The organism is Streptomyces sp. NPDC002181 (assembly GCF_042890485.1).
In the GTDB taxonomy this organism is placed as follows: Bacteria; Actinomycetota; Actinomycetes; order Streptomycetales; family Streptomycetaceae; genus Streptomyces.
The window spans coordinates 114,204-170,740 of the sequence record NZ_JBIASC010000001.1 but is presented as its reverse complement, the minus strand read 5'-3'; the positions used below and the strand labels follow the sequence as shown (position 1 = coordinate 170,740).

General features: G+C 71.5%; 51 protein-coding genes, 5 tRNA genes and 1 pseudogene (2 of these 57 cut by a window edge). 39 read left to right on the top strand and 18 right to left on the bottom strand.

Features of this window, described 5'->3' with window-relative positions; translation table 11 throughout:
• Both ACFYXV_RS00785 and ACFYXV_RS00780 read left to right on the top strand, forming a co-directional pair.
• Positions 1-585, top strand: partial view of an acyl-CoA carboxylase subunit beta gene (locus tag ACFYXV_RS00785; protein ID WP_099889307.1) — the 3' portion only. It extends 999 nt beyond the left edge of the window; the window shows 585 of its 1,584 coding nt (coding positions 1,000-1,584); its start codon lies off the left edge, out of view; its stop codon occupies positions 583-585.
• 21 nt (positions 586-606) lie between these two features.
• On the top strand, positions 607-810 hold the full coding sequence (locus ACFYXV_RS00780) for an acyl-CoA carboxylase subunit epsilon (protein WP_383343176.1): 204 nt from the start codon (positions 607-609) through the stop codon (positions 808-810).
• A 94-nt stretch (positions 811-904) separates the two neighbouring features.
• Here the strand turns inward: ACFYXV_RS00780 and ACFYXV_RS00775 are convergent, their stop codons facing one another.
• The 8 genes from ACFYXV_RS00775 to ACFYXV_RS00740 form a co-directional block, all read right to left on the bottom strand.
• The gene (locus ACFYXV_RS00775) at positions 905-1,486 is read right to left on the bottom strand and encodes an ATP/GTP-binding protein (protein WP_037792108.1); all 582 of its coding nucleotides are present in this window, start codon (positions 1,484-1,486) and stop codon (positions 905-907) included.
• On the bottom strand, positions 1,467-2,027 hold the full coding sequence (locus ACFYXV_RS00770) for a DUF742 domain-containing protein (RefSeq protein ID WP_048475968.1): 561 nt from the start codon (positions 2,025-2,027) through the stop codon (positions 1,467-1,469). The genes ACFYXV_RS00775 and ACFYXV_RS00770 overlap by 20 nt, the downstream gene beginning before the upstream one ends.
• 93 nt (positions 2,028-2,120) lie before the next feature.
• Positions 2,121-2,534 carry a roadblock/LC7 domain-containing protein gene (locus tag ACFYXV_RS00765; RefSeq protein ID WP_008739857.1) on the bottom strand — a complete coding sequence of 138 codons (414 nt, stop codon included), beginning with the start codon at positions 2,532-2,534 and terminating at the stop codon, positions 2,121-2,123.
• A gap of 10 nt (positions 2,535-2,544) precedes the next feature.
• Positions 2,545-5,751, bottom strand: coding sequence for a nitrate- and nitrite sensing domain-containing protein (locus ACFYXV_RS00760; RefSeq protein ID WP_389381711.1), 3,207 nt, complete (start codon positions 5,749-5,751; stop codon positions 2,545-2,547).
• A gap of 334 nt (positions 5,752-6,085) precedes the next feature.
• Positions 6,086-6,667, bottom strand: coding sequence for an ATP/GTP-binding protein (locus ACFYXV_RS00755; protein ID WP_048475966.1), 582 nt, complete (start codon positions 6,665-6,667; stop codon positions 6,086-6,088).
• Entirely contained in the window at positions 6,648-7,040 is a 393-nt protein-coding gene (locus tag ACFYXV_RS00750) for a DUF742 domain-containing protein (protein WP_030859942.1), read from the bottom strand. Before ACFYXV_RS00750 ends, ACFYXV_RS00755 begins: the two co-directional genes overlap by 20 nt.
• A gap of 150 nt (positions 7,041-7,190) precedes the next feature.
• Positions 7,191-7,604 (bottom strand): roadblock/LC7 domain-containing protein, encoded by a 414-nt coding sequence (locus tag ACFYXV_RS00745; protein WP_008739864.1) that lies wholly within the window; start codon positions 7,602-7,604, stop codon positions 7,191-7,193.
• Between the two features lie 9 nt (positions 7,605-7,613).
• Positions 7,614-11,375, bottom strand: coding sequence for a nitrate- and nitrite sensing domain-containing protein (locus ACFYXV_RS00740; protein WP_385472879.1), 3,762 nt, complete (start codon positions 11,373-11,375; stop codon positions 7,614-7,616).
• A gap of 566 nt (positions 11,376-11,941) precedes the next feature.
• Here ACFYXV_RS00740 and ACFYXV_RS00735 point away from each other — a divergent pair.
• The 9 genes from ACFYXV_RS00735 (at position 11,942) to ACFYXV_RS00695 (ending at position 15,967) form a co-directional block, all read left to right on the top strand.
• Positions 11,942-12,124, top strand: a complete 183-nt coding sequence (locus ACFYXV_RS00735) for a hypothetical protein (protein WP_383343187.1) — start codon at positions 11,942-11,944, stop codon at positions 12,122-12,124.
• Positions 12,125-12,222: 98 nt separating this feature from the next.
• Positions 12,223-13,029, top strand: coding sequence for a fumarylacetoacetate hydrolase family protein (locus ACFYXV_RS00730; protein ID WP_389381710.1), 807 nt, complete (start codon positions 12,223-12,225; stop codon positions 13,027-13,029).
• Complete coding sequence (gene gltX / locus ACFYXV_RS00725) at positions 13,022-14,497, top strand: glutamate--tRNA ligase (RefSeq protein WP_385472873.1); 1,476 nt, start codon at positions 13,022-13,024, stop codon at positions 14,495-14,497. The genes ACFYXV_RS00730 and gltX overlap by 8 nt, the downstream gene beginning before the upstream one ends.
• A gap of 166 nt (positions 14,498-14,663) precedes the next feature.
• Entirely contained in the window at positions 14,664-15,392 is a 729-nt protein-coding gene (locus ACFYXV_RS00720; RefSeq protein WP_385472870.1) for an HAD family hydrolase, read from the top strand.
• 86 nt (positions 15,393-15,478) lie between these two features.
• Positions 15,479-15,550: transfer RNA gene (locus ACFYXV_RS00715), tRNA-Gln, on the top strand.
• Between the two features lie 27 nt (positions 15,551-15,577).
• Positions 15,578-15,650 (top strand) — tRNA-Glu (locus tag ACFYXV_RS00710).
• Positions 15,651-15,713: 63 nt separating this feature from the next.
• Positions 15,714-15,786: transfer RNA gene (locus tag ACFYXV_RS00705), tRNA-Glu, on the top strand.
• Positions 15,787-15,807: 21 nt separating this feature from the next.
• Positions 15,808-15,879: transfer RNA gene (locus ACFYXV_RS00700), tRNA-Gln, on the top strand.
• A gap of 15 nt (positions 15,880-15,894) precedes the next feature.
• A tRNA-Glu gene (locus tag ACFYXV_RS00695) sits at positions 15,895-15,967 on the top strand.
• 163 nt (positions 15,968-16,130) lie between these two features.
• Here the strand turns inward: ACFYXV_RS00695 and ndgR are convergent.
• Entirely contained in the window at positions 16,131-16,847 is a 717-nt protein-coding gene (gene ndgR / locus ACFYXV_RS00690; protein ID WP_073911130.1) for an IclR family transcriptional regulator NdgR, read from the bottom strand.
• A gap of 119 nt (positions 16,848-16,966) precedes the next feature.
• On the opposite strand from ndgR, the gene leuC reads away from it, so the two are divergent.
• From leuC to ACFYXV_RS00670, 4 genes are all read left to right on the top strand, one after another.
• On the top strand, positions 16,967-18,391 hold the full coding sequence (leuC, locus tag ACFYXV_RS00685; protein WP_389381709.1) for a 3-isopropylmalate dehydratase large subunit: 1,425 nt from the start codon (positions 16,967-16,969) through the stop codon (positions 18,389-18,391).
• A gap of 3 nt (positions 18,392-18,394) precedes the next feature.
• The gene (gene leuD / locus ACFYXV_RS00680) at positions 18,395-18,988 is read left to right on the top strand and encodes a 3-isopropylmalate dehydratase small subunit (RefSeq protein WP_389381708.1); all 594 of its coding nucleotides are present in this window, start codon (positions 18,395-18,397) and stop codon (positions 18,986-18,988) included.
• 137 nt (positions 18,989-19,125) lie between these two features.
• On the top strand, positions 19,126-19,353 hold the full coding sequence (locus ACFYXV_RS00675) for a hypothetical protein (protein WP_045945905.1): 228 nt from the start codon (positions 19,126-19,128) through the stop codon (positions 19,351-19,353).
• A 144-nt stretch (positions 19,354-19,497) separates the two neighbouring features.
• Complete coding sequence (locus tag ACFYXV_RS00670; protein ID WP_389381707.1) at positions 19,498-20,178, top strand: HU family DNA-binding protein; 681 nt, start codon at positions 19,498-19,500, stop codon at positions 20,176-20,178.
• A 354-nt stretch (positions 20,179-20,532) separates the two neighbouring features.
• Here ACFYXV_RS00670 and cofC read toward each other — a convergent pair.
• A pseudogene (gene cofC, locus ACFYXV_RS00665) lies at positions 20,533-21,174 on the bottom strand (2-phospho-L-lactate guanylyltransferase); the annotation flags it as partial.
• A gap of 188 nt (positions 21,175-21,362) precedes the next feature.
• On the opposite strand from cofC, the gene ACFYXV_RS00660 reads away from it, so the two are divergent.
• Genes ACFYXV_RS00660 through ACFYXV_RS00650 form a run of 3 tightly spaced genes read left to right on the top strand, consistent with a single transcriptional unit; the run spans position 21,363 to position 24,319 of the window.
• On the top strand, positions 21,363-22,115 hold the full coding sequence (locus ACFYXV_RS00660; protein WP_385472858.1) for a lysophospholipid acyltransferase family protein: 753 nt from the start codon (positions 21,363-21,365) through the stop codon (positions 22,113-22,115).
• Positions 22,112-23,122 (top strand): NAD(P)H-dependent glycerol-3-phosphate dehydrogenase, encoded by a 1,011-nt coding sequence (locus tag ACFYXV_RS00655; protein ID WP_383496852.1) that lies wholly within the window; start codon positions 22,112-22,114, stop codon positions 23,120-23,122. The genes ACFYXV_RS00660 and ACFYXV_RS00655 overlap by 4 nt, the downstream gene beginning before the upstream one ends.
• 39 nt (positions 23,123-23,161) lie before the next feature.
• Positions 23,162-24,319, top strand: a complete 1,158-nt coding sequence (locus ACFYXV_RS00650) for a D-alanine--D-alanine ligase family protein (RefSeq protein ID WP_385472856.1) — start codon at positions 23,162-23,164, stop codon at positions 24,317-24,319.
• A gap of 103 nt (positions 24,320-24,422) precedes the next feature.
• Here ACFYXV_RS00650 and ACFYXV_RS00645 read toward each other — a convergent pair whose 3' ends face one another.
• Both ACFYXV_RS00645 and ACFYXV_RS00640 read right to left on the bottom strand, forming a co-directional pair.
• Positions 24,423-24,923: a DUF3515 domain-containing protein gene (locus tag ACFYXV_RS00645; protein ID WP_389381706.1), complete on the bottom strand. Its 501-nt coding sequence runs from the start codon at positions 24,921-24,923 to the stop codon at positions 24,423-24,425.
• 23 nt (positions 24,924-24,946) lie between these two features.
• Positions 24,947-25,180, bottom strand: coding sequence for an Lrp/AsnC family transcriptional regulator (locus tag ACFYXV_RS00640; RefSeq protein WP_030162831.1), 234 nt, complete (start codon positions 25,178-25,180; stop codon positions 24,947-24,949).
• Positions 25,181-25,422: 242 nt separating this feature from the next.
• Between ACFYXV_RS00640 and ACFYXV_RS00635 the strand changes: the two genes are divergently transcribed.
• A complete protein-coding gene (locus tag ACFYXV_RS00635) occupies positions 25,423-26,406 on the top strand; it encodes a thiamine-phosphate kinase (RefSeq protein WP_366100922.1) in 984 nt (327 codons plus the stop codon).
• Positions 26,403-27,206, top strand: coding sequence for a bifunctional hydroxymethylpyrimidine kinase/phosphomethylpyrimidine kinase (gene thiD, locus ACFYXV_RS00630; protein ID WP_389381705.1), 804 nt, complete (start codon positions 26,403-26,405; stop codon positions 27,204-27,206). The genes ACFYXV_RS00635 and thiD overlap by 4 nt, the downstream gene beginning before the upstream one ends.
• Positions 27,207-27,352: 146 nt before the next feature.
• Here thiD and rpmB read toward each other — a convergent pair whose 3' ends face one another.
• Positions 27,353-27,538 carry a 50S ribosomal protein L28 gene (rpmB, locus tag ACFYXV_RS00625; RefSeq protein ID WP_030298506.1) on the bottom strand — a complete coding sequence of 62 codons (186 nt, stop codon included), beginning with the start codon at positions 27,536-27,538 and terminating at the stop codon, positions 27,353-27,355.
• Positions 27,539-27,788: 250 nt separating this feature from the next.
• On the opposite strand from rpmB, the gene ACFYXV_RS00620 reads away from it, so the two are divergent.
• From ACFYXV_RS00620 to mutM, 9 genes are all read left to right on the top strand, one after another.
• The gene (locus ACFYXV_RS00620) at positions 27,789-29,456 is read left to right on the top strand and encodes a DAK2 domain-containing protein (protein WP_385472845.1); all 1,668 of its coding nucleotides are present in this window, start codon (positions 27,789-27,791) and stop codon (positions 29,454-29,456) included.
• 16 nt (positions 29,457-29,472) lie between these two features.
• Positions 29,473-31,677 (top strand): ATP-dependent DNA helicase RecG, encoded by a 2,205-nt coding sequence (recG, locus tag ACFYXV_RS00615; RefSeq protein WP_389381704.1) that lies wholly within the window; start codon positions 29,473-29,475, stop codon positions 31,675-31,677.
• Between the two features lie 96 nt (positions 31,678-31,773).
• A complete protein-coding gene (rsmD, locus tag ACFYXV_RS00610; protein ID WP_389381703.1) occupies positions 31,774-32,352 on the top strand; it encodes a 16S rRNA (guanine(966)-N(2))-methyltransferase RsmD in 579 nt (192 codons plus the stop codon).
• Between the two features lie 29 nt (positions 32,353-32,381).
• Positions 32,382-32,861 (top strand): pantetheine-phosphate adenylyltransferase, encoded by a 480-nt coding sequence (gene coaD, locus ACFYXV_RS00605; protein ID WP_384707367.1) that lies wholly within the window; start codon positions 32,382-32,384, stop codon positions 32,859-32,861.
• A 104-nt stretch (positions 32,862-32,965) separates the two neighbouring features.
• Positions 32,966-34,102: a DivIVA domain-containing protein gene (locus ACFYXV_RS00600; RefSeq protein WP_385472836.1), complete on the top strand. Its 1,137-nt coding sequence runs from the start codon at positions 32,966-32,968 to the stop codon at positions 34,100-34,102.
• Between the two features lie 69 nt (positions 34,103-34,171).
• Positions 34,172-34,882 carry a DUF177 domain-containing protein gene (locus tag ACFYXV_RS00595; protein ID WP_048475945.1) on the top strand — a complete coding sequence of 237 codons (711 nt, stop codon included), beginning with the start codon at positions 34,172-34,174 and terminating at the stop codon, positions 34,880-34,882.
• Between the two features lie 2 nt (positions 34,883-34,884).
• On the top strand, positions 34,885-35,058 hold the full coding sequence (gene rpmF, locus ACFYXV_RS00590) for a 50S ribosomal protein L32 (protein ID WP_003965982.1): 174 nt from the start codon (positions 34,885-34,887) through the stop codon (positions 35,056-35,058).
• A 19-nt stretch (positions 35,059-35,077) separates the two neighbouring features.
• Entirely contained in the window at positions 35,078-35,956 is an 879-nt protein-coding gene (gene rnc, locus ACFYXV_RS00585; protein ID WP_385472833.1) for a ribonuclease III, read from the top strand.
• 152 nt (positions 35,957-36,108) lie between these two features.
• Positions 36,109-36,969, top strand: a complete 861-nt coding sequence (mutM, locus tag ACFYXV_RS00580) for a bifunctional DNA-formamidopyrimidine glycosylase/DNA-(apurinic or apyrimidinic site) lyase (RefSeq protein WP_385472830.1) — start codon at positions 36,109-36,111, stop codon at positions 36,967-36,969.
• On the opposite strand, the gene ACFYXV_RS00575 is transcribed toward mutM, so the two are convergent.
• Complete coding sequence (locus ACFYXV_RS00575) at positions 36,942-37,319, bottom strand: winged helix-turn-helix transcriptional regulator (protein ID WP_383343248.1); 378 nt, start codon at positions 37,317-37,319, stop codon at positions 36,942-36,944. The genes mutM and ACFYXV_RS00575 overlap by 28 nt on opposite strands.
• 85 nt (positions 37,320-37,404) lie before the next feature.
• Complete coding sequence (locus ACFYXV_RS00570) at positions 37,405-38,352, bottom strand: CAP domain-containing protein (protein WP_389381702.1); 948 nt, start codon at positions 38,350-38,352, stop codon at positions 37,405-37,407.
• Positions 38,353-38,487: 135 nt separating this feature from the next.
• Between ACFYXV_RS00570 and ACFYXV_RS00565 the strand changes: the two genes are divergently transcribed.
• The 4 genes from ACFYXV_RS00565 (at position 38,488) to ACFYXV_RS00550 (ending at position 45,038) form a co-directional block, all read left to right on the top strand.
• On the top strand, positions 38,488-38,769 hold the full coding sequence (locus ACFYXV_RS00565; protein WP_048475940.1) for an acylphosphatase: 282 nt from the start codon (positions 38,488-38,490) through the stop codon (positions 38,767-38,769).
• A 350-nt stretch (positions 38,770-39,119) separates the two neighbouring features.
• The gene (locus tag ACFYXV_RS00560) at positions 39,120-39,335 is read left to right on the top strand and encodes a hypothetical protein (RefSeq protein ID WP_030162422.1); all 216 of its coding nucleotides are present in this window, start codon (positions 39,120-39,122) and stop codon (positions 39,333-39,335) included.
• Positions 39,336-39,500: 165 nt separating this feature from the next.
• Positions 39,501-43,376: an AAA family ATPase gene (locus ACFYXV_RS00555; RefSeq protein WP_389381701.1), complete on the top strand. Its 3,876-nt coding sequence runs from the start codon at positions 39,501-39,503 to the stop codon at positions 43,374-43,376.
• Positions 43,377-43,607: 231 nt separating this feature from the next.
• Positions 43,608-45,038 (top strand): sugar porter family MFS transporter, encoded by a 1,431-nt coding sequence (locus ACFYXV_RS00550; RefSeq protein WP_385477182.1) that lies wholly within the window; start codon positions 43,608-43,610, stop codon positions 45,036-45,038.
• Positions 45,039-45,079: 41 nt separating this feature from the next.
• Here the strand turns inward: ACFYXV_RS00550 and ACFYXV_RS00545 are convergent, their stop codons facing one another.
• On the bottom strand, positions 45,080-46,066 hold the full coding sequence (locus ACFYXV_RS00545; protein ID WP_385477179.1) for an LLM class flavin-dependent oxidoreductase: 987 nt from the start codon (positions 46,064-46,066) through the stop codon (positions 45,080-45,082).
• Between the two features lie 63 nt (positions 46,067-46,129).
• Complete coding sequence (locus ACFYXV_RS00540) at positions 46,130-47,632, bottom strand: cytosine permease (RefSeq protein WP_389381700.1); 1,503 nt, start codon at positions 47,630-47,632, stop codon at positions 46,130-46,132.
• Positions 47,633-47,775: 143 nt separating this feature from the next.
• Here ACFYXV_RS00540 and ftsY point away from each other — a divergent pair, with 143 nt between their 5' ends.
• Positions 47,776-48,996, top strand: coding sequence for a signal recognition particle-docking protein FtsY (gene ftsY, locus ACFYXV_RS00535; protein ID WP_385477174.1), 1,221 nt, complete (start codon positions 47,776-47,778; stop codon positions 48,994-48,996).
• Between the two features lie 68 nt (positions 48,997-49,064).
• Here the strand turns inward: ftsY and ACFYXV_RS00530 are convergent, their stop codons facing one another.
• On the bottom strand, positions 49,065-49,736 hold the full coding sequence (locus tag ACFYXV_RS00530) for a bifunctional DNA primase/polymerase (RefSeq protein ID WP_385477097.1): 672 nt from the start codon (positions 49,734-49,736) through the stop codon (positions 49,065-49,067).
• A 408-nt stretch (positions 49,737-50,144) separates the two neighbouring features.
• Between ACFYXV_RS00530 and ACFYXV_RS00525 the strand changes: the two genes are divergently transcribed.
• The 5 genes from ACFYXV_RS00525 to ffh all read left to right on the top strand — a co-directional run.
• Positions 50,145-51,650, top strand: coding sequence for a hypothetical protein (locus ACFYXV_RS00525; protein WP_385477100.1), 1,506 nt, complete (start codon positions 50,145-50,147; stop codon positions 51,648-51,650).
• Positions 51,651-52,034: 384 nt separating this feature from the next.
• Positions 52,035-53,381 carry an ammonium transporter gene (locus ACFYXV_RS00520; protein WP_383343272.1) on the top strand — a complete coding sequence of 449 codons (1,347 nt, stop codon included), beginning with the start codon at positions 52,035-52,037 and terminating at the stop codon, positions 53,379-53,381.
• Positions 53,378-53,716, top strand: coding sequence for a P-II family nitrogen regulator (locus ACFYXV_RS00515; RefSeq protein WP_099889273.1), 339 nt, complete (start codon positions 53,378-53,380; stop codon positions 53,714-53,716). Before ACFYXV_RS00520 ends, ACFYXV_RS00515 begins: the two co-directional genes overlap by 4 nt.
• A gap of 38 nt (positions 53,717-53,754) precedes the next feature.
• On the top strand, positions 53,755-56,175 hold the full coding sequence (locus ACFYXV_RS00510; protein ID WP_389382097.1) for a [protein-PII] uridylyltransferase: 2,421 nt from the start codon (positions 53,755-53,757) through the stop codon (positions 56,173-56,175).
• Positions 56,176-56,284: 109 nt separating this feature from the next.
• Positions 56,285-56,537, top strand: partial view of a signal recognition particle protein gene (ffh, locus tag ACFYXV_RS00505; RefSeq protein ID WP_383343276.1) — the start only. The gene runs 1,319 nt beyond the window's last position; only the first 253 of its 1,572 coding nucleotides appear in the window; the start codon lies at positions 56,285-56,287; its stop codon lies off the right edge, out of view.

Genomic DNA, 56,537 nt, shown 5'->3' with positions numbered 1-56,537 from the left:
ATCGTCGCCAACCAGCCCGCCCACCTCGCCGGCGTCCTCGACATCGAGGCCTCCGAGAAGGCCGCGCGCTTCGTCCAGATGTGCGACGCCTTCAACATCCCGATCATCACGCTGCTGGACGTGCCCGGCTTCCTGCCGGGCGTCGACCAGGAGCACGGCGGCATCATCCGCCACGGCGCCAAGCTGCTGTACGCGTACTGCAACGCCACCGTCCCGCGGATCTCGCTGATCCTGCGCAAGGCCTACGGCGGCGCGTACATCGTCATGGACTCGCAGTCCATCGGCGCGGACATCACGTACGCCTGGCCGACGAACGAGATCGCGGTCATGGGCGCCGAAGGCGCCGCCAACGTCATCTTCCGCAAGCAGATCGCGGAGGCCGAGGACCCCGAGGCCATGCGCGCGCGCATGGTCAAGGAGTACAAGGCCGAGCTGATGCACCCGTACTACGCGGCCGAGCGCGGTCTCGTGGACGACGTCATCGACCCGGCGGAGACCCGCGAAACCCTGATCAGCGCACTGGCGATGCTCCGCAGCAAGCACGCCGACCTGCCGTCCCGCAAGCACGGCAACCCGCCGCAGTAGAGCGAAGGAGACCTGCCACCCATGACCAAGACCGCCGACACCCTGCTGCGCGTCGAAAAGGGCAACGCAGCCCCCGAGGAGCTGGCCGCGATCACCGCGATCCTGCTCGCGCGCGCCGCGTCCGCCCCCGAGGGCCCCACGGTGCACCGCATCGGCTCCCAGGCCCGCTGGCGCCGCCTGGAGCGCACCCCCGGCTTCCGCGCCCCGCACAGCTGGCAGGGCTAGCCCGCGAGGCCGGTCCCACCGGAACTTCCCGGGACGCCGAAAGGCCCCCGCACTCCTCGGAGTGCGGGGGCCTTTCGCATGCTTGCCGCGGTGCCTACCGCAGGCGGGCCATGAGGGCGTGCTCGACCAGGGTGATGAGCGCGCTCTTGGCGTCCGCGCGGTGGCGGGCGTCGGTGGTGATGATCGGGGCGTCCGGGCCGATCTGCAGGGCCTCGCGGACCTCCTCCGGCGTGTACGGCTGGTGGCCGTCGAAGCCGTTGAGGGCGATGACGAACGGCAGGCCGCTGTTCTCGAAGTAGTCCACGGCCGGGAAGCAGTCCGCCAGGCGCCGCGTGTCCACGAGCACGACGGCGCCGATGGCGCCGCGGACGAGGTCGTCCCACATGAACCAGAAGCGGTCCTGGCCCGGCGTACCGAAGAGGTACAGGATCAGGTCCTGGTCCAGGGTGATGCGGCCGAAGTCCATCGCGACCGTGGTGGTCGTCTTGTCCCCGGTGTGGGTCAGATCGTCGATGCCGGCCGACGCGGACGTCATCACGGCTTCGGTGCGCAGCGGGTTGATCTCGGAGACCGCGCCGACGAACGTGGTCTTGCCCACGCCGAAGCCGCCCGCCACCACGATCTTCGCGGAGGTGGTGGAGCGAGCCGCTCCGCCGTTAGAGCTTGCGAAGTCCACTGAGCACCCTTTCGAGCAGTGTCACATCTGGCTGGCCGCCGGCAGACTCGTCGCCGCCGGGCTGGTGAATGGCGACAAGGCCCGCCTCCGCCAGGTCGGCGACGAGGATGCGGGCGACACCAAGAGGAATGGAGAGAAGTGCCGAGATCTCCGCGACGGATTTGATCTCCTGGCACAGGCGGCAGATGCGCTGGTGCTCGGGCAACTGCCCTTGCAGGCGCGCCGGATCCGCCGTGGTACTGACCAGCGCCTCGATGGCGAGCTGGTAGCGCGGCCGGGTACGGCCGCCGGTCATCGCGTACGGACGCACCAGCGGGTTGTGTGCCTTGGGGGCCTGCTGCTGCGGAGCCCGGAGGGGCTGCTGCGAGGGCCTGTGGGGCGGCTGGGCCTGCTGGGGCTGGCCGTACGGCTGCTGCTGGTAGGGATTGTGCTCCGGAACCTGCCGGCTGGGAGCGGAGGGGAAGTTGAAGCGGTTCTGGTCGTGCTGCCCACCCTGCGGCTGCTGCGCGCCGCCATAAGGATGTCCTCCGGGTGTTGTCACGTCTCCTCCTCCGACTCCAAGAACGCAGTACTCCCTGTGGAACCGCGCCACCGCACCCTATGGTGCGATGACGCGAAACGCACTGCCTGTTTGCTAGTTGAGAAGACTTCCCTGCAGCTCCGAACGCAGTTCCGGGGTGAGGACACTGCCTGCTCGGTCCACGAGGAGGGCCATCTCATAGCCCACGAGGCCGATGTCGCACTCGGGGTGCGCGAGCACCGCGAGGGACGATCCATCGGAAACGGACATGAGGAAAAGGAACCCGCGGTCCATCTCGACGACGGTCTGGTTGACGGCGCCACCCTCGAAGATGCGGGAGGCTCCTGCGGTCAGCGACGTCAGACCGGAGGCCACGGCCGCCAGCTGATCGGCGCGGTCGCGCGGGAATCCGTCGGACATCGCCAGAAGAAGGCCGTCGGCGGAGACCACCACCGTGTGGGACACCCCGGGGGTGTTGTCCACGAAGTTGGTGATCAACCAGTTCAGGTTCTGTGCCGCCTGGCTCATCGGGCTCACACTAACGCTCCTGGTCATAGCTGTTACTTGACTGCTCAGAACCCGCGTTGCGTCCCTGCTGGACACCGCGCCGCAGGTTGCTCAACCTGCCGCGGACGTCCTCCGGTGCGCGGGAGACCTGGGGGCCGCCCTGCGGGGTCGTCTCCGCCGCGCCCTCGACCAGGTTGGCCTTGGGCACGCGCCGAGGGAGACCGGACGGGGTGACCCCGCCCGCCTTCGGCTCACGGAGTTTGGCGGCCTGCTGCCAGCGCTCGTCGTTGTTCGAGCGCCAGTCTTCGCCGCCGTCCGCACCCTCCGGGGCCTGCTCCGTCCCAGCGGGCCGCTGCTGTCGCTGCGGCCGCTGTTCGAAGAGGGATCCGGTGGACTCCGCTTCCTTCTGTGCCGGCTGCCACTGCTGCTGGCTGCCGCGGCGCGGCAGGCCCGCTCCGGTCACTTGGTGGCCGGTGTCGGCAGCGGCGCCCGGACGGTCGAAGCCTACGCGGTCCGGGGCGGGTTCGGGAGCGGACTGGGGTTCCGATTCGGTCCCGTAGCCCTGCTGGTAGCCGCCGGAATAGCTGTTCTGTTCGGGCCACTCCGCCTGGGGGGACTGGGATGCGTAGCCGGTGTCGTACGCCGGGGCGCCCTGCCGGCCATCCTGGTATCCGGCTTCCGGATAACCATAGTCCTGCTGCGGGTACGTCTCGTAGCCCTGCTGGGCGGCCGGGGCCTGCCGGGAGTCGTACGAGCTTTCGTAACCCTGTTCGGGCTGCTGCTCGTACTCCTGGTACGGCTGGTACCCGTGCTCGGGCTGGGGTTCCGCATACTCCTGCTCGGCGAACTCGCCCTGCTGCTCCTGCCCGTAGCCCACCTGGGCTTCGAGCGCGGCCCGGCGCTCCTGCTGGGCCAGGGAGCGGCCGACCGGGTTCAGCCCGTTGCCCTCGCCGCCCTGCTGGCCGGCGCCGCCCGCCTCGTAGCGGGAGTCGTCGAAGCCCAGCTCGGCGGCCGTGCGCATCGGGACGGCCTGCTGGATCTGCTGCTGCGGGATCATCGAGGAGACCGTGAAGTCGTCGTCCGGGATCCCCTCGCCACCACCACCATGGGTGATCGCGTCCGGGAGCATGACCAGCGACGTGGTGCCGGCGGCCTCGCCCGAGGGGCGCAGCTGGACCCGGATGCTGTGGCGGTCCGCCAGCCGGCCGACCACGAACAGACCCATGCGCTGGGAGATCGCGGCGTCCACGGTCGGCGGGTTCGCCAGCTTGTGGTTGATGTCCGCGAAGTCCTCGGCGGTGAGGCCGATGCCCTTGTCGTGGATCTCCACCATCACGCGGCCGTCGGGCAGGCGCGTGGCGTTGACGCGGACCTTGGTCTGCGGGGAGGAGAACGTCGTGGCGTTCTCCAGGAGCTCGGCGAGCAGGTGCACGAGGTCGGTCACGGCCTGGCCGTGGATCTCGGCCTCGGAGACGCCCGAGAGCTCGATGCGCTCGTACTGCTCCACCTCGGAGGAGGCGGCGCGCAGGACGTCGACGAGGGGGACCGGCTGGTCCCAGCGGCGGCCCGGTTCCTCACCCGCGAGGATGAGGAGGTTCTCGCCGTTGCGACGCATACGGGTGGCCAGGTGGTCCAGGCGGAAGAGGTTCTCCAGCTGGTCCGGGTCGGCCTCGTTGTTCTCCAGGTCGGTGATGAGGGTCAGCTGGCCCTCGATCAGCGACTGGTTGCGTATGGAGAGGTTGGTGAAGATCGCGTTGACGTTCCCTCGCAGGAGCGCCTGCTCGGCGGCGAGCCGGACCGCTTCCCGGTGGACCTGGTCGAAGGCGCGGGCGACCTCGCCGATCTCGTCCTGGGAGTTGATCGGGATCGGCGCGACACGGGTGTCGACCTTGCCCGGGTCGGTGCGCGAGAGCTGGTCGACGAGCATCGGCAGGCGCTGCTCGGCGACGTCGAAGGCGGCGGTGCGCAGCCGGCGCATCGAGTTGCTCATCTGGCGGGCCATCATGGCGGCCAGGATGAAGGCGGCGAGCAGGGCCACGACCACGATGGCGCCGGTCCAGATGGCGTCGTTGCGGGCCTCGTCGGAGACGGCGACCGAGTCGGTCACGGCCTTGCCGAGGAGCTCCTTCTCGATCTCGGCGTAGCCCTCGAACTTGGCGGTGGCGCCGGCCTGCCAGGCCTGGGGCGTGGTGCCGCCCGCGATGACCTTGTTCTTGCTCTCGCCGCTGGCTATCGCCTCGGTCATGCCGGTGAGGGCGGAGTTGTTGACGATCGGCGGAGCCTTGAAGGGGGTGCCGGCCTGTTCGGCCGCCCGCTTGGCCAGCGCGAGCTTCTCGGCGCCCTCCTGGGACTTCTTGCCCATGACGTCCTGGAGGCGCTTGACGTCATCCTCGGTGCCGGCCGCGACGTACTCGCCGATCGCGATGTCTTCGAGGTAGGCGTACGAGGAGAAGGCGACGAGCTGGGCCTTGCGGATGTCCTCGTTCTCGTTCGGGCGCACCAGGAGGTGCGTGCCGACCGAGCGCTGGAGCGAGTTCGCGGCCTTGGCCAGCTCGACCGCGTAGACCATGCGGCCGTAGCTGGTGACGTTGCCGGTGCCCAGACCGAGTTCGTTGGAGAACGTCATGAGGTAGTGCTGGACCAGCACGTACCCCTCTTCGGTCGGGATCGGGCCGTTCGCGCTCGGCGGGTTCTTCTTCGCCGTCTCCTGCGCGGCGTACGCCGACTGGCGGACGGCGGCCAGCTTGGGCTCCTCCTGGTGGAAGAGCTCCAGGCGGCGCTCCAGCCCCGAGTTGGAGGGGAGGTCCTTCGAGGCCTGGGCGAACTTCTCCTTGGCCGCGTCGGTGGCGGCGTACGCCTTGGTGACGGCCTGGTTGTTCCGGTCGCCCTTGAGGAGCGGTTCGGCCGTGAGGTCGCGCTCGTTGAGGAGGGCCTGGCCGTATTCGGCCGCCGCCTGGACGATGCGGGCCGTCTTCTCGGCGTCCTTGGCCTCGTTCCAGCGGTCGACGGATCCCTTGACCTGGAAGCCGCCCATCACCAGTCCGACGAGGACGGGGACGAGCAGGATCGCGTTCAGCTTGGTCGGCACACGCCAGTTGCGGGGGGAGAACCTGCTGGTGCTGCCGCTCTTCGCCGGCGGGTCGACGGGTACGTCGACGGGCGACGTACCCGCACGCTGCGGCGGGGTGAAGTTGCCGCGCGCGGGTTCATCCGCGGGGCTTGAGTTGCTTCGCCTCACTCGACCAACAACCTTCCGGCGGTGCTACTAGCTAGTTAGTTGAATTCCAGCACGCTCGACGGTCGTGTTCCAAACAGTTGGAATCAGCCATTCCCCGAGCCTTATGTCACGCATAAATCGGACATAAAGAGCGAGCTGCGGCAAAAATGGAGCCGGTTGTGAGCGCAGCGGCACCGCCCGACCGCGCGCTGTGTCCAAGTGGCGCTAATTCACTGTCGAAACGTTATGAACCGAGAGGGCGGGCCGTGTCCTATGACACAGCCCGCCCTCTCTACGTTGTGAAGAACCCGTGGTACTTGAGTGGTGCCCCTTGAGCGCCGTCGCCCGGGTCGTGTTACTTGAGTCGGGCCATGAGGGCGTGCTCGACGAGCGTGATGAGCGCGCTCTTGGCGTCCGCCCGGTGGCGGGCGTCGGTGGTGATGATCGGGGCGTCCGGTCCGATCTGCAGGGCCTCGCGCACCTCTTCGGGGGTGTAGGGCTGGTGTCCCTCGAAGCCGTTGAGGGCCACGACGAAGGGCAGCCCGCTGTTCTCGAAGTAGTCGACCGCGGGGAAGCAGTCGGCGAGCCGGCGGGTGTCGACGAGCACGATGGCACCGATGGCGCCGCGGACGAGGTCGTCCCACATGAACCAGAAGCGGTCCTGTCCGGGGGTGCCGAACAGGTACAGGATGAGGTCCTGGTCCAGGGTGATGCGGCCGAAGTCCATCGCGACCGTGGTGGTCGTCTTGTCCCCGGTGTGGGTCAGATCGTCGATGCCGGCGGACGCGGAGGTCATCACGGCTTCGGTGCGCAGCGGATTGATCTCCGAGACGGCCCCGACGAACGTGGTCTTGCCCACGCCGAACCCGCCCGCCACCACGATCTTCGCGGAGGTGGTGGAGCGGGCGGTTCCGCCATTAGAGCTTGCGAAGTCCACTGAGCACCCTTTCGAGCAGCGTTACATCCGGCGTGCCGCCGGCCTCTCCATTGCCCGGCTGGTGGATGGCCACCATTCCGGCCTCGGCCAGGTCGGCGACGAGGATCCGGGCGACACCGAGCGGCATCGACAGCAGTGCGGAGACCTCCGCGACCGACTTGACCTCGCGGCACAGCGTGCAGATGCGCTGGTGCTCGGGGAGCAGGCCGGACAGGTGCATCGGATCGGCCGTGGTGCTGACCAGCGCCTCTATGGCGAGCTGGTAGCGGGGCCGGGTCCGGCCGCCGGTCATCGCGTACGGGCGAACGAGCGGCTGGTCGCCTTCCGAGTACGAATCACCGTACGAATCGGAATAGGCGGGGGGCGGGGTCATTGATCCTCCGGGCTGGACAGCAGTGGTCAGCGTGCCGTCTGACGGGGCGGCCGGTGGGGGGAAGGTATGACGGCCTGGCGGTGGTACTGGGTTCCGGGGCGGGCCCCCGGTCCCCCGGCCGGAAGTACCGTCCGGCCGGGGGATGTGGCGTCAGATGAGCAGGCTTCCCTGCAGCTCCGCGCGCAGGTCCGGGGTGAGGACGCTGCCGGCGCGGTCCACGAGGAGGGCCATCTCGTAGCCGACGAGGCCGATGTCGCACTCGGGGTGTGCGAGCACGGCCAGGGAGGATCCGTCCGAGACGGACATGAGGAAGAGGAATCCCCGGTCCATCTCGACGACGGTCTGGTTGACGGCGCCACCCTCGAAGATGCGGGAGGCTCCTGCGGTCAGCGACGTCAGACCGGAGGCCACGGCCGCCAGCTGATCGGCGCGGTCCCGGGGGAAGCCCTCGGACATCGCCAGAAGGAGGCCGTCGGCGGAGACCACCACCGTGTGGGACACCCCGGGGGTGTTGTCCACGAAGTTGGTGATCAACCAGTTCAGGTTCTGTGCCGCCTGGCTCATCGAACTCAACTAACGCTCCTGCTGGTAAGTGGGGTCGATGTGGTAACTGCCGGTCGCCGGGCCGTTGTTGCCGGCCTGACGGCCCTGCTGAATACCCCGTCGGAGGTTGGTCAGACGGCCGCGGACGTCGTCCGGCGCTCGCGAGACCTGCGGGCCCGACTGTGCGTCGGACTGCTGCTGCGCGGTGCCGGCCACGAGGTTCGCCCGCGGTACCCGGCGGGGCAGCCCCGAGGTGGTGATGCCGCCGGCGGCGGGCTGGCGCACGCGCTCGGCCTGCCGCATCAGCTCGTCGTTGGGCGAGGACCGCCAGCTGACGGTCGGCGAGCTGCCGGTCGCGGCCTGGGCGGGCTCCGCCGCGGGCTCCTGGCCGCGCTGCGGCAGCGGCTGCTGCAAGCGCTGCTGCGGAGCCGGAGCCGGGGCGGTCTGCTGCGGCTGCTGGGGAACCGGCGCCTGACCGGGGGCCTGCGGGCCCTCCTGGTGGAACCAGTTCGACTCCAGCGTGTCGAAGATCGGGCTGCGCTCGTTGCCGGAGCTCGGGGCCGGCGGCAGCGCCTCCGGCTGGTGGGCCTGCGGCAACTGCGGAGCCTGCGGCTGCTGGGGGGCGAGTCCGCCGACACCGGGACCGCCGGGCCGCGGGGCCTGGAAGTCCGGACGGGCGAACTGGCCCGTGGTGGAGGGGTCCACGCCACCGCGCGGCTCCGGGCGCTCGAACTGCCCGGTGGTGGACATGTTCTGGCCGGCCGGGGGCAGCGGGGCCCGTACGTCGGGGCGCTCGAACTGGCCGGTGGTGCTGTTGCCGGCCGGCGGGCGCGGGGCGCCGAAGTCCGGACGGGCGAACTCGGCCGTCGAACCGGGGCCCGAGAGCTCGTCGTGGCCGCGCGGGACCTCGTGGCCGCCGTGGCGCGCCTGGTCGGCGCCCCAGCTGGTGGTCTGCGGGATCCCGGCGGGACCGCCGCCCGTGCCCGGAAGCTCCGGACGCGGGGCGCCACCGCGCGGCGGCAGCTGCGGCCGGGAGCCGCGCGGAGCCGGGGCGGCGGGTGCCTGCACCGAGGGGACCGGGCCCGTCGGGGCGGGCTGCTGCTGCGGGTTCTGGGGGCCCTGCGGGTTCAGGGGGCCCTGCGGGTTCTGCGGGCGCTCGAAGCCGTTGCCCTGCGGGAAGCCGCCCTGGCCGGAGGCCGTGGGCGCGGGCATCGGACGGGAACCGGGACCGCCGGCCGGACCGCGGCCCGGCAGCGGTGCACCGCCGCCGAAGGCGCCGTCGGCGAAGCCGCCCTGGCCCTGCGAGGCCGGGGCGCCCGGCATGCCGGTCATCCCCGGGCCGCCCTGCGCACGCGCGCCCGGGCCGCCCTGCTGCGGACGCCCACCGGGACCGGCCTGCGGGCCCTGCGGACCTGCCGAGCCGTCGCGGCCCGGCAGCGCGGCACGCTGGCCGCCGCCGGAGACCTGGCCGCGCTGCTGGCCGGCGCCGACGGGCTGGCGTGCACCGCCGCCCGGCACCGAACCCTGCGCGGAAGCGCCCGGCATGCCCTGCGGGGCGCCGGAGCCCGGAGCGCCGGGACCGCCCTGGCCCGGCATCGGACCCGGCTTCTTGCCGCCCTGGGCGACGTCCACCGGCAGCATGACGAGGGCCGTCGTACCGCCCGAGTCGGAGGGGCGCAGCTGGATGCGGATGCCGTGTCGCAGGGACAGGCGGCCGACCACGAACAGGCCCATGCGTCGGGAGACGGAGACGTCCACGGTCGGCGGCGACGCGAGCCGCTCGTTGATCGCGGCGAGGTCCTCGGGGGAGAGGCCGATGCCGGTGTCGTGGATCTCGACGAGCACGCGCCCGTCGGGCAGCGCGTGACCGGTGACCTTGACCTTGGTCTGCGGGGAGGAGAACGAGGTGGCGTTCTCCAGCAGCTCGGCGAGGAGGTGCACGAGGTCGTTGACGACGCGGCCGGCGACGTCGGTGCCGGGCACCGACGCGAGTTCGATGCGCTCGTACTGCTCCACCTCGGACGCCGCGGCGCGGAGCACGTCGACGAGCGGGACGGGGCGGGTCCACCGGCGGCCCGGCTCCTCGCCCGCGAGGACGAGGAGGTTTTCGCCGTTACGGCGCATGCGGGTCGCGAGGTGGTCGAGTTTGAAGAGCGAGGACAGCTGGTCCGGGTCGGCCTCGCGCGACTCCAGCTCGGAGATGAGCGAGAGCTGGCGCTGGATGAGGCCCTGCGAACGGCGCGAGAGGTTGGTGAACATCGCGTTGACGTTGCCCCGCAGGAGGGCCTGCTCGGCGGCGAGGCGGACCGCCTCGCGGTGCACGTCGTCGAAGGCCGCGGCCACCTGGCCGATCTCGTCGCGGGTGTGCAGGCCGACGGACTCCACGGAGGTGTCCACGTCCTGCGGGTCCGACTCGGAGAGCTGCTTGACGAGCTCGGGCAGGCGGTCCTGGGCGACGCGCGTGGCCGTGTCCTGCAGGCGGCGCAGCGAGCGGATCATGGACCGCGCCATGACGAAGGCGCCGACGAGCGAGACACCGAGGACGAGGAGGATCAGGGCACCGTTGATGATGGCGTCCTGCTGCGACTCGTTCTTGAGCTCGCGGGCCTTCTGCTCCATGTCCTCAAGCAGGGTCAGCTCGATGACCTTCATGGCCTGGACCTTGTTGTCGTCCGCGTCGTACCAGTCGAGCCAGGACCGGTACTGCGTCTCCTTGGCGAACTGCCCCTGGGTCGACAGGACGCGGCGGGCGTAGTGGTCGGCCTTGCCGATCTCCGCGTTGCCGTCGCCGAGCGCGGCGAGGAGCTCCTCGGGCTTGCCCTGGTAGACGAGTTCGAAGGTCTTCTTGGACTGGCTCTCGCCGCGGAGCGCGGAGAGGGCGTACAGGCGGTCGTTCTCGGTGAGCGTGGTCCCGGTCTGGCCGCTGTCGGGGAGCGAGGCGGCGATGACGGCGCGCTGGATCGAGGCGTATTCCTTGGCGGAGGAGAAGGCCGCCAGGGCGCGCGTGCGCTTGATCATCTCCGGGTTGGAGGTGGCCTGAGCCATGTCCTGGGAGAGCGACAGGAGCGAGACGATCAGCGCGTTGTACTCGGTGACGGTCTGCTGGGCGCCGTTCTGGTAGGCCTTCTTGCGGATTTCCTCGATGCCGGTGAGCTGGCGGCCGATCTGCAGGATGTTGTTGCGGATCGACTTGAGGGTCTCGTCCTTGTCCTCCGCGCTGTCGACCTTGTCGGTCGCGGCCTCGAAGGCCTTCGCGGCGGCGTCGGTCTGGTCGCGTACGCCCACGACGAGGCTGTTGGGCTTGCCCGACTTGTCGGCCGACAGCGGACCGGCCGACTTGTCCCGCTCCTCCTGGAGCATGGCGGCCAGGTTGGTGGCCTGCCGGGTCATCGTCGTGAGCAGCTGCATGTGCTCCAGCTGGTCGATGTCGTTGAGCGAGTCGTTGATGCGGAAGCCACCGAGCGTGGTGGCGGCGACGACCGGCAGGGTCAGCAGCGACACGAGTCGCGTGCTGATGCGCCAGTTCTGCATGGCGAATCGTGAACCGGGCCCGCCGGGGGCCTTCGGTATCGCGACGTCCTTGTCGGCCGGCTCTTCGCTCTTCGTCTTGCCCCGGGGCTTGAGGCGAGCCTTCCCCTTCACCGCGTTCACCGTGGTGGAGGAGTCGGGGCCTGCGCCTTCGACAGCCGGCCCGCGGTTCTGGGCGTGCTGGGGCGAGGAGCCACGGTCGGTCCCGCCGCGCGGCTCCTGCTCCGCCGCAGCGCTGCCATCCCTCTTGAATCGTCCCTGCACTAGCGTCGCAACCTCTGGACCAGGCGTCCCGCCGGGCGACCGGTGGGACGGTGTCGAGTCGTGGGGCGTTCCCGCCCCATGGTGGTCGTCGGTGACCGGCGCGTCTCCCTCTCCTTGCCGCCGCGCGCGGCGCTGTCTCGCGCCACCTGCGCGCCGGCTGTTTCCCGCGGCGGTCCCGCGAATTCCAGCACAGTGGCGGATCTCCAACAAGGTGCGCGTGTCGGCCTGGAGTTTCGGTGACGGAATGCGATTGCGGCGTTACGCGATGTGGTCCGCCTTTCGGGATGAACCGGACTTACGCCGACCAAACGCGGCGGCTGGCAAGGTGTCCCAGTCGAGATGATCAGGAGCGGAATGGCTGATTCAGTGGCGCAATATCCCTTTTGCCCCCTGAAATTGACTGCCGGTTATGCCCAGATTGTCGGGTCATGGGTGAGCAAACTCACATAGCCGTGGCCATTACTTCCCGGTTGGGCCGGGGAATCGGATGTTTAGCCTTGCCCTTTACAGGGTTGAAGGATCCGACAACCCGCCACCCGACAACCGAGCCGAGGGCCCGAAACACCGTGAAGACGACGATGATGTTCCGCAACATAGCCAACCCCCGCCGCACCACCCTCGCGCACCTCAAGGACGCCGAAGAGCTGCAGGCGATCGAGGCTCCGGACCACGCCGTCGAGCTGCCCGCCCAGACCGCGAACCCGCGCCGCACGATCCTGATGGACGCGCCGGTCGCCGCGGCGCAGTAACCCGCTCGGCAAAAGGAGCGCGAGGCGCCGCCGCCCGCCGCGTTAGCCTGGACACGCAGACTCCAGCCAGCGGAAATACAGAGGGGCAGACGCAACACGTGCGCATCGCCAGGTTCTCCATCGACGGCAATGTCGCGTTCGGCGCGGTCGAGGGCGACACCGCCCCCGGCGCCGAGGGTGAGCTCGTCCTCGACATCATCAAGGGCATCCCGTTCGCGGACTTCGAGCTCTCGGGCACGAAGGTCCCGCTGAGCAAGGTCCGGCTGCTGCCGCCCGTGCTCCCGAACAAGGTCGTGGCCATCGGCCGCAACTACGCGGAGCACGCGGCGGAGCTCGGTCACGCCATCGTCGACGACCAAGGCCGTCCGGACGCGCCGATCACCTTCTTCAAGCCCTCCACCTCGGTGGTCGGCCCGGGCGACCCGATCGCGTACCCCTCCTTCTCCCAGGACCTCCACCACGAGGCGGAGCTCGCCGTGGTCATCGGCCGCATGTGCCGCGAGGTCCCGAAGGAGCGCGTCAAGGACGTGATCCTCGGCTACACCTGCGCGAACGACGTCACCGCGCGCGACGTCCAGCAGCGCGAGAAGCAGTGGGCCCGGGCCAAGGGCTTCGACAGCTCCTGCCCCCTCGGCCCCTGGATCGAGACCGACCTCGACCCGACCGACCTGACCATCCAGTGCACCGTCAACGGCGAACAGCGCCAGCTCGGCCGCACCAGCGACATGGTCCGCTCCATCGAGGACCTGATCGTCCACATCACCGAGGCCATGACGCTCCTCCCCGGCGACGTCATCCTCACGGGGACCCCGGCCGGAGTCGGCCCCCTCAACGTCGGCGACGAGGTCGCCGTCACCATCGAAGGCATCGGCACTCTCACCAACAAGGTGATCAAGCGTGGCTAACGCGAACTACCGCGTCCGTTTCTGTCCCTCCCCGACCGGCAACCCCCACGTGGGCCTGGTCCGGACCGCCCTCTTCAACTGGGCGTTCGCCCGGCACCACGGCGGTACGTTCGTCTTCCGCATCGAGGACACCGACGCGGCGCGCGACTCGGAGGAGTCGTACGAGCAGCTGCTCGACTCGCTGCGCTGGCTCGGCTTCACCTGGGACGAGGGCCCCGAGGTCGGCGGCCCCCACGCCCCGTACCGCCAGTCCGAGCGCATGGACATCTACGCGGACGTGGCCCAGCGCCTGCGTGACGGCGGGTACGCGTACGACTGCTACTGCACCACCGAGGAGCTCGACGCGCGCCGCGCCGCCGCCCGGGCCGCGGGCAAGCCCTCCGGCTACGACGGCCACTGCCGCGAGCTCACGCAGGTGCAGCTGGAGGCGTACCAGGGCGAGCACCGCCCCTCGATCGTGCGCTTCCGGATGCCCGACGAGCCGATCACCTTCACCGACCTGGTCCGCGGCGAGCTGACCTTCACCCCGGAGAACGTGCCGGACTTCGGCATCCTGCGGGCCAACGGCGCGCCGCTGTACACGCTCGTCAACCCGGTCGACGACGCGCTGATGCAGATCACGCACGTGCTCCGCGGCGAGGACCTGCTCTCCTCCACCCCGCGCCAGATCGCGCTGTACAAGGCGCTGATGGAGATCGGCGTCGCCACCGGCGTCCCGCAGTTCGGCCACCTGCCGTACGTGATGGGCGAGGGCAACAAGAAGCTCTCCAAGCGCGACCCGGAGAGCTCGCTCAACCTGTACCGCGAGCGCGGCTTCCTCCCCGAGGGCCTGCTGAACTACCTCTCGCTCCTCGGCTGGTCCTTCTCCAAGGACCAGGACGTCTTCTCGATCGAGGAGATGGTCGCGAAGTTCGACATCGACGGCGTGAACGCCAACCCGGCGCGCTTCGACCTCAAGAAGGCCGAGTCGATCAACGGCGACCACATCCGCCTCCTCGACCCGAAGGCCTTCGCGGACGCCTGCGCCCCCTGGCTGCGGGCCCCGCACGCCAACTGGGCGCCCGAGGACTTCGACGCCGAGGCCTGGGCGGCCATCGCGCCGTACGCCCAGACCCGTGTGACCGTTCTCTCGGACATCACCGCCAATGTCGACTTCCTGTTCCTGAAGGAGCCGGTCGAGGATCAGCAGTCCTGGGACAAGGCGATGAAGGGCGAGCCCGCGGCCCTGCTGACCAGCGCCCGCGCCCACCTGGACACGGCCGACTGGAACGACCCCGAGTCCCTCAAGCAGGCCGTCCTGACCGCCGGCGAGGCCCACGGCCTCAAGCTGGGCAAGGCCCAGGCCCCGGTCCGCGTGGCCGTCACCGGCCGCACGGTCGGCCTGCCGCTCTTCGAGTCCCTCCAGATCCTGGGCAAGGAGCGCTCGCTGTCCCGCATCGACGCGGCCCTGGCGAAGCTCGCCGCGTAGGCACCACCCGTACGTCCTCTCAGGGGGCGGCGGCCGGGAAACCCCGGCCGCCGCCCCCTGGGCGTTGTCCGGGGGCCTGCGGACGTCCGCGCGGCCGTCCGCGTCCGGGCAGCCGGCATCCGCAAACCCCCTCGACGGCGCCCCGCGATGTCGTAGCGTCGGAGGCATGCCGATCCGCGCCGTGCTGTGGGACATCGACGACACCCTGTTCGACTACACCGGGGCGGACACCGCCGGCCTCGCGCGCCGGCTCGCCGAGGAGGGCATCGCGGAGCGGTACGGGTCCCCCGCGGAGGCGCTCGCGCTGTGGCGGGAGACCACCACCCGCCACTGGGACCGCTTCGCCGCCGGGGAGGTGGACTTCCAGGAACAGCGCCGCGACCGCGTACGGGACTTCCTCGGGGAGCCCGGGATGAGCGCCGCCGAGGCCGACGGCTGGTTCGACCGGTACGTGGTGCACTACAAGGCCGCCTGGACGCTGTTCCCCGACGTCGTGCCCGTACTGGACGCCCTCGCGGCCGAATACCGGCACGGGGTGCTCTCCAACTCCTCCACGGTCAACCAGGACCCCAAACTGCGCCACCTCGGGCTGCGCGAGCGCTTTGAGGTGCTGCTCTGCGCCGCGGAACTGGGCGTCAGCAAGCCGGAGGCCGCCGCCTTCCTCGCCGCCTGCGAGGCCCTCGGGCTGCCGCCGGGCGAGGTCGCGTACGTGGGGGACCAGCCGGAGATCGACGCGCGCGGGGCACGCGACGCCGGGCTGACCGCGGTCTGGCTCGACCGGGACGGCGCGCGGGGTCCGGGCCCCGCGGGAGTGCACCGGATCGCCGGTCTCGCCCTGCTCCCGGAGCTGCTGGCCTCCGATACCCGTTTTGGAGCACGGTCAGGCATCCGGTAATGTTCTTTCTGCGCCGCCGGAGCGGGCCGAAAGGCCGGACGGAGGCGCCACTCGAAAGAAAAGCCCCCCAAGGGGTTGACTTTCGGTGGGGTATAGTGTAATTGGCAACACGAGGGTTTCTGGTTCCCTTATTCTAGGTTCGAGTCCTGGTACCCCAGCGCAGTGCAGCAGTAACGCAGTGCTTTGCCCCCGTTGTGTAGCGGCCTAGCACGCCGCCCTCTCAAGGCGGTAGCGCCGGTTCGAATCCGGTCGGGGGTACAGATCCTTCCCGCAAGGTCTCCATTGGGTAGCTCCCGGACGTCTTGATGCAGGATCGCTAGGGCCCCCGTTGTGTAGCGGCCTAGCACGCCGCCCTCTCAAGGCGGTAGCGCCGGTTCGAATCCGGTCGGGGGTACTGGTCTGGTATAGACCACATTGGGCTATGGTGTAATTGGCAACACGAAGGTTTCTGGTTCCTTTGTTCTAGGTTCGAGTCCTGGTAGCCCAGCGCAGTACAGAGCAAGCCCCCGTTGTGTAGCGGCCTAGCACGCCGCCCTCTCAAGGCGGTAGCGCCGGTTCGAATCCGGTCGGGGGTACGCACGGAAGAGGCCCTCCGCGTTCATCGCGGAGGGCCTCTTCGCTGTTCCCGTATGCGCCCGCCCCACGATGCCCGCGCACAAGTGCGGGCCCGGAGGCGCGTCTTCGGACGTGTGCGGCGTCGTACGCGCCCCCGGGCCCGGGGGAGTGGGAAGAGGGGGGTCAGCCGGAGCGGCGCAGGGCCTCCGACAGGCGGGCGGCCGCGTCGATGACGGCCTGGGCGTGCATCCGGCCCGGGTGGCGGGTCAGGCGCTCGATCGGCCCGGAGACCGACACGGAGGCCACCACGCGGTTCGACGGCCCGCGCACCGGCGCCGAGACGGAGGCCACGCCGGGCTCCCGCTCGCCGATCGACTGCGCCCAGCCGCGCCGCCGTACGCCCGACAGGGCCGTCGCCGTGAAACGCGCGCCCTGCAGCCCGCGGTGGAGCCGCTCGGGCTCCTCCCAGGCCATCAGGATCTGCGCGGCCGAACCCGCCTTCATCGGGAGCGTCGAGCCCACCGGGACGGTGTCCCGAAGGCCGGACAGCCGCTCGGCGGCTGCCACGCAGATGCGCATGTCTCCCTGACGGCGGTAGAGCTGCGCGCTCTCGCCCGTCACGTCACGGAGGTGGGTGAGTACCGGTCCCGCCGTGGCCAGCAGGCGGTCCTCGCCGGCCGCGGCGGCGAGCTCCGCCAGCCGCGGTCCGAGGATGAACCGGCCCTGCATGTCCCTCGCCACCATCCGGTGGTGTTCCAGTGCCACGGCCAGGCGATGTGCCGTGGGTCGTGCGAGCCCTGTCGCCGCGACCAGCCCGGCGAGGGTGGCCGGACCGGACTCCAGTGCGCTCAATACCAGAGCTGCCTTGTCGAGAACGCCGACGCCGCTAGAGTTGTCCATGAAACGATATTCGCGTCTCACACTGTGAAACGCAAGTTCAATTTTTCCAAGAACCAGCGAGTCTGTATGTACGGGTCCACGAACCACTGGGTCCGGGACGGTGAGCCGGAGGGAAAGCGATGGGTAGGACACTCGCGGAGAAGGTCTGGGACGACCATGTCGTCCGGCGCGCCGAGGGCGAGCCCGACCTCCTCTTCATTGATCTGCACCTGCTGCACGAGGTGACCAGCCCCCAGGCCTTCGAGGGCCTGCGCCAGGCCGGCCGCAAGGTCCGGCGGCTGGACCTCACCATCGCCACCGAGGACCACAACACCCCCACCCTGGACATCGACAAGCCGATCGCGGACCCGGTCTCCCGGGCCCAGCTGGAGACGCTGCGGGCGAACTGCGCCGAGTTCGGCGTGCGCCTGCACTCCCTGGGCGATGTCGAGCAGGGAGTCGTCCACGTGGTGGGACCGCAGCTGGGCCTGACCCAGCCGGGCACCACCGTGGTCTGCGGTGACTCCCACACCTCCACGCACGGCGCCTTCGGCGCGCTGGCCTTCGGCATCGGCACCAGCCAGGTCGAGCACGTGCTGGCCACCCAGACGCTGCCGCTGGCCCGCCCCAAGACGATGGCCATCACGGTCACCGGCGAGCTGGCCGAGGGCGTCACCGCCAAGGACCTGATCCTGGCGATCATCGCGAAGATCGGCACCGGCGGCGGCCAGGGCTACATCCTGGAATACCGCGGCGAGGCCATCGAGAAGCTCTCGATGGAAGCGCGCATGACCATCTGCAACATGTCGATCGAGGCCGGTGCCCGCGCGGGCATGATCGCCCCCGACCAGGCCACCTTCGACTACCTGAAGGGCCGCGACCACGCCCCCGGGGGCGAGGACTGGGACGAGGCCGTCGCCTACTGGCGGACCCTGCGCACCGACGAGGACGCGGTCTTCGACGCCGAGGTCGTCATCGACGGCGCCACGCTCTCCCCGTTCGTCACCTGGGGCACCAACCCGGGCCAGGGCGCGCCGCTGTCCTCCCGCGTCCCCGACCCTGCTTCGTACGAGGACGCTTCGGAGCGCCACGCCGCCGAAAAGGCCCTGGAGTACATGGGGTTGACGGCCGGACAGCCGCTGCGCGACATCAGGGTCGACACCGTCTTCGTAGGTTCGTGCACCAACGGCCGCATCGAGGACCTGCGTGCCGTCGCCTCCGTCATCGAGGGCCGCAAAGTCGCCGACGGCGTACGGATGCTGGTCGTCCCGGGCTCCGTCCGGGTCGCCCTGCAGGCCGTGGAAGAGGGCCTGGACGCGGTCTTCAAGGAGGCCGGCGCCGAATGGCGGCACGCGGGCTGCTCGATGTGCCTGGGCATGAACCCCGACCAACTGGCCCCCGGTGAGCGCTCCGCGTCCACCTCCAACCGCAACTTCGAGGGCCGGCAGGGCAAGGGCGGACGCACCCACCTGGTCTCCCCGCAGGTGGCCGCCGCCACCGCGGTACTGGGCCATCTGGCCTCGCCCGCCGACCTGTCCGCCGCCGACGCGACCGCCGGAGTCTGAACCATGGAAGCCTTCACCACCCACACCGGCCGGGCCGTCCCGCTGCGCCGCTCCAACGTCGACACCGACCAGATCATCCCGGCCCACTGGCTGAAGAAGATCACCCGTGACGGGTTCGAGGACGGGCTCTTCGAGGCCTGGCGCAAGGACCCCGGGTTCGTCACGAACCGCCCCGAGCGCCAGGGCGCGACCGTGCTGATCGCCGGCCCCGACTTCGGCACCGGCTCCTCCCGCGAGCACGCCGTCTGGGCCCTGCAGAACTTCGGGTTCAAGACGGTCATCTCGTCCCGCTTCGCCGACATCTTCCGCGGCAACTCGCTGAAGAACGGTCTGCTGACGGTGGTCCTGCCGCAGGAGACCGTCGACCGGCTGTGGGAGCTGACCGAGGCCGACCCGAGTGCCGAGGTGACCGTCGACCTGGTCGCGCGCCAGGTCCGCGCGGCCGGAATCGAGGCGGAGTTCGAACTCGACGACAACGCCCGCTGGCGTCTGCTGGAGGGTCTGGACGACATCTCCCTCACCCTTCAGAACGAAGCGGACATCGCCACCTACGAAAGCGCCCGCCCCAGCTTCAAGCCGCGCACGATTAGGGTCTGATTCCAGCCTGATCAGCGCTTATTCACCCCCGGGTGATCACATCGACAACACTGTGCCCCCCGCCCTCCGGCGGGGGGCACAGCCGTGTGTTGAGGCCCCGTGAGGCGACAACTCGCCCCAGATGGCACAATCTGTGCATGGAACGCGACAGTCAACTTGAGCTCTACGAACTCGTCGCGGACCGGCTGAAAGAAGCACACGCAAGGGTGCGCACACTGCAAGTCCCGGAGGGCGTAAGGATGGCGCTGTCCCGGAAGCTGTTGGTCGTCACGGCCGCGGCGAAACATGATCTCGCCGATGCGGCAAGGCGCCTGGACAGGTTGATGAAGGACCTCGACGAGGGTCGATTCCCTGAAGGCGACTGATGCGAAGGAACTCCGTAACGACCTACACCGTTGCGGCACTAGGGTGATTAGCCCGTTTCGTGTTTGATTTGCGGTATATATCCGCCTAACGTGCGAAATAAGCTTGAACACATTCGTTCTGGCGAAGTCTCCGAAGGGGAAGACGTGAACAAGGCGCAGCTCGTAGAAGCGATTGCCGACAAGCTGGGCGGCCGCCAGCAGGCCGCGGACGCCGTCGACGCGGTACTGGACGCGATGGTCCGCGCCGTGGTCGCGGGCGACCGGGTCTCGGTCACGGGCTTCGGCTCGTTCGAGAAGGTCGACCGCCCGGCCCGCTACGCCCGCAACCCGCAGACGGGTGAGCGCGTCCGGGTCAAGAAGACCTCTGTTCCCCGCTTCCGCGCGGGCCAGGGCTTCAAGGACCTGGTCGCGGGCACCAAGAAGCTGCCCAAGGGCGGCGAGGTGTCGGTGAAGAAGGCGCCCAAGGGCAGCCTCTCCGGCGGCGCTTCCGCGACGGTCAAGAAGGCCGCGGCCAAGAAGGCCACCACCGCCAAGAAGGCGGCGGCGAAGACCGCGGTCGCCAAGAAGACCACCGCCGCCGCCAAGAAGGTCGCCACCGCCAAGAAGGCGGTCACCAAGACGGCCGCGGCGAAGAAGACCACGGCGACGGCGAAGAAGGCCACCGCCACCGCCAAGAAGGCGGCCCCGGCGGCCAAGAAGACCACCGCCGCCGCCAAGAAGACGGCTCCGGCGGCCAAGAAGGCCACCGCGAAGACCACGGCGCCCGCCAAGAAGACGACGGCGCGCAAGACCACCGCGAAGAAGACCACGGCCCGCAAGAAGTAAGGCCACGAGTCACACACGCCGGGCCGGCTTCCCCCTCCTGGGGAAGCCGGCCCGCGGTGCTGTGTGAACTGTCGTTGCAGGTCAGAAGGGTCGCAGGGGCTCGCGGTGGCTCACAGTGGCTCGCGCTGGCGAGAGTCAGAAGGTCTGCAGGGTGACCAGCGTGATCCGCAGCGCCGGCCCCTCGCCGTCCGTCTCGATCCGGACCCGCTGCCCGGGCCGCAGCAGCCGCAGGCCGCCCGCATCGAAGGCCGGGGCCTCGAAGGGCACCGGCGTGCCGTCGTCCAGCAGCACACTGCCGCTGCGGGTCTGGGAGTCGTACGTGTACGCGGTCGCCTGCATACGGGCACTGTATCGGGCCGTGTGACGGCCCACACCGAGGGCGAGGGCCGCGCGCAGATCGGCTCCCGTGTCCACGTCCCGCCGTACGCTCTCCACGTCCGCGAGGCTTATTTCCGCAGCCCCCGAGGCCGAATGCCGGGCACGTGACGGACCCCCGAACGAGGGTGCCAATTCCACGTCCGGAGCAGCGGAAAGCAGCGTCGTGCCGATTCCCGCGGCGTCCGCGAGAAATGCCCGCGCAAATACGGACGCGGCTTCGAGCACGCGTAGCAATTCCGAAGGCCGCAGCGCGGGCAGATCCGCGTTCATCGCGGCCACCGCCGCACCCGGCCGGCCCCTGCGCACCTCCCGCGCCCCGTGGACGAGCGCCGGGTTGAGCCCGGTGGCCGGGGCGTCCGCCACGATCCGCGCCCCCAGCCGCGACAGTTCCTTTCCGGCCTCGGCGTCATCCGTGACGACCACCACATCCGCGACCGCCGGGCAGGCCAGCGCGCCCGCCACCGTGTCCAGCGCGAACGCCAGCGCGAGCCCGGGGCGGGACGCCCCCACGGCCGCCGCGAGACGGCTCTTGGCCACCGCCAGCGGCTTCAGCGGGACCACCAGACTCCAGACCGCGTTCGTGGCGGACCCCCCTTCCTCCGGCGCGCGCCCGTCCATGTGCGGACCATGGCCGGGTCATGGCCAGGTCATGCATCGGCCCATTGTCGCCTCTGCCGGGTCGACCCGGAGGTCCGGTGCTCCGGGCGGGGCGTACGGTGTTCTCGACAGAGACCGGAGCCGAGGCCACACTTGTCCGGCCGACGAGGTGCCCCAGCCGCGCACCGGTCCTAGAGGAAGGTGTCCGAGTGTCCCGCCGCAGAATCGGCTTCTGGTACCGCCTGGCGGCGGTCATCGCAAAACCGCCGCTGGTGGTGCTCTTCAAGCGGGACTGGCGGGGAATGGATCACATTCCGGCCGACGGCGGGTTTATCACGGCCGTCAATCACAACTCGTATCTGGACCCGCTCTCCTACGCGCACTTCCAGTACAACACCGGCCGGGTGCCCCGATTGCTCGCGAAGGCGGCCCTCTTCAAGGTCCCCATTGTCGGCGCGATCCTGCGCGGCTCCGGCCAGATCCCCGTCTACCGCGAGACCACCAACGCCCTGGACGCATTCCGGGCCGCCGTGGACGCGATCGAGCGCGGCGAATGCGTGGCCTTTTATCCCGAAGGCACTCTCACGCGCGATCCGGACATGTGGCCGATGGCCGGCAAGACCGGCGCGGCGCGCGTGGCGCTCATGACCAAGGCGCCCGTCATTCCGGTGGCCCAGTGGGGCGCGAACCTCGCCATGCCGCCGTACGCCAAGGAGAACAAGGTCCGCCTGTTCCCGCGCAAGACCCTCCAGGTGCTGGCCGGACCGCCCGTGGACCTCTCCGAGTTCTATGACCGGGAACCCACCCCGGACGTGCTCAAGGAGGTCACCGAGACCATCATGGCGGCCATCACGGAGCTGCTGGAGGAGCTGCGCGGCGAGAAGGCGCCCGAGCAGCCGTACGACCATCGCAAGGCCAGGCTGGAACAGCGGCGCAAGGCCGCGGGGGAGGACCAGAAGTGACACGTCCCGTGAAGGCGGCCGTCTTCGGAACCGGCTCCTGGGGCACGGCCTTCGGCATGGTGCTCGCCGACGCCGGCTGCGAGGTGACCCTGTGGGGCCGCCGCAGCGAGGTCGTCGACGCCATCAACAGCGGCCGGACCAACCCGGACTACTTCCCGGACGTCGAACTCCCCGCGAACATGCGCGCCACCACCGACCCGGCCGAGGCCGCGGCCGGCGCCGACTTCGCGGTCCTCGCCATCCCCTCCCAGACCCTGCGCGGCAACCTCGCCGAATGGGCCCCGCTGCTGCCCGCCGACGCCGTCCTCGTCTCCCTGATGAAGGGCATCGAACTCGGCAGCGCCAAGCGCATGAGCGAGGTCATCGAGGAGGTGGCCAAGGTCCCCGCCGAGCGCGTCGCCGTCGTCACCGGCCCCAACCTGGCCCGCGAGATCGCCGCCCGGCAGCCCGCCGCCGCCGTCGTCGCCTGCTCCGACGAGGCCGTGGCCCAGCGCCTCCAGGCCGCCTGCCACACCCCGTACTTCCGCCCGTACACGAGCACCGACGTCATCGGCTGCGAGCTGGGCGGCGCCGTCAAGAACGTCATCGGCCTCGCCGTCGGCATCGCGGACGGGATGGGCCTGGGCGACAACACCAAGGGCTCCCTCATCACCCGGGGCCTCGCCGAAGCGACCCGGCTGGGCCTGGCCATGGGCGCCGACCCGCTCACCTTCTCCGGTCTCGCGGGCCTCGGCGACCTCGTCGCCACGTGCTCCTCGCCGCTCTCCCGCAACCACACCTTCGGCACCAACCTCGGCCGCGGAATGACCCTGGAGGAGACCATCGCGGTCACCAGGCAGACCGCCGAGGGCGTCAAGTCCTGCCAGTCGGTGGCCGATCTGGCCCGCCGCCACGGGGTGGACATGCCGATCACCGACACCGTCGTCGAGATCGTCCACCACGGCAAGCCGCCGCTGGTCGCACTGAAGGAACTGATGGGGCGCAGCGCCAAACCGGAACGCCGCTGACTCCTTTCAGGACGTCCGACCGGGTATCGTCGTGGCGATATGAGCAGCGAGAACCTCCCCCAGACCCCTGAGCAGCAGGGCCGCAAGCCCCGCGTGGCCGTCGTGTTCGGCGGCCGCAGCTCGGAACACGCCATCTCGGTCGTCACCGCGGGCGCCGTGCTGCGCTCCATCGACCGGTCCAAGTACGAGGTGCTGCCCATCGGCATCACCACGGACGGCCGGTGGGCGCTGACCGCCGACGAGCCCGCGCGGATGGCCATCGCCGACCGCAAGCTCCCGAACGTCGAGGAGCTGGCGGACTCCGAGGAGGGCACCGTCGTGCTCTCCGTCGACCCCGCCAACCGCGAGGTCGTCTACACCGAGCCGGGAGCCGTCCCCAAGGCCCTGGGCGAGGTCGACGTCGTCTTCCCGATGCTGCACGGCCCGTACGGCGAGGACGGCACCCTGCAGGGCCTGCTGGAGCTCTCCGGCATCCCGTACGTCGGCTCGGGCGTCCTCGCCTCCGCCGTCGGCCAGGACAAGGAGTACATGAAGCGCGTCTTCACCTCCTTCGGCCTCCCCGTCGGCCCGTACGTGACCATCCGGCCCCGCGAGTGGGACGCCGACCGGGACGCCGCCAAGGCGCGCATCCTGGACTTCGCCGGTGAGCACGGCTGGCCGCTCTTCATCAAGCCCGCCCGGGCCGGCTCCTCCATCGGCATCACCAAGGTCGACGAAGCCTCCGGCCTGGACGCCGCCATCCGCGAGGCCCAGCGCCACGACCCGAAGATCATCGTCGAGGCGCTGCTGCGCGGCCGCGAGATCGAGTGCGGGGTGCTGGAGTTCGAGGACGGGCCGCGCGCGAGCGTGCCCGCCGAGATCCCGCCGGTCTCCAGCCACGACTTCTACGATTTCGAGGCGAAGTACATCGACTCCGCCTCGGGGATCGTGCCCGCCCCGCTCACCCCGGAGCAGACCGCCGAGGTGCAGCGGCTCGCGATCGAGGCGTTCGACGCCGCGTCCTGCGAGGGCCTGGTGCGCGCCGACTTCTTCCTCACCGAGGACGGCACGTTCGTCATCAACGAGATCAACACGATGCCGGGCTTCACCCCCATCTCCATGTACCCGCGGATGTGGCAGGAGTCGGGCATCGAGTACCCGGAGCTGGTGGACCGCCTGATCCAGGCGGCCCTGAACCGCTCCACCGGCCTGCGCTAGCCGGCCGCAGCGCGCGGCCCGAAACGCCGTACACGCCGACCGCCCGCCGGGATTCCCGGCGGGCGGTCGGTGTGCGAAGGGGCGAACGGTCCCGTCGGCACGGTCAGTACGAGGAGATGCCCTCCGGGACGGTCCCGGCCACGGCCGTGGACAGCCCGACGAGCATCCCCGCATCCGTGGCATGCTCCTTGTCGACCCGGACCTCGGTGTACGCGAGGCGCAACCCGGTGATGAACCGGAACCCCCCGCCGGCGCTGTCGGGGACCTTCTCCAGCAGCCACCGGACGCCGTTGACCTCGACGCCCTCCTGCTTCGGATCAGCCATCTCGGGGGGCTTGGGGACACCGCACCGCAGTACGATCGCCGAGCCGCCCCACGCGGCGGTCAGATCCGACTCCGGCGCCGTCTCCGCCCGCGCCAGGCCGGCCACCTTCTCCGGGAGTTCCCCGTGCAGCGCTGCACAGAACCCCGCGACGTCGGCGGGCGGCGTGGGCGGCGGATCCACCCGGGCTTCGGAATCACCCGGGGTACAGCCCGCGAGGGCCAGTACCGCGACCAGTACGGGCAGGGCGGGCACACGCAGGGGCCGGCGGTGGAGGGTCATCACCGGCCAAGAGTAGACGGGGGCTACAGATGGACCACCGGGCAGGTCAGGGTGCGGGTGATGCCCTCCACCTGCTGCACCTTGGCGACGACCATGCGGCCGAGCTCGTCGACGGTGTCGGCCTGGGCGCGCACGATCACGTCGTACGGCCCCGTCACGTCCTCGGCCTGGATCACCCCCGGAATCTGGCTGATGGACTCGGCGACGAACGACGCCTTGCCCACCTCGGTCTGGATAAGGATGTACGCCTGTACCACGGAACCTCCAGGGCGGCCACGAGGATCGATTCCCCTAACCTTCGGGTGGGCCCAGGGATGCGAGTGGGCCCGGGGAAAGGGACGCCACGGTACCGCGTTGCCGAGCACCACGGGGAGACCCGGGGGCCCGGCGCCACGCACGGCGGGGCGTACGGAGAGCAGAAGTTGACGTATCTGTTGACGGTACCCAGAGCTGTGACGGCTCGCGACCGCAAGCGGACTGGGCAAGAAGGGGCACAGCGATGAAGGGCACTGTGGGCGAGCTGGGGGAGTTCGGGCTCATTCGAGAGCTCACCTCACGGCTCACCACCACCCCGGCGGTCCGGCTCGGACCGGGCGACGACGCCGCGGTCGTGTCGGCCCCCGACCGGCGGGTCGTGGCGAGCACCGACATCCTGCTGGAAGGCAGGCACTTCCGGCGCGACTGGTCCACCGCGTACGACGTCGGCCGCAAGGCCGCCGCGCAGAACCTCGCCGACATCGCGGCCATGGGCGCCGTGCCGACGGCGCTGCTGCTCGGCCTCGTCGTCCCGGCCGAGCTGCCGGTCACCTGGCCCACCGAGCTGATGGACGGCATCCGCGACGAGTGCCAGGTCGCCGGCGCGGCCGTGGTAGGCGGCGACGTCGTCCGCGGGGACACCATCACCGTGGCCATCACCGCCCTCGGCGACCTGCGCAACCACGAGCCCGTGCTGCGCTCCGGCGCCCAGCCCGGCGACGTCGTGGCCGTCACGGGCTGGCTGGGCTGGTCCGCGGCCGGTTTCGCCGTGCTCTCGCGCGGGTTCCGCTCCCCGCGGGCCTTCGTCGAGGCGCACCGGCGCCCCGAGCCTCCGTACCACGCCGGCCCCGCGGCCGCCGGGCTCGGCGCCACCGCCATGACCGACGTCAGCGACGGCCTGATCGCCGACCTCGGGCACATCGCGGAGGCCAGCAAGGTACGCATCGACCTGCGCTCGGCGGCCGTCGACATCCCGACGCAGATGCACGACATCGGGCAGGCCGTCGGGGTCGACCCCTTGCAGTGGGTGCTCACCGGAGGGGAAGATCACGCCATCGTGGCGACCTTCCCGCCCGACGTGAAACTGCCGGCCCGGTGGAAGGTCATCGGGGAGGTGCTGAACCGGTCCGCGCTGCCCCAGGTGACCGTGGACGGCGCCCCCTGGACGAGCACCGGCGGCTGGGACCACTTCGGCTCCGACCCGTCCACCGAGGAGACCACCAGATGACCGACGCGCCACCGCTGTGCCTGACCGTCGCCGGATCCGACTCCGGCGGTGGCGCCGGGATCCAGGCCGACCTCAAGACGATGCTGGCACTCGGCGTGCACGGAATGAGCGTGGTGACGGCCGTGACCGCGCAGAACTCCCTCGGGGTGCAGGGGGTCTGGGAACTGCCCGCCGAGGCCGTGAAGGCCCAGTACCGGGCCGTCGTGGACGACATCGGCGTCCACGCCGTCAAGACCGGGATGCTGGCCTCCACCGCCCTGGTGGAGACGGTGGCCGAACTGCTGGCCGCCGCCTCCGCCCCCGCCGTCGTGGACCCGGTCGGGGTCTCCAAGCACGGGGACCCGCTGCTCGCCGCCTCCGCGCTGGACGCCGTACGCAAGGAGCTGCTGCCGCGGGCCACCGTGGCCACCCCGAACCTGGACGAGGTGGCCCAGCTCACGGGCGTCATCGTGGAGAGCGAGGACGACATGCGGCGCGCCGCCGACGCCGTGCTCGCGTACGGCCCCCAGTGGGCGCTCATCAAGGGCGGGCACCTGGCCGCCCACGGGAACCAGGCCGCCGACCTGCTCACCGACGGGGACACGCTGCTGTGGCTGCGGGCGCCGCGCCACGGCAACCGGCACACCCACGGCACCGGCTGCACCCTCGCCTCCGCACTGGCCGCGGGGCTCGCCAAGGGACAGGACGTGCCGCAGGCCGCCATGGAGGCCAAGGAGTACGTGAGCGGCGCCCTCGCGGCCGGCTTCGCGCTCGGCGGCGGCATCGGCCCCGTGGACCACGCCTGGCAGTGGAACCGCTGACGGCTGCGCAACGGCGGAGGACCACCGCATCACATGATGCGGTGGTCCTCTTCACGCCCGGTCGGTCCAGGCAAGGCAAAAGGCCGGTCCACGAGGTGGACCGGCCTTCTTGGCAACCGGAAAGGGCTGCGCTACGACGGTTGGCGTCAGCGCGAGACCTTGCCGGCCTTGATGCACGAGGTGCAGACGTTGAGGCGCTTCGGCGTCCCACTGACCATGGCACGAACGCGCTGGATGTTCGGGTTCCAGCGACGCGAGGTGCGGCGGTGCGAGTGGGAGATGTTGTTGCCGAAGCTCGGCCCCTTGGCGCAAACGTCGCAGTTGGCAGCCACAGGTCACTCCAAAGACTTCAGATGCACTTACAGTGAAATCCGGCGCACCGGATCAGAAGTCTGAGGAAGTCTGAGTGGTTTGCCGGGGGAATTGGCCCGACTCTCATCGGGCAACCGGAGCAGCATACAACGACTGCGTCCGTCCAAGAAAACTACCATGACCGCCGCCGATCCCGCCCGGGGCCCCTGACACCCGGCAGTCCTTGGTTACCCTGCGGTGAACCCCGGCCCGCACGAGGAGGAACGCCCGGTGCAGCACGAGCCGCAGCCGCAGCCCGCCGACGAGCTCGACGCCCGGGCGGTGCGCACCTGGAGCTCGCTGGCCGTGGCCGCGCTGGGCCGGGCCCGCGAGGACATCGACGCGATCAACGTCTACCCGGTCGCGGACGCGGACACCGGAACCAACCTCTACCTGACCGCCGAATCGGCGGACCGCGCCCTGGCCGAGGCGCTCGGAACACCCCCCGCGGGAGTGAGCGAGACCACAGCGGACCCCACGCTGGCCGAGGCCGTACGGGCCTACGCGCACGGCGCCCTCATAGGCGCCCGCGGGAACTCCGGGACGATCCTGGCGCAGCTGCTGCGCGGCGTGGCCGAGGTGCTCGGCGACGAGCCCGGGGAGCGCGGGCCCGGCCGGCTGCTGGCCGAGGCGCTGACCCGGGCCGCCGAGGAGGCGTACCGCGCCGTCGCGCACCCGGTGGAGGGCACGATGCTCACCGTCGCGGCCGCGGCGGCACGCGCCGGGGAAGCGGCCGGGGCGGCCGCCGCCAGCGCCGCCGACGTGGCCCTGGCCGCCTACGACGGGGCCCGCGCGGCCCTCGCCGACACCCCGGGGCAGCTGGCCGAGCTGGGCCGGGCCGGGGTGGTCGACGCGGGGGGCTGCGGGCTGGTCGCCGTACTCGGGGCCCTGTGGCAGGCGCTGTCCGGCCGCCAGCCCGCCGCCGAGGCCGTACGCGGGCGGGCCGTGCCGGTACCGCAGCCGCCGCGGCCCTGCGACGCCGAGGAACAGGGCGGGCCCGCGTACGAGGTGATCTACCTGCTGGAGGCCGCCGAGCCGGACGTCGCCGAGCTGCGCGAACGCCTCGACGGACTCGGGGACTCCCTGGTGGTGGTCGGCGGCGACGGACTGTGGAACGTGCACGTCCACGTCGACGACCCCGGCGCTGCCGTCGAGGCCGGCGTGGTCGCCGGGCGCCCCTACCGGATCCGCATCACCCACTTCGGCGACGAGCGGCGCCGCGCGCGCGGCGAGCGCGTCCAGCGGGCCGTCGTCGCCGTGGTCCCGGGCGAGGGACTGGCCGGACTGTGCGGGGAGGCCGGCGCGACCACCGTCCTCGCCCGGCCCGGAGAGACCCCGGACGCCGCCGCGCTCGTCGACGCCATCCGGCGCGCCCACGCCCGCGAGGTGGTGCTGCTGCCCGGCGGGGCGGACCAGCGCGCGGTCGCGGCCGCCGCCGCCGAACAGGCCCGAGCCGACGGCGTACGGGTGGCCGTGATCCCGACCCGGTCCGCGGTCCAGGGCCTGGCCGCCCTCGCCGTCCACGACCCCGAGGGCAGCTTCGACGAGGACGTCGTCGCCATGACCGCGGCCGCCGGAGCCACCCGCTACGGGGAACTCGCCGTCGCCGAACGGCAGTCCTTCACCTCCGCCGGCATCTGCCAGGCCGGGGACGTGCTCGGGCTCATCGACGGGGACGTCGCCGTCATCGGCTCCGGCCTCGACGAGACCGCCCAGGCCGTCCTGGAGCGGATGCTGGGCTCCGGCGGCGAACTCGTCACCCTCGTCCTGGGACCGGAGGTGCCCGACGCCCTCGCCGAACGCCTGGAGGCGTACGTACAGCACGGGCACCTGGCGGTGGACACGGTCACCTACCGCGGCGGGCGGTACTCGGCGCCCCTCCTCATCGGGGTCGAATAGCCGACATGTCAGCGCCATGGTGTGCAATGAAGGCGTGCCCGCGCTCGACGAAGACCTCAAGAAGACGCTCGGCCCCGCCACCGCCAAGGTGCTGGCCGAGCAGCTCGGCCTGCACACGGCCCTGGACCTGCTGCACCACTACCCGCGGCGCTACGCCGAGCGCGGCGAGCTGACCTCGCTGGCCGAGCTCGCCGACCAGATCGACGAACACGTGACGGTCGTCGCCCAAGTCGCCGACGCCCGGATCCTGACCTTCAACGGGGGCCGCGGCAAACGCCTGGAGGTGACCATCACCGACGGCAGCGGCCGCCTCCAGCTGGTCTTCTTCGGGGCGGGCGTCCACAAGCCGCACAAGGACCTGCTGCCGGGCACCCGCGCCATGTTCGCGGGCAAGGTCGGCCTGTTCAACCGCAAGCTCCAGCTCTCCCACCCCGCGTACGAGCCGCTCGGCGCGGACGCCTCCGACCGGGACGCCGCGACCGCCTTCGCCAACCAGCTCATCCCGATCTACCCGGCCTGCGCCAAGCTGGAGTCCTGGAAGATCGCCAAGTGCGTGGACGCCGTACTGCCCAGCGCCGGGGAGGCCGTGGACCCGCTGCCGGAGACCCTGCGCCAGGGCCGCGGACTGGTCCCGCTCACCGAGGCCCTGCTGAAGATCCACCGGCCCGCCGCCAAGGCCGACATCGAGGACGCGCGGCAGCGGCTGAAGTGGGACGAGGCGTTCGTCCTCCAAGTCGCCCTGGCCCGCCGCCGGCACGCCGACTCCCAGCTGCCGGCCGTCCCCCGCCGCCCCGCCGCGGGCGGCCTGCTCGACGCCTTCGACGCCAAACTCCCCTTCACCCTCACCGACGGCCAGCAGACGGTGTCCCGCGAGATCTTCGAAGACCTCGCCACCGAACATCCCATGCACCGCCTCCTCCAGGGAGAAGTCGGCTCCGGAAAGACGATGGTCGCGCTGCGGGCCATGCTCGGCGTCGTGGACTGCGGCGGGCAGGCCGCCATGCTCGCGCCCACCGAGGTGCTCGCCCAGCAGCACCACCGGTCCGTCACCGAGATGATGGGCGAGCTCGCCGAGGGCGGCATGCTCGGCGGCTCCGACCAGGGCACCAAGGTCGTGCTGCTCACCGGCTCCATGGGAATGCCCGCGCGCCGCCAGGCCCTGCTCGACCTGGTCACCGGGGAGGCCGGCATCGTCATCGGCACGCACGCGCTCATCGAGGACAAGGTGCAGTTCCACGACCTCGGCCTGGTCGTCGTCGACGAACAGCACCGCTTCGGCGTCGAGCAGCGCGACGCGCTGCGCTCCAAGGGCAAGCAGCCCCCGCACCTGCTCGTCATGACCGCGACCCCCATCCCGCGCACCGTCGCGATGACCGTCTTCGGGGACCTGGAGACCTCCGTCCTCGACCAGCTGCCCGCCGGCCGTTCCCCGATCGCCACCCACGTCGTACCGGCGAAGGACAAGCCGCACTTCCTGACCCGGGCCTGGGAGCGGGTGCGCGAGGAGGTCGAGAACGGGCACCAGGCGTACGTCGTGTGCCCGCGCATCGGCGACGGGGAGGACGACCCGAAGAAGAAGGCCTCCGCCGAGGACGACGCCGAGAAGCGGCCCCCGCTGGCCGTGCTGGAGATCGCCGAACAGCTGCGGCGCGGACCGCTCGCCGGGCTGTCCGTCGAGGTGCTGCACGGCCGGATGGACCCGGCCGACAAGGACGACGTCATGCGCCGCTTCGCCGCGGGCGAGGTCAAGGTGCTGGTCGCCACCACCGTCATCGAGGTCGGGGTGAACGTCCCGAACTCCACCGTCATGGTGATCATGGACGCGGACCGGTTCGGCGTCTCCCAGCTCCACCAGCTGCGCGGCCGCGTCGGCCGAGGCTCCGCGCCCGGCCTGTGCCTGCTGGTCAGCGAGATGCACGAGGCGAGCCCCGCCCGCGCCCGGCTCGCCGCCGTCGCCGCCACCCTGGACGGGTTCGAGCTCTCCCGCATCGACCTGGAGCAGCGCCGGGAGGGCGACGTGCTGGGCCAGGCCCAGTCGGGAGTGCGCTCCTCGCTGCGCATGCTCGCGGTCATCGAGGACGAGGAGGTCATCGCCCAGGCGCGGGAGGAGGCCGCCCGCGTGGTCGCCGAAGACCCCGAGCTGAAGGGGCTGCCGGGCCTGCGGAGCGCGCTGGAGGCCTTGCTGGACACGGAGCGGGAGCAGTACCTGGAGAAGGGCTGAGCCGCGGCCGCCCGGTACCGCCCGGGGCCCTCCCGGGCGGTACGACCTATCGTGGAACTCCGCAGTAGCCATGACCGTCGTACCGAAGGACCCCAGATGACCCGCGTGATCGCCGGCAGCGCCGGCGGGCGACGGCTGACCGTGCCCCCGGGCACCGGCACCCGGCCGACCTCGGACCGGATGCGCGAAGGCCTGTTCTCGACCTGGGAGTCGCTGCACGGCATCGAGGGGGCCCGGGTGCTCGACCTGTACGCCGGCTCCGGCGCCGTCGGCCTGGAGGCCCTCTCCCGCGGCGCGGCCCACGCACTGCTGGTCGAGCCCGAGGCCAAGGCCGCCAAGGCGATCCGGGACAACATCAAGGCGCTGGGCCTGCCCGGCGCCGAGTTCCGGGCGGGCAAGGCGGAGCAGATCGTGGCGGTCCCGTCGGGCGCGGCCCCGTACGACGTCGTCTTCCTGGACCCGCCGTACGCCGTCGGCCACGACGATCTTGGCGAGATCCTGCTCACACTCCGCGCCAATGGCTGGCTCACGGGCGATGCGCTCGTCACCGTGGAGCGCAGTACGAGGAGCGGGGCCTTCCCCTGGCCCGAGGGCTTCGAGCCGCTGCGCTCCCGCAAGTACGGCGAAGGCACCCTTTGGTACGGTCGCGCCGCCTTCACCAGCGAAGACTCATGATGCCCGCATCGGAGAGCGAGGGACCCAAGTTGCGCCGAGCCGTCTGTCCCGGGTCATTCGACCCCATCACCAACGGACACCTCGACATCATCGGCCGGGCCTCCCGGCTCTACGACGTCGTGCACGTCGCCGTGATGATCAACCAGTCCAAGCAGGGGCTGTTCACCGTCGAGGAGCGCATCGAGCTGATCCGCGAGGCGACCGCCGACTACGGGAACATCGAGGTCGAGTCCTTCCACGGACTGCTCGTCGACTTCTGCAAGCAGCGCGACATCCCGGCCATCGTCAAGGGCCTGCGCGCCGTCAGCGACTTCGACTACGAGCTGCAGATGGCCCAGATGAACATGGGGCTCTCGGGCGTCGAGACGCTGTTCGTGCCGACCAACCCCACCTACAGCTTCCTGTCGTCCTCCCTGGTCAAGGAGGTCGCGACCTGGGGCGGCGACGTCGCCCACCTGCTGCCGCCGCACGTGCACGCGGCGCTGACCGAGCGGCTCGCGAACCGCTGACGTACTGACGGGCCGTCAGTCCGGTGCCGGGCGTTCACCCGGTGGCCGTACAGTCGTCCCGTCCGTCTCAGGAACCGCCCGAGGCCGAGAGAGTGCGAGCCCCCATGGACGTGCAGAAGAAGCTCGACGAGATCGTCGCGGCCGTCGGCGGCGCCCGGTCCATGCCCATGTCGGCCTCCTGCGTGATCAACCGTGCCGAGCTGCTCGCGCAGCTCGAAGAGGTGCGCCAGGCGCTGCCCGGCTCGCTCGCGCAGGCGCAGGAGCTCATCGGCGGCCGCGAGCAGATGGTCGAGGAAGCCCGCCGGGAGGCGGAGCGGATCATCGAGTCGGCGCACGCCCAGCGCGGCTCGCTGATCTCCGACACCGAGGTCGCGCGCCGCTCGCAGGCCGAGGCGGACCGGATCCTGTCGGACGCCCGCAGGGAGGCCGAGGAGATCCGGGCCGAGGCCGACGACTACGTCGACAGCAAGCTCGCGAACTTCGAGGTCGTGCTCACCAAGACCATCGGCTCGGTCGACCGCGGCCGCGAGAAGCTGCTGGGCCGCGGCCCCGGCCTCGACGAGCAGGGCTACCCGGACGCCGAGGCGCCCGAGCGCAGCCACGATCCGCAGACGCAGCGCGAGCAGGCGGACGCGTACGTGGACACCAAGCTGGCGACCTTCGAGGCGGTGCTCGCCAAGACCCTGGAGGCGGTCGGCCGGGGCCGGCAGAAGCTGCTGGGCCGGGTGCCCACGGACGACCTCGGCGCGCACATCGCCGCCCAGGACGCGGCGGGGGCGCAGCAGTCCCGCTCGGCGAGCGACGCGGACTTCCTGGCGGGGCTGGCGGAGCCCGCGGCCCCGGTGATCCCGGCGCAGGTCCAGCAGGAGCCCGCGTACGACGCGTACGGCTACCAGCAGCCCCAGCAGCAGGACGCCTATCCCGGTGCGGGCACCGGCTCCACCGGAGCGGCCTACGCCGCGCCCTCCTATGGGGACCCCTACGGCTACCAGCAGCAGCCGGATCCGTACGCGGCGATGGGCTACGAGCAGCAGCCGGACCCGTATTCCGGTGCGAGCACCGGCTCCACCGGAGCGGCCTACGCCGCGCAGTACGCCGCGCAGCAGCCGCAGGCCGCACAGCACCACCAGCAGGCCCCGCAGAGCCAGCAGGCCCAGCAGCCCGCGCTCGACGAGACCAGCTTCTTCGACACGAGCATGATCAACCTGGACCAGCTGCGCCAGTACGAGCAGGGCCGCTGAGCCCGGATTGGGCTCAGGGCGAAGCGCCGGGTATCCTGGCTCTTCGGTCGCGCGTATGTACCGCGATCCATGCTGCCCGTATGTGGCGGAATCTTTGATCTTCAGCGATCTGTGAAAGCAGGAACGGCCCTGAATACCCGCCTCGACCACCGCAACCCCCTCGTGTTCGACACGCACGAGCTGGGTCGGCGTCCTGGTGCCATGCAGCGGCTGTCCCGTGAGATCGCGGCACCGGCGGACTTCGGTCTCGCCGGGGTCATCGGTGTGCCGGAAGGCGCCCCGGTGAAGCTCAGCCTCCGCCTTGAGTCGGTCATGGAAGGGGTGCTTGTCACAGGCACCGCCCGTGCATCGGCCACCGGGGAGTGCGTAAGGTGTCTGGAGTCCGTCGAGCGCGAGCTCAAGGCGGACTTCCAGGAGATGTTCTCGTACCCTGACGCCGACGACCGGAGCCGCGCAAAGGCGGAGCCGGCCGACGACGCCGAGGACGACGAGGACACGCTCTTCCTCGAGGACGGCTTGTTCGACCTCGAACCCGTGCTGCGCGATGTGGTGGTGCTCGCACTGCCCATGCAGCCGGTGTGCCGGGAGGACTGTCTCGGACTGTGCCCCGATTGCGGGCTCAGCCTGAACGACGACCCGGACCACCACCATGACGCCGTCGACATCCGTTGGGCGGCATTGCAGGGACTCGTCGTGACCGATCAGGACGACGAGAAGGACAACATGAGCGGCACTGCCTCTGACGGAGTTCAGGGCGCCGCCGAGAAGCAGGAGAAGTAGCCGTGGCTGTTCCGAAGCGGAAGATGTCGCGCAGCAACACGCGCCACCGCCGGTCGCAGTGGAAGGCTGCGGTCCCCACCCTGGTTTCGTGTGAGCGTTGCCAGGAGCCGAAGCTCCAGCACATTGCGTGCCCGAGCTGCGGCACCTACAACAAGCGCCAGGTCCTCGAGGTCTGAGCGGCTGGTGAGAGGCGCAATGTCTGAGCTGTCCAACGCTGAGAAGCAGGCAGACAGTAACAACGCGGCCTCGTCCCACACGCTTCTGGAAGGGCGGCTCGGGTATCGACTCGAGTCCGCCCTTCTGGTGCGTGCGCTGACCCACCGCTCGTACGCGTACGAGAACGGCGGTCTGCCCACCAACGAGCGCCTGGAGTTCCTCGGGGACTCCGTGCTCGGCCTGGTGGTCACGGACACGCTGTACACGACCCATCCCGACCTGCCCGAAGGCCAGCTGGCCAAGTTGCGGGCCGCGGTGGTCAACTCGCGCGCACTGGCGGAGGTCGGGCGCGGCCTCGACCTCGGCTCCTTCATCCGGCTCGGCCGGGGTGAAGAGGGCACGGGTGGCCGGGACAAGGCCTCCATCCTCGCCGACACCCTTGAAGCGGTGATCGGCGCGGTCTACCTCGACCAGGGCCTCGACGCGGCCTCGGAGCTGGTCCACCGGCTCTTCGACCCGCTCATCGAGAAGTCCTCGAACCTCGGGGCCGGCCTGGACTGGAAGACCAGTCTCCAGGAGCTCACGGCGGCCGAAGGGCTCGGCGTGCCCGAGTACCTGGTCACCGAGACCGGTCCGGACCACGAGAAGACCTTCACCGCTGCCGCCCGCGTCGGTGGTGTCTCGTACGGCACCGGCACCGGCCGCAGCAAGAAGGAAGCGGAACAGCAGGCCGCGGAGTCCGCATGGCGCGGAATCCGGGCCAAGGCGGACGAGCGGATCGCGGCGGAAGCCGCGGCATCCGCCGCCGCCAAGGTGACGGTGACGGCTCAGGCCGACACCGGTGCCGATGCCGCGGTCGCGGCATCGGCCGAGGACGGCGGGGCGCCGACGCCCGCCGACCCGACGCCGAACGGCTGAGTCCTTCCTTCGGGACCTCCCGCCCGCCCCTGCCTCCGGGCAGGGGCGGGCGGACCCGTTTCCGGGCCCGGCCGGGGAGGCCGGTACGCTCGCCGGGAGCGACCACGACGCACCACGACGCACCAGAACCGCATCGCCCCCGGAGGACCGCCGTGCCCGAGCTGCCCGAAGTCGAAGTCGTACGGCGGGGCTTGGCGCGCTGGGTGGCCGGCCGCACGATCGAGGCCGTCGAGGTGCTCCATCCGCGCGCGGTACGCCGTCACCCGGCCGGCGGGGCCGATTTCGCCGCCCGGCTGACGGGCGGGACGATCGGCGTCCCGCAGCGGCGCGGCAAGTACCTCTGGCTGCCCCTGGAGGGGCGTGGCCTCTCGGTCCTCGGGCACCTCGGCATGAGCGGACAGCTCCTCGTGCAGCCCGAGGACGCCGCCGACGAGAAGCACCTGCGCATCCGCGTGCGCTTCGCGGACACTGCGGGGACCGAGCTCCGCTTCGTCGACCAGCGCACCTTCGGCGGGCTCTCGCTCCACGAGAACACGCCCGACGGACTGCCCGACGTCATCGCGCACATCGCGCGGGACCCGCTGGACCCCCTCTTCGACGAGGCCGCCTACCACGCGGCGCTGCGCGCCAAGCGGACCACCGTCAAGCGGGCCCTGCTGGACCAGTCCCTGATCAGCGGGATCGGCAACATCTACGCCGACGAGGCGCTGTGGCGGGCGCGGCTGCACTACGAGCGCCCCACCGCCACGCTGACGCGCCCCCGGAGCACGGAACTCCTCGGCCACGTGCGGGACGTGATGAACGCGGCGCTCGACGTCGGCGGCACCAGTTTCGACAGCCTGTACGTCAACGTGAACGGCGAGTCCGGCTACTTCGACCGCTCCCTCGACGCCTACGGGCGCGAGGACGAGCCCTGCCGGCGGTGCGGCACCCCGATGCGGCGCCGGCCGTGGATGAACCGGTCCAGCTACTTCTGCCCGCGCTGTCAGCGGCCGCCGCGCGTGGCGTCGTAGGACTCCCGGGCCCCGATGACCTGGGGCATGCTGCCTTCGAGGAAGTGGATGAGCGCGAGCAGCCGGTCGGCGATCCCGATGCCGAGCGGGGTCAGCTCGTAGTCGACGCGCGGCGGGTTCGTCGGCTGCGCCTCGCGGTGGACGATGCCGTCGCGCTCCAGCGCCTGCAGGGTCTGGGAGAGCATCTTCTCGCTCACGCCGTCGACCTTGCGGCGCAGCTCGTTGAAGCGGCACGAGCCGTCGCGCAGGGCGCCCACGGTGAGGCTGCCCCAGCGGCCCGTGACGTGCTCCAGGGTCTCCCGGGACGGGCACGCGCGCGCGAAGGCGTCGAAGGGCGGCTGTGTTTCCATGCCGGCCAGCTTAACTCCGTACAGCGCTGACCAGAAGTGGGCGCTTTCGGTTGGTAAGTGTTGCTGCGGGCTGGTGAGGCGGCGGCTAGAAGCCGAAGTCCTGGGTCCACCAGGGGCCGCCGTCGGCGACGTACATGCCGACGCCGAGGGTGCGGAACTCGCAGTTGAGGATGTTCGCCTTGTGGCCGGGGCTGTTCATCCACGCGTTCATGACCGCCTGGGCGTCGCCCTGGCCGCGGGCTATGTTCTCGCCGCCGAGGCCGGACAGGCCCGCCTTGGTGGCGCGGTCCCACGGCGAGTTCCCGTCGGGGTCGGTGTGGTCGAAGAAGCCGCGGGTGGCCATGTCCTTGCTGAAGGCGGCCGCCAGCGCCGCGAGCGGCGGGTTCGCGCGGACCGGACCGCAGCCGGCCTGGGCGCGCTCCTGGTTGACCAGGGTGAGTACGGCGGCCTCCTCCGGGGAGTGGCCGTCGGCGGGCGTCGGGGCCGGCGGGGCGGACGGCTCGGGGGCGGCCGTTTTGGGCGCGGCCGGCTTGGGGGCGGCGGTCTTGGGCGCGGCCGTCTTCGGCGCGGCCGGGACCGGGACCGGGAGCAGGCCCTTCTGCGGCTTCGCCTGCGCCTTGGGGGAGGCGGACGCGGAGGCGTCGGGCGTGGGCGAGGCGGAGGGGCTCGGCGAGGCCGGCGTAGGGGAGGCCGAGGGGGAAGGGGAGACGGAGGGGGAAGGGGAGGTGGAGTGCGTGGGAGTTCCCGCGTCGGGAACGGCCGAGGCGCGGCCGGAGAGGTTGGCGAGGCCGCCCTGCTCCTGGGCCACCGGCTTCGGGCTCGGCGAGGGCTCGGCCCCGGCCCGTGTCTTCCCGGTCGAGTCGTCGGCGTCGACGCCGACGTAGGGGAAGGAGCCGCCGACCGGCACCATGCCGGTGGTCACGGCCGCCGTGCCGAGGGCCACGGCCACGGCGCCGCCCAGCAGGGCCGCGCGCACGAGGGTGCGGCGGTTGCCGTCGCGGTCCGGCGCGGCGTGGAGTCGGTGGCGTCCCATCGGCGACGTGCCTTCCTTGCGGCTCAAGATCATCCCTTACGCACCCAAATGGGTGAGTTCACTGCTGCGGGACTGTACGCGATGGGGAGCCGGGGCGATGTGGGGCGAAACTCCTCGCCCCGTTAGCGTTCACGCATGAATGAAGACGTCCGCATGACCGCGTGGGTGCGCGGCCGTGTACAGGGAGTGGGCTTCCGCTGGTTCACCAGGGCCAATGCGCTGGAGATCGGCGGTGTCGTCGGGTTCGCCCTCAACCTCGACGACGGGCGAGTGCAGGTGGTGGCCGAAGGTCAACGTGAGAATTGCCACCGGCTGCTCGACTGGCTGCGCTGCGCCGACACGCCCGGGAGGGTGGACGGAGTGACAGAGATCTGGGGTACACCGCGCGGTGGCTACGACGGGTTCGCGATCCGATGACCGATCGGCTGATCATGTACTGATCACACCTCGGAGCGGTCCGCACCCGGCCGGATCTGCACGTTCCGCTGTCGGTGCGTTGCCGGAGGCGGCGTTCCGTGGAAGGCTCGAAGCAGCGGACGATCTCCACGCCCCTTGGGAGAACCGGGCTGCCCGCCGATACGGGGCGTGATCGTGTTGACCGTCAAACTTTTTGGTGAGACGCTGGAAGCCCCGCGCACCTGAGCTGTTTGGCAGTGCTGGTACCAGTAAGCGCAGTGACTGACAGTTGCTGCCGGACATCCGCGGGTGCGATTCCCTCACGACCCACACCGCTTCGGTCGGTCACTCAGTGTGGAGGACCATCCATCATGGCAAAGGCGCTTCTCGGTTACGTCGGCGGTTCCGACCCGCGACTCCTCGCCGAGATGCGACGGCTTCAGCAGCGCGTCCAGGACCTTGAGTCCGAGCTCGTACGGATTCAGTCCGAAAATGACGCTCTGAACGCGGCCGCCGCTCAGCACGGAGACTCGCTGCTGGACCGCATCGACATCGACGTACCCCAGGCGGAGCCTGCGCTCACCTGATCCGCGCTCTATTCGTCGCTCGACTCCAGCCCCGCAAGATCTGCAAGGGACGCTTCGGCGTCCCTTCTTTCTTGTTGGGCCGGGTGGGGGGACGATCCCTTTGACGTCGGTTCTCCCCTGCACCTTCATGGGTGAAACCGGACGCGAAAGGTAGAGTCCGGCGGCGTGCACCTCAAGTCCCTGACCCTGCGTGGCTTCAAGTCCTTCGCCTCCGCAACCACCCTGCGCTTCGAGCCCGGCATCACGTGCGTCGTGGGGCCCAACGGCTCGGGCAAGTCCAACGTGGTGGACGCGCTGTCCTGGGTCATGGGGGAGCAGGGGGCCAAGTCCCTGCGCGGCGGCAAGATGGAGGACGTCATCTTCGCCGGCACCACCGGGCGGCCGCCGCTCGGACGGGCCGAGGTGTCTCTGACCATCGACAACTCCGACGGCGCCCTGCCGATCGAGTACGCCGAGGTCACGATCACGCGGATCATGTTCCGCGGCGGCAGCAGCGAGTACCAGATCAACGGGGACACCTGCCGGCTGCTCGACATCCAGGAACTGCTCTCCGACTCCGGCATCGGCCGCGAGATGCACGTCATCGTCGGCCAGGGGCAGCTGGACTCCGTCCTGCACGCCGACCCGATGGGCCGGCGCGCCTTCATCGACGAGGCGGCCGGCGTACTCAAGCACCGCAAGCGCAAAGAGAAGGCGCTGCGGAAGCTGGACGCGATGCAGGCCAATCTCGCGCGCGTACAGGACCTCAACGAGGAACTGCGGCGCCAGCTGAAGCCGCTGGGACGCCAGGCCGCGGTGGCCCGGCGCGCCGCCGTCATCCAGGCCGACCTGCGCGACGCGCGGCTGCGGCTGCTCGCCGACGACCTCGTGACGCTGCGGGGCGCGCTGGACGCGGAGATCGCGGACGAGGCGGCGCTGAAGGAGCGCAAGGAGGCGGCCGAGGCACAGCTCGGTCAGGCGCTGCGGCGCGAGGCGGAGCTTGAGGAAACCGTGCGGCGGTTGACGCCGCGGCTCCAGCGGGCCCAGCAGACCTGGTACGAGCTGTCCCAGCTGGCCGAGCGGGTACGGGGTACGGCGTCCCTGGCCGACGCGCGGGTCAAGTCGGCCTCGGCTCCGCCGGAGGACGAGCGGCGCGGCCGGGACCCCGAGGACATGGAGCGGGAGGCCGCGCGGATCCGCGAGCAGGAGGCGGAGCTGACGGCCGCGCTGGAGGCGGCTTCGCGGGCGCTGGAGGACACCGTCGAGCACCGGGCGGAGCTGGAGCGCGCGCTGGCGGCCGAGGAGCGGCGGCTGCGGGACGCGGCACGGGCCATCGCCGACCGGCGCGAGGGGCTGGCGCGGCTGACGGGGCGCCTCGGCGCGGCCCGGTCCCGGGCCGGGGCGGCGCAGGCGGAGATCGACCGGCTGGTGGCGGCGCGGGACGGGGCCCGGTCCCGGGCGGGCGCCGCCCAGGCGGAGTACGAGGCGCTGGCCGAGGAGGTCGGCGGGCTCGAAGACCCGGCGGTGGACGAGGAGTACGCGGCGGCCCGGGCGGAGCTCGCGGCGGCGGAGACCGCGCTGGGGCAGGCGCGGGACGCGGCGGCGGCCGCGGAGAAGTCCCGGGCCGCGGTGTCGGCGCGGCGCGACGCGCTGGCCCTCGGGCTGCGGAGGAAGGACGGCACGGGAGCGCTGCTCGCCGCGCGGGAGCGGCTGGCGGGGCTGCTGGGGCCGGCGGCGGAGCGGCTGTCGGTGACCCCGGGGTACGAGGTCGCGGTGGCGGCGGCACTGGGCGCCGCGGCGGACGCGCTGGCGGTGTCCTCGCCGGGGGCGGCGGCCGATGCGATCCGCCATCTCCGCGCCACGGACGCGGGACGGGCCACCCTCCTGATCACGCCCCCGCCGCCCGGCATCCCGATCCCGGGCCAGGGCGAGGCCGCCGCCGGCGTGCCGGTCCCGCCGGCCGCGACCCCGCTCCCGGGCCGGGCCGCGGGGACGGCCGGCAGCACGGACGCACAGCCCCCGGCGGGCTCGCCGTCGGGGATCCCGGGCCAGGCGGCGGCCGGGGCGAACGCGGGGGCCGTCCCGGCGGGTTCGCCGCGCGCCCAGGCGCCGACGGGGCAGGACCCCGGGACCGTCGCGGGCCACGGGTCCCAGACACCGGCCGGGCCGGCGCGGGCCGCCGAAGGCTCCGCCGCCGGCGGTGTGGCCGGCGGGCCGGGCGCGGCGGCCGCCGCGCTCCCCGCGGCGCGGGGTTCGGCGTCGGACCCGGCCGGCGCGGCGTTGCCCGCCGGGGGGCTGGTGCGGGGGGACGCGGAGGCCGTGCGGGCCGTCGGGTGGGTGTTGCGGGAGTACGTGGTCGTCGGGGCGCTGGACGAGGCCGAGCGGGTGGTCGCGGCGCGGCCCGGTCTCGTCGCCGTGACCCTTGAGGGCGACGTGCTCGGTGCGCACCTCGCGCACGGGGGGTCCGCCGGGGCGCCCAGTCTGATCGAGGTGCAGGCAGCCGTCGACGAAGCCGGCGCGGAACTGGTGCGGCTCGACGCCGAGTGCGCGGACGGCGCCGCCGCGCGGGATCGCGCCCAGGAGCTGCGGGGCGAGCTCGTCGCGCGGGTCGAGGAGGTCGGTGAGCGGCGCCGGGCCGGGGAGCAGGCCCGGGCCGGGGTGGCGCAGCAGCTGGGCCGCCTCGCCGGGCAGGCGAAGGGCGCAGCGGGCGAGGCCGAGCGCAGCGCCGCCGCCGCGGCCAAGGCCCAGGACGCGCTGGAGCAGGCGCTCGCCGAGGTCGAGGAGTGCGCCGAACGCCTCGCCGTCGCCGAGGAGATGCCGGTGGAGGAGGAGCCGGACACCGCCGTACGGGACCGGCTCGCCGCCGACGGGGCCAACGCCCGCCAGACCGAGATGGAAGCCCGGCTGCAGCTCAGGACCCACGAGGAGCGGGTCAAGGGGCTGGCCGGCCGGGCCGATTCCCTCGACCGCGGAGCCCGCGCCGAGCGCGAGGCCCGCGCCCGCGCCGAGCGCCGCCGCGACCGGCTGCGCCACGAGGCCGAGGTGGCCCGCGCCGTCGCCGACGGGGCCCGGCAGCTCCTCGCGCACCTGGAGGTCTCGCTCGGCCGGGCCGAGCAGGAGCGCACCGCCGCCGAGTACGCCAAGGGCCTGCGCGAACGGGAACTCGGCGAGGCCCGGAGCCGCGGCCGCGACCTCAAGGGCGAGCTCGACAAGCTGACCGACTCCGTCCACCGCGGCGAGGTGCTCGGCGCCGAGAAGCGGCTGCGCATCGAACAGGTGGAGTCGCGCGCCCTGGAGGAGTTCGGGATGGAGGCGGCGGCCCTCGTCGCCGAGTACGGGCCGGACCAGCCCGTACCGCCGAGCCCGCCCGCCGAGGGCGAGGACGCGGACGAGGCCGCCGAGCCGGGTCCCTTCGTCCGGGCGCGGCAGGAGAAGCGGCTCAAGGCGGCCGAGCGCGCGTACCAGCAGCTCGGCAAGGTCAACCCGCTCGCCCTGGAGGAGTTCGCGGCGCTGGAGGAGCGCCACCGCTTCCTGAGCGAGCAGTTGGAGGACCTGCGCAAGACCCGGGCCGATCTCCTTCAGGTAGTGAAGGAGGTCGACGAGCGCGTCGAGCAGGTGTTCACCGAGGCCTACCGGGACACCGCCCGGGAGTTCGAAGGGGTGTTCTCGCGACTGTTCCCCGGCGGCGAGGGCAGGCTGGTCCTCACCGACCCCGACAACATGCTGACCACCGGCGTGGACGTGGAGGCCCGCCCGCCCGGCAAGAAGGTCAAGCGGCTCTCCCTGCTCTCGGGCGGCGAGCGCTCGCTGACCGCCGTCGCCCTGCTGGTTTCGATCTTCAAGGCCCGCCCCAGCCCCTTCTACGTGATGGACGAGGTCGAGGCCGCTCTCGACGACACCAACCTGCAGCGGCTGATCCGGATCATGGAGGAGCTCCAGGAGAGCTCACAGCTGATCGTCATCACGCACCAGAAGCGGACGATGGAGGTCGCCGACGCGCTGTACGGCGTCTCCATGCAGGGCGACGGGGTCTCCAAGGTCATCAGCCAGCGGCTCCGTTGAGCTTTTACTTCACTTAGTGAACACATTCAGCCAGGGCTCATGGGTCAGCTCTGTGAAGAATCGGGTTCATTCCTCCTATTGACTTCAGAAAGTGAAGCCATAGGCTCTGCTGTGCCGTGTTGACGTTCAGGTGGTGGCAAGCAGTTTGCTGTGCGCCACTAGAGGAACACGAGCAAGCAACAACGAAACCCCCACACAGCCCGCCGTCGCCGCCGGGCCCAGGAGCGCACCTTGACCAGCACAGCGAACGCACCCGCGTCAGGCGGTGGAAACCCGGTTCACCCCGACCACCTCGGCCACGTCATCTTCATCACCGCGGCCGCTGCCATGGGCGGCTTCCTCTTCGGCTACGACAGCTCCGTCATCAACGGCGCGGTGGAAGCCATCCGCGACCGCTTCGACGTCGGCTCGGCAGTGCTCGCCCAGGTGATCGCAGCGGCGCTGATCGGTTGCGCCATCGGCGCCGCCACCGCCGGCCGCCTCGCCGACCGGATCGGCCGTATCCGCTGCATGCAGATCGCCTCGATCCTGTTCACCGCGAGCGCCATCGGCTCGGCCCTGCCGTTCGCCCTCTGGGACCTCGCGATGTGGCGCGTCATCGGCGGCTTCGGCATCGGCATGGCCTCCGTCATCGGCCCCGCCTACATCGCCGAGGTCTCCCCGGCCGCCTACCGCGGCCGGCTCGCCTCCTTCCAGCAGGCGGCCATCGTCATCGGCATCGCCGTCTCACAGCTGGTCAACTGGGGCATCCTCAACCTCGCCGACGGCGATCAGCGCGGTGAGATCGGCGGGCTCGAAGCCTGGCAGTGGATGCTCGGCGTGATGGTCGTCCCGGCCGTGCTCTACGGCCTGCTGTCCTTCGCCATCCCGGAGTCCCCGCGCTTCCTGGTCTCGGTCGGCCGCACGGAGAAGGCCAAGGAGGTGCTGCGCGAGGTCGAGGGCTCGGGCATCGACGCCGACGCCCGCGTCCGCGAGATCGACCACTCCATGCGCTCCGAGGTGAAGTCCACGTTCAAGGACCTGCTCGGCGGCCGGTTCGGCTTCCTGCCCATCGTCTGGATCGGCATCGGCCTCTCGGTCTTCCAGCAGCTGGTCGGCATCAACGTGATCTTCTACTACAGCTCCTCGCTGTGGCAGTCGGTCGGCATCGACGCGAGCTCCTCGTTCCTGTACTCCTTCGAGACCTCGGTCGTGAACATCATCGGCACGGTGATCGCGATGATCTTCGTGGACCGGCTCGGCCGCAAACCGCTCGCCCTCATCGGCTCCATCGGCATGGCGCTGTCGCTGGGCACGGCGGCCTGGGCCTTCTCGTTCAAGACCGGAACCGGCGACGACATCTCGCTGCCGCACGCGCAGGGCATCACCGCCCTGGTCGCGGCCAACCTCTTCGTTCTGTTCTTCGCCCTGTCCTGGGGCGTGGTGGTCTGGGTGCTGCTCGGCGAGATGTTCCCCGGCCGCATCCGAGCCGCCGCCCTGGGCGTGGCCGCGGCCGCCCAGTGGATCGCCAACTGGGTCATCACCGTCACGTTCCCGTCGCTCTCCGACTGGAACCTCTCGGGCGCCTACATGATCTACACGTTCTTCGCGCTGCTCTCGATCCCCTTCATCCTCAAATGGGTGCCGGAGACCAAGGGCAGGGCGCTGGAGGAGATGGGGTAACCACCCCCGCCAACACCCCTTCTCCTCGATACTGCCCCGGCTCAGTCCTTGAGCCGGGGCAGTACCTGTTCGCAGAGCAGGTGCAGGCTGCGCCAGCCCTCGTCCAGCGGCATCCCGCCGCACAGCGGGTGCAGCACCAGGTTCCCCGCCTCGCCCGCGCCCCGGGCGTACGCGACGGCCTCGTCCGGGGTCAGCACCCGGTACACGCCCTCCGCGCGCAGCTCCGCCACCGAGCGCGCGCCCGACCGTACGGCGCTGCGGATGTCCTTCGACTGCCACGAGGCGTACATGCCCGCCTCGTGCAGGAAGCGGTCGCCGTGCTCGGCCCACACCCGGTCCGGGTCCTGCGCGATGTGCAGCAGCGGGGTCTCGGCCGCCGGCATCATGCAGAATCCCTCCGTCCCGTGCTCCGCGAGCTGTGCCTGGTAGTACGCCTCCAGCTCCGGCAGGTGCGCGCTGGGGAAGAACGGCAGCCCGAGCCGGGCCGCCCGCCTGGCCGCGGCCTTGGAGCTGCCGCCGACCAGGAGCAGCGGGTGCGGCTGCGTGAAGGGCCGCGGGGTGACCCGTACCGTACGGCCGCGGTACTCGAACGGCTCACCGGTCCACGCCCGCAGCAGGGTCTCCAGCAGCTCGTCCTGGAGCCGGCCGCGGCGGCCCCACTCGACGCCGTGCTGCTCGTACTCCTCGGGCCGGTAGCCGATGCCCGCCACCGTCACGAGGCGGCCGCCGCTCAGCAGGTCGAGGACCGCGATGTCCTCCGCCACCTTCAGCGGGTCGTACAGCGGGCCGATGATCGCCGAGACGGTGACCGCGATCCGGCGGGTGGCGCCGAAGACGGCGCCCGCGAAGGCGAACGGCGAGGGCAGCCAGTTGTTGGTCGTGCCGTGGTGCTCCTCGGTCTGGACCGTGTCGATGCCGCGGTCGTCCGCGTACTTCGCCATCTCCAGCGCGGCCTTGTAGCGGGCGGAGAGGCTCTCGGGGGTGCCGTTCGGGTCGACGAGATTGAACCGGGCCACGGTGATGGGCATGGAGAAGTCCCCCTTCGCCGGATGTGGGTGCGCAAGCGAAGGGGGACGTTAGCTGACGTGACGTCAGATGGATAGGGATCCGGCGGCCGCGGGCTCGGGCTCGGGCTCGGGCTCGTCGGCCCCGGCGGTGGGGGAGGCCGCGGCCGCCGTGCGCGGCAGTACGGCGTACAGCAGGCCCGAGGTGACGATGCCGGCCGCCCAGCCCAGGCCGTTCCGCCCGATCCAGGTGCCGGCGAGCGGCCCGCCGAACCAGTCGACCTTCGTGAAGAGCAGCCCCACCACCAGGGCCGTGCCCCACGCGGTCATCGCCTGCCAGGCGAAGCCGCCCCGGTACCAGTAGGCGCTGGTGCGGGTCGTGTCCAGCAGCGCCGCGCCGTCGTACGAGGTGCGGCGCAGCATGTCCACGCCGAAGACGCCGATCCACGCGGAGAAGGCCACGGCCAGCAGCGTCAGGAAGGAGATGAACGAACCGAAGAAGCTGGTCGCGACGACCATCAGCAGGAAGCCGAAGACCAGGCTGATGACGGCGTTGACGCTGACGGCCGCTGCGCGCGGGACCTTGATGCCGAGGGTCTGAGCCGTGAAGCCGGCCGAGTACATGGACATCGAGTTGATCAGCAGCATGCCCAGGAGCGCGATCAGCAGGTACGGCACCGCGATCCAGGCGGGCAGCAGATTGCCGATGAAGGAGACCGGGTCCTGCGCCGTGGCCAGGTCCGGGGTGCCCACCGCCATGACGGCGCCCATCAGCACCATCGGGATCACCACGACGGCCGCGCCGCCGATCGTCGCACCGACCATGCCCTTGGCGGAGGCCGTGCGCGGCAGGTAGCGGGTGAAGTCCGGGCCCGAGGGGACCCAGCTGATGCCGCCCGCGGCGATGGTGCCGATGCCCGCGATCATCATCGCGGTCGAGCCGGCCGGCTTGTCGAAGACGGCGGACCAGTCGCTCTCCACGACCAGGTAGCCGAGCACGAGCACGCTGAAGGCGCCGAAGAGGTACGTCGACCAGGTCGAGCACACGCGCAGGGCGCTGATGCCGAGGCCGGACACCAGGAAGGTGCAGCCGACGAAGAGCACCAGGGTGACCACGATCAGCGCGGTGTTCTTCTTCACCCCGAACAGCAGGTCCAGCACGGTGAGCATGGCGAAGGCCCCGCTGACCGCGTTGATGGTCTCCCAGCCCCAGCGGGCGACCCAGATCAGGGCCCCGGGGAAGAGGTTGCCGCGCTGGCCGAACACGGCCCGCGAGAGCGCCATGCCGGGGGCGCCGCCGCGCTTCCCGGCGATCGAGATCAGCCCGACGAGCCCGTACGAGACGACGGGCGCGGCGATCGCGACGACGAGCACCTGCCAGATGTTGAGCCTGTTGAAGATCACCAGACCGGCGCCCATGGTCAGCAGCAGCACGCTGATGTTGGCGGCGACCCACGTGGGCACGAGCTCGCGGACCCGGCCCGTGCGCTCGCCGTCCGGAACGGGCTCCAGGCCGCGGGTCTCGACCGAGGTCTCGGCGGACGGTTCGGTCGGCGGCTGTATCGCGCCGTCGGCGGGCTCGGCAGGCATGCGGTACTCCGGTGAGCAGGGCGTACGGGTAAGTCGCCCATCATCGTAGATGTGCCGCCAAGTCCACAAATAGAGCCTTACGGCACCACCGGAACCGCAGGAATCGGGGGTCCGGGGCCGCCGTGGCCGATACTGGACGGGTTATGGACATCCTCATCCTTGCTGTAGTCATCGCCCTGGTCGCGGTCGGCGCGATCAGCGGGCTCGTGGTCAGCAGCCGCAAGAAGAAGCAGCTGCCGCCCTCGGCACCGCCGAGCACGCCGACCATCACTGCCCCGCCCGCCGAACCGCAGGTGGGGGAGGACGCCGTAGAGACGGCGGAAGAGTCCCGCCGCACGATCGAGGAGGTCGTCCTCCCCGAAGCGGAGGCTGCGGCTCCCGAGGCGCCCCCCGTCGTCGCCGAGCCCGAGGCACCGGCCGCCCCCGAGATCGAGGTGCCCGAGCCCACGGCCGGCCGTCTGATCCGGCTGCGCGCCCGCCTCGCCCGCTCGCAGAACTCGCTCGGCAAGGGGCTGCTCACGCTGCTCTCCCGGGAGCACCTCGACGAGGACACCTGGGAGGAGATCGAGGAGACCCTCCTGATCGCCGACGTGGGTGTCGTCCCGACGCAGGAGCTCGTGGACCGGCTCCGCGAGCGGGTCAAGGTGCTCGGCACCCGCACCCCCGCGGACCTGCGCGCCCTGCTCAAGGAGGAGCTGCTGACCCTGGTCGGCACCGACTTCGACCGCGCCGTGAAGACCGAGAGCGGCGTGGACACCCCGGGCGTCGTGATGGTCGTCGGCGTCAACGGCACCGGCAAGACCACCACCACCGGCAAGCTGGCCCGCGTGCTCGTCGCCGACGGCCGCTCCGTGGTGCTCGGCGCGGCCGACACCTTCCGCGCCGCCGCCGCCGACCAGCTCCAGACCTGGGGCGACCGCGTGGGCGCCCGTACGGTACGCGGCCCCGAGGGCGGGGACCCGGCCTCGATCGCCTACGACGCGGTCAAGGAGGGCATCGCCGAGGGCGCCGACGTGGTGCTCATCGACACCGCCGGCCGCCTCCACACCAAGACCGGCCTCATGGACGAGCTCGGCAAGGTCAAGCGCGTCGTGGAGAAGCACGGCCCGCTGGACGAGGTCCTGCTCGTCCTCGACGCCACCACCGGGCAGAACGGGCTGACCCAGGCCCGCGTCTTCGCCGAGGTCGTGGACATCACCGGCATCGTGCTGACCAAGCTCGACGGCACCGCCAAGGGCGGCATCGTCGTCGCGGTCCAGCGCGAGCTCGGCGTCCCGGTCAAGCTCGTCGGCCTCGGTGAGGGCGCCGACGACCTGGCGCCGTTCGAGCCGGAGGCGTTCGTGGACGCCCTGATCGGCGACTGAGCGCGGCTCCGTACGACCGTACGCACGAAGGTGCCCCGCGTTCCGGCCGGAACGCGGGGCACCTTCGTTCACTGGCGCCGCAGCCGGTGGCAGATGTACGCGAGGGTGCCGAGCAGCAGCCGGGCCTGCGGGGGGCCGCCCGCGGAGTCCAGCGCGGGCGGGCGCAGCCAGCAGACCGGGCCCAAGCCCGCGTGATCGGAGGGCGGGGCGGTCAGGAAGGCGCCGGACCCCAGGGCGCGCAGGTCGAGGTCGGCGTCGTCCCAGCCCATCCGGTACAGCAGCTGCGGCAGGCCGGCGGCCGCGCCCGGGGCCACGAAGAACTGGGCCCGGCCGTCCGGGGTCGCGGTGACCGGCCCGAGCGGCAGGCCCATCCGCTCCAGCCGGACCAGCGCCCGGCGCCCCGCTTCCTGCGAGACCTCGATGACGTCGAAGGTGCGGCCGACGGGGAGCAGGACCGCCGCGCCGGGGTACCCGCTCCAGGTCTCGGTGACCTCGTCGAGGGTGGCGCCGGCCGGGACGGTCGGAGCGAGGGGCAGCGGATGCGCCCCCGGCGCGCTGCAATTCGTATGACCGCAGGAACAGCCGCGGGCGGGGGCCGCGGCGCGGGCGCCGGGGACCACGTCCCAGCCCCACAGCCCGGTGTACTCCGCGACGGCCGTGCACTCCGACGTCCGGCCGCGGCGACGCGTGCCCGAACGGAACTCCTTGGTGCTGCGGCTGCCGCCGATCGTGAAGCCCATGCCCATGCCCCCTCCAACGGGTCGGACGCGCAGGTGGTTACGACGTCGGCGGGACGGGATGCGGGGCCGGGTGCGAGCCCGGTGCCCGAAGGGGTCGCCCGGCGCACTCCTCGCCGCGCGCGCCCCCGTCGCACTCCCGTCCATCCGATCGTTTTCGCCTCGGTGTCAAGTGAATCGCGCCTGGCGGGTGGCTAGTTCATTCAAAGGGGTGGCGAATGGTGGCGTTTCTGGAATCGACCTCGCGGAGGGGGTGATCGTAGGATTACTTTCAGTGCACCAAACCCCGAAGGCGGGCCGTCCGTGGTTATGCCGGAGGCAACGTGTGGAGGACCTGTGAAGGTCCGTGGCGGCGTTCGCCGCTCCAGCCAGGGTTTCGTGTGAAGAGGCTGAGTGGATGGGGGCGTTCCAGTGAGCGGCAACGGCGCAAGCGGAACGAGCGTGGAACCGGAGGTCCCGGGCTCCGCGGCCCGCAACGAGCAACTGACCTCCTGGTTCGTCCGCAGCGGCTGGTCGAAGGGCGAGCTGGCACGTCAGGTGAACCGGCGCGCCCGCCAGATGGGCGCCCACCACATCAGCACCGACACCTCCCGGGTGCGCCGCTGGCTCGACGGTGAACAGCCCCGCGAACCCGTCCCGCGCATCCTGTCCGAGCTGTTCTCCGAGCGCTTCGGCTCCGTCGTCGCCATCGAGCAGCTCGGACTGCGCACCGCCCACCAGACGCCCTCCGTCTCCGGCGTCGACCTGCCCTGGGCCGGACCGCAGACCGTCGAGCTCCTCGGGGAGTTCTCCCGCAGCGACCTGATGCTGGCCCGCCGGGGTTTCCTGGGCACCTCTCTCGCCCTCTCCGCCGGCCCCGCCCTCATCGAGCCCATGCAGCGCTGGCTGGTCCCCGTGGCCGCCACCGACCCGGGTCCCCGCGAGGGCGGCGCGCCCGGCGCCCTCAGCGGCCACCGCCCGCCCCGGCTCTCCGAACCGGAACTCGGCCTCCTCGAAGCCACCACCGTCATGTTCCGCCAGTGGGACGCCCAGTGCGGCGGCGGACTGCGCCGCAAGGCCGTCGTGGGCCAGCTGCACGAGGTCACCGACCTGCTCCAGGAGAACCACCCCGCCCCCGTCATGCGCAGGCTGTTCAAGGTCGCCGCGGAACTCGCCGAACTGGCCGGCTGGATGAGCTACGACATCGGCCTGCACCCCACCGCGCAGAAGTACTTCGTCCTCGCGCTGCACGCCGCCAAGGAGGGCGGGGACAAGCCGCTCGGCTCGTACATCCTCTCCAGCATGAGCCGCCAGATGATCCACCTCGGCCGCCCCGAGGACGCCCTGGAACTCATCCACCTCGCGCAGTACGGCAGCCGCGACTGCGCCGGCCCGCGCACCCAGGCCATGCTGTATGCGATGGAGGCCCGCGCCTACGCCAACATGGGCCAGCCCAGCCGCTGCAAGCGGGCCGTCCGCATGGCCGAGGACACCTTCTCCGACGTCGACTTCGGCGGCGAGCCCGAGCCCGACTGGATCCGGTTCTTCTCCGAGGCCGAGCTCAACGGCGAGAACTCCCACTCGTACCGCGACCTGGCCTACGTGGCCGGGCGCAGCCCCATGTACGCCTCCCTCGCCGAACCCGTGATGCAGCGGGCCGTGGACCTCTTCGAGAAGGACGAGGAGCACCAGCGCTCGTACAGCCTCAACCTGATCGGCATGGCCACCGTGCACCTGCTCCGCCGCGAGCCCGAACAGGCCGTCGTCCTCGTCGACCGCGCGCTGAAGGTGGCGGAAAAGGTGCGCTCCGAACGGGTCAATACGCGGATCCGCAAGACCGTCGACAGCGCCGCCCGTGAGTACGGCGACGTCGCCGACGTGGTCCGGCTGACCGACCAGCTCGCCTCCCGGCTCCCCGAGGCCGCGGAGGCCGTCTGACGGCCCGCACGGCCGCCCCCGAAGGCCCCGGCCGCGGCAGTCACCCCGTGAAGCCCGATCAGGCTCCCCCAGCCAGGTCCCCCCGGGTACTGCCGCGGCCGGCCACCTCTTTGCCTGCCTGAACCGGCGCCGCTCTCGCGGAGGCGGTTGCCCGCCGTCGTGGTTCCCCAATCGACGGCTGCCGTGTTCACCACGTCGTAACACCACAGGTGCCTTCGTCATCGGTGCGAAACACCCAGCGGCGCCGCCGGAAACCGGCCTGCGCGAATCTCAGGGCCAATAACCGGCCAGCCCCCAGGCCCCCACCCCCCGGCCTTACGCCTTGCGCCGCTCAGGTTTTCACGATCGCCCGCACGCGAACGTACCGACGACGAGGAGACGCCGATGGCATCAGCCATCACGACCCTCGCGGCAGACGCCCCGACGCTCTCTGCCGCGAACACCGGGTTCATGCTCATCTGCTCCGCCCTGGTCATGCTGATGACCCCGGGACTGGCCTTCTTCTACGGAGGCATGGTCCGCGTCAAGAGCAGCCTCAACATGCTCATGATGAGCTTCATCAGCCTCGGGATCGTCACGATCCTGTGGGTCCTCTACGGCTTCAGCCTCGCCTTCGGCACCGACTCCGGCAGCCTCATCGGCTGGTCCTCCGACTACGTCGGCCTCAGCGGCATCGGCATCACCGAGCTGTGGGACGGCTACACCATCCCGGTCTACGTCTTCGCCGTCTTCCAGCTGATGTTCGCCGTCATCACCCCCGCCCTGATCAGCGGCGCCCTGGCCGACCGCGTGAAGTTCAGCGCCTGGGCCCTGTTCAGCGCCCTGTGGGTCACCGTCGTCTACTTCCCCGTCGCCCACTGGGTCTGGGGCGCCGGCGGCTGGCTCTTCGAGCTCGGCGTCATCGACTTCGCCGGCGGCACCGCCGTCCACATCAACGCCGGCGCCGCGGCCCTCGGCGTCATCCTGGTCATCGGCAAGCGCGTCGGCTTCAAGCGCGACCCCATGCGCCCGCACAGCCTCCCGCTCGTGATGCTCGGCGCCGGCCTGCTCTGGTTCGGCTGGTTCGGCTTCAACGCCGGCTCCTGGCTCGGCAACGACGACGGCGTGGGCGCGGTCATGTTCGTCAACACCCAGGTCGCCACCGCCGCCGCCATGCTCGCCTGGCTCGCCTACGAGAAGCTGCGCCACGGCTCCTTCACCACCCTCGGCGCCGCCTCCGGCGCGGTCGCGGGCCTCGTCGCGATCACCCCCTCCGGCGGCTCCTGCTCCCCGCTCGGCGCGATCGCCATCGGCGCCATCGCCGGCCTCGTCTGCGCCATGGCCGTCGGCCTCAAGTACAAGTTCGGCTACGACGACTCCCTGGACGTCGTCGGCGTCCACCTCGTCGGCGGGGTCATCGGCTCGCTCCTCGTGGGCTTCTTCGCCACCGGCGGGGTCCAGTCCGACGCGGCCGGCCTCTTCTACGGCGGCGGCCTGGAACAGCTCGGCAAGCAGGCCATCGGAGTGTTCTCCGTCCTCGCCTACTCTCTCGTCGTGTCCGCGGTCCTCGCCTTCCTCCTGGACAAGACGATCGGGATGCGGGTCACCGAGGACGACGAGGTCTCCGGCATCGACCAGGTCGAGCACGCCGAGACCGCCTACGACTTCAGCGGAGCCGGTGGCGGCGCCTCCTCCCGGAGCACCGCCTCCCACGCCCCCGCTGCCGCCGCGAGCAAGAAGGTTGACGCATGAAGCTGATCACCGCGATCGTCAAGCCGCACCGGCTCGACGAGATCAAGGACGCCCTCCAGCGGTTCGGAGTCCAGGGACTCACGGTCTCCGAGGCCAGCGGATACGGCCGCCAGCGCGGCCACACCGAGGTCTACCGCGGCGCCGAGTACACCGTCGACCTCGTACCGAAGATCCGCATCGAGGTGGTCGTCGAGGACGACGACGCCGAATCGGTGATGGACGTCCTCGTACAGGGCGCCCGTACCGGCAAGATCGGCGACGGCAAGGTGTGGAGCGTCCCCGTGGACGCGATCATCCGCGTCCGCACCGGCGAGCGCGGCGCGGAAGCGCTCTAGGCGACGGGAGCTCCTGGGTGACGAGCGTCGAAGAGACCATGACAGGCGATTCCGACGAACCGTCCGCCCCGGCACCCGGCGGTTACGCCGCGGCCCGGCTGCGACTCCTCCAGGAGGAGTCGCGGTCCGGGCCTTCGCGGCGTTCCGCGCTGGCCGGGCTGACCGACGACTGGCTGAACGCCCTGTTCACCACGGCCCTGCGGGAGACCGGGGTACGGGGGGCCGCCCTCGTCGCCGTCGGCGGCTACGGGCGCGCCGAACTCTCGCCGCGCAGCGACCTCGACCTGCTGCTGCTCCACGACGGCAAGGCCGAGCCGCGGGCGCTGAGCGCACTGGCCGACCGGATCTGGTACCCCGTGTGGGACCTGGGCGTCGCCCTCGACCACTCGGTGCGGACCCCGGCCGAGGCCCGCAAGACCGCCGCCGAAGACCTCAAGGTGCACCTCGGGCTGCTGGACGCCCGGCCGGTCGCGGGCGACGCGGGGCTGCTCGCGGGCCTGCGCACCTCGGTACTGGCCGACTGGCGCAACCAGGCCGCCAAACGGCTCCCGCAACTGCACGCCCTGTGCCGGGAGCGCGCCGAGCAGGCCGGGGAGCTGCGCTTCCTGCTGGAACCCGACCTCAAAGAGGCCCGCGGCGGGCTCCGCGACGCCACCGCGCTGCGGGCGGTCGCCGCGTCCTGGCTGGCCGACGCCCCGCGCGAGGGACTGGCGGAGGCCCGGCGGCGGCTGCTCGACGCGCGGGACGCCCTGCACCTGGTGACCGGCCGGGCCACCGACCGGCTCGCGCTCCAGGAACAGGACCAGGTCGCGGCCCGGCTGGGCCTGCTCGACGCGGACGCGCTGCTGCGCGAGGTGTACGAGGCCGCGCGGGTCATCGCGTACGCCGGGGACGTGACCTGGCGCGAGGTCGGACGGGTCCTGCGCGCCCGGGCGGCCCGGCCGAGGCTGCGCGGGCTGCTGGGGGCGCGCGGGGCCGCGGCGGCCGAGCGGGCGCCGCTCGCCGAAGGCGTCGTGGAGTCCGACGGCGAGGCCGTCCTGGCGCTCGCCGCCCGGCCCGACCGGGACCCGGTGCTCGCGCTGCGGTTCGCGGCCGCGGCCGCGCAGGCCGGGCTGCCCGTCTCGCTGCACGCCGTACGGCGGATCGCGGCGCAGGCGAAACCGCTGCCGGTGCCCTGGCCCGCCGAGGCCCGGGAGCAGCTGCTGACCCTGCTGGGGGCGGGGGAGCCGACGGTCGCCGTCTGGGAGGCCATGGAGGCCGAGGGGCTGATCACGCGGCTGCTGCCCGACTGGGAACGGGTGCGGTGCCGGCCGCAGCGCAATCCCGTGCACACCTGGACCGTGGACCGGCACCTGGTCGAGACGGCGGTACGGGCCTCCGCCCTGACCCGCCGGGTCGGCCGGCCCGACCTGCTGCTGATGGCCGCGCTGCTGCACGACATCGGCAAGGGCTGGCCGGGGGACCACTCGGTGGCGGGGGAGACCATCGCCCACGACGTGGCGGTCCGCGTGGGCTTCGACGAGCGCGACGCCGCCGTGCTGGGGGTGCTCGTACGGCACCACCTGCTGCTGATCGACACCGCGACGCGGCGCGACCTCGACGACCCGGCGACGGTCCGGGCCGTCGCCGAAGCCGTGGGATCGCCCGGCACCCTGGAGATCCTGCACGCGCTGACCGAGGCGGACGCGCTGGCCACCGGGCCGGCGGCGTGGAGCACCTGGCGCGGCTCGCTGGTGGCGGACCTGGTGGCACGGGTGGCCTCGGTCCTGCGCGGAACGCCGCCCCGCGCGGCGGAGCAGGCCATCGCGACCACCGAGCAGGAACGCCTCGCGGTGGAGGCACTGCGCACCGGGGAGCCGGTCCTCGCGCTGCACGCGCGCCAGGAGGAGGACGACGCGGTCGGCGTCGAGCTGGTGGTGGCGGTCCCGGACCAGCCGGGGGTCCTCCCGGCGGTGGCCGGCGTCCTGGCCCTGCACCGGCTCACGGTGCGGGCCGCGGACCTGCGCTCGCTGGAACTGGCCGAGCTGGCCGGCGAGGTACTGGTCCTGCGGTGGAGGGTGGCGGCCGAGTACGGGGCGCTCCCGGAGGCGGCGCGGCTGCGCACCGACCTGATCCGGGCGCTGGACGGCTCGCTGGACGTCCCGGCGAAGCTGGCCGACCGCGAGGCGGCGTACCCGCGGCGGCGCGGGGTGGTCCCGCCGCCGCCCAGGATCACGGTGGTGCCGGAGGTCTCCTCGCTGGCGACGGTCCTGGAGGTACGGGCCCCGGACGCGTTGGGACTGCTGCACCGGATCGGGCGCGCGCTGGAGTCCTCGCGGGTACGGGTGCGCAGCGCGCACGTCTCGACGCTGGGCGCCAACGCGGTCGACTCCCTGTACGTGGTCGACCCCGACGGAAAACCGCTGTCGCCCGCCTCGGCCGCAGCCCTGGCCGCCGCGCTGGAGGCCGCCCTGCGCTGACCCGGAGGCCCCTCCCCCTGTCCGGTTACGGGCGGGTCCCCGGACAGGGGGAGGGCCCGATACCCTGGGGGGCGACCACACGCCCCCGACCCGAGGAATCGCGACCACCGTGTTCGATACGCTTTCCGACCGCCTCAGCGCGACCTTCAAGTCCCTCCGGGGCAAGGGCCGCCTCTCCGAGCAGGACATCGACGCTGCGGCGCGGGAAATCCGTATCGCCCTCCTTGAGGCCGACGTCGCCCTCCCGGTCGTCCGCTCCTTCATCGCGAACGTCAAGGAGCGCGCCCGCGGCGAAGAGGTCTCCAAGGCCCTCAACCCGGGCCAGCAGGTCCTCAAGATCGTCAACGACGAGCTCGTCTCGA

Bases quoted from the DNA above. Each gene is read 5' to 3' on its own strand.
- ACFYXV_RS00780 (WP_383343176.1), top strand. From the start codon at position 607: ATGACCAAGACCGCCGACACCCTGCTGCGCGTCGAAAAGGGCAACGCA.
- ACFYXV_RS00765 (WP_008739857.1), bottom strand. From the start codon at position 2,534: ATGAGCCAGGCGGCACAGAACCTGAACTGGTTGATCACCAACTTCGTG.
- ACFYXV_RS00750 (WP_030859942.1), bottom strand. From the start codon at position 7,040: ATGACCCCGCCCCCCGCCTATTCCGATTCGTACGGTGATTCGTACTCG.
- ACFYXV_RS00745 (WP_008739864.1), bottom strand. From the start codon at position 7,604: ATGAGCCAGGCGGCACAGAACCTGAACTGGTTGATCACCAACTTCGTG.
- ACFYXV_RS00720 (WP_385472870.1), top strand. From the start codon at position 14,664: ATGCCGATCCGCGCCGTGCTGTGGGACATCGACGACACCCTGTTCGAC.
- ndgR (WP_073911130.1), bottom strand. From the start codon at position 16,847: ATGGACAACTCTAGCGGCGTCGGCGTTCTCGACAAGGCAGCTCTGGTA.
- leuC (WP_389381709.1), top strand. From the start codon at position 16,967: ATGGGTAGGACACTCGCGGAGAAGGTCTGGGACGACCATGTCGTCCGG.
- leuD (WP_389381708.1), top strand. From the start codon at position 18,395: ATGGAAGCCTTCACCACCCACACCGGCCGGGCCGTCCCGCTGCGCCGC.
- ACFYXV_RS00675 (WP_045945905.1), top strand. From the start codon at position 19,126: ATGGAACGCGACAGTCAACTTGAGCTCTACGAACTCGTCGCGGACCGG.
- ACFYXV_RS00650 (WP_385472856.1), top strand. From the start codon at position 23,162: ATGAGCAGCGAGAACCTCCCCCAGACCCCTGAGCAGCAGGGCCGCAAG.
- ACFYXV_RS00645 (WP_389381706.1), bottom strand. From the start codon at position 24,923: ATGACCCTCCACCGCCGGCCCCTGCGTGTGCCCGCCCTGCCCGTACTG.
- ACFYXV_RS00635 (WP_366100922.1), top strand. From the start codon at position 25,423: ATGAAGGGCACTGTGGGCGAGCTGGGGGAGTTCGGGCTCATTCGAGAG.
- thiD (WP_389381705.1), top strand. From the start codon at position 26,403: ATGACCGACGCGCCACCGCTGTGCCTGACCGTCGCCGGATCCGACTCC.
- recG (WP_389381704.1), top strand. From the start codon at position 29,473: ATGGTGTGCAATGAAGGCGTGCCCGCGCTCGACGAAGACCTCAAGAAG.
- rsmD (WP_389381703.1), top strand. From the start codon at position 31,774: ATGACCCGCGTGATCGCCGGCAGCGCCGGCGGGCGACGGCTGACCGTG.
- ACFYXV_RS00600 (WP_385472836.1), top strand. From the start codon at position 32,966: ATGGACGTGCAGAAGAAGCTCGACGAGATCGTCGCGGCCGTCGGCGGC.
- ACFYXV_RS00595 (WP_048475945.1), top strand. From the start codon at position 34,172: ATGCTGCCCGTATGTGGCGGAATCTTTGATCTTCAGCGATCTGTGAAA.
- rnc (WP_385472833.1), top strand. From the start codon at position 35,078: ATGTCTGAGCTGTCCAACGCTGAGAAGCAGGCAGACAGTAACAACGCG.
- ACFYXV_RS00575 (WP_383343248.1), bottom strand. From the start codon at position 37,319: ATGGAAACACAGCCGCCCTTCGACGCCTTCGCGCGCGCGTGCCCGTCC.
- ACFYXV_RS00570 (WP_389381702.1), bottom strand. From the start codon at position 38,352: ATGGGACGCCACCGACTCCACGCCGCGCCGGACCGCGACGGCAACCGC.
- ACFYXV_RS00565 (WP_048475940.1), top strand. From the start codon at position 38,488: ATGAATGAAGACGTCCGCATGACCGCGTGGGTGCGCGGCCGTGTACAG.
- ACFYXV_RS00560 (WP_030162422.1), top strand. From the start codon at position 39,120: ATGGCAAAGGCGCTTCTCGGTTACGTCGGCGGTTCCGACCCGCGACTC.
- ACFYXV_RS00545 (WP_385477179.1), bottom strand. From the start codon at position 46,066: ATGCCCATCACCGTGGCCCGGTTCAATCTCGTCGACCCGAACGGCACC.
- ACFYXV_RS00540 (WP_389381700.1), bottom strand. From the start codon at position 47,632: ATGCCTGCCGAGCCCGCCGACGGCGCGATACAGCCGCCGACCGAACCG.
- ftsY (WP_385477174.1), top strand. From the start codon at position 47,776: ATGGACATCCTCATCCTTGCTGTAGTCATCGCCCTGGTCGCGGTCGGC.
- ACFYXV_RS00530 (WP_385477097.1), bottom strand. From the start codon at position 49,736: ATGGGCTTCACGATCGGCGGCAGCCGCAGCACCAAGGAGTTCCGTTCG.
- ACFYXV_RS00520 (WP_383343272.1), top strand. From the start codon at position 52,035: ATGGCATCAGCCATCACGACCCTCGCGGCAGACGCCCCGACGCTCTCT.
- ACFYXV_RS00515 (WP_099889273.1), top strand. From the start codon at position 53,378: ATGAAGCTGATCACCGCGATCGTCAAGCCGCACCGGCTCGACGAGATC.
- ACFYXV_RS00510 (WP_389382097.1), top strand. From the start codon at position 53,755: ATGACAGGCGATTCCGACGAACCGTCCGCCCCGGCACCCGGCGGTTAC.